We start from the raw sequence: 57671 nt of genomic DNA, 5'->3' as shown, positions 1-57671 counted from the left end.
AATTATATCTCTCAAAACAGGGTACATTTGTGATTGATGCAGAATCTGATGAACCTTATACCTTTCTTGATAAAGCAGCATTTAATGATTTGTTAGTTTTGATAAAAAAGCAACTCCCTTAATTTTGGAAGTTGCTTTTTTTGTTTGTTCTATCGATACAGAATCCCTCATGTTTCTAAGTATGAGATAGGGTATGGAGAGTAAACTGCTGTGTCTCCATCTTCCTCTCGCTTTAAAATGATAATAAAATCTGCCCCGTTACTTATATCTCCACGGGGAATTGGAATAATCAGGGGTGGGCATCTTAATGCATTACTATGTTCATTAAATTCCTCACGAAAGTTATTTAGAGCAAAATTCACGCGTTCATCTATAAGAGCAGACAATTTGTCCATTCCACCTGTTTTTAAATCAAAATAATCAGGGTTGCTCTTTCGTTTCTCAATTAATCTCTCCTTGTATTCGGAGACTGTTAAAAAACAAAACTCCCAATCAAGAGGAAAGAGCCCTCCGCCTAACCAATAAATATGCATCATGTATACCTCCTTCAATACGGTTCTTTTATTTTACTGATACTTTTTAGCAACCACGTATTCAACAATAGGTAATATAATCATCGCTAAACCTAATAGACCTAATAAAAAAGCATTGATTGTCCCATTTATTAATTTATCGGCAGCTACAGCTACTACAATAAAGAATAGTAGAAGAAAGTAACTTATTTTAGAGCTTTTTTCTGTAATTCTTTGACCAAGTTCTTCCTCCTGTAATATGCCATCTTGGTCTATTTTATCTCCCCAGGTGATGGTAGAGAAAAACATCATTAATAACACCCCGATTGTACCTACCTCATTAAATCCCATCTCTTTTCCATTAGAAATCTTGAAAATGGAATAGCCTATTACGATCAATGCAGCAATTCCGATTAACATGGCATATATTTTTCGAGTTTTCATCTCTCATTCTCCTAATTAATGATTGAGTTAAATTTTTTCTAGCTCATCTCGATCTTCTCCTGCAGAAACGGATAAAGGCTCACGGCAAGGTTGATGGTGAGAAATTGCTGGCTGTTTGATAGGTTTGTCTCTAAGATTTCTTCGACTCTCTTCAATCTATAGAGAAGGGTATTTGTATGAACATGGATGGCTTCTGCGGCTTCCTTTACATTTTGGTTATGTTCCAGATAGGCAAATAGGGAAGGGAGCAGTCCGCCTTTTTTATTTTGATCATATCGGATGAGTGGTCCTAGGGTTTCATATATAAATTCTATTAGCTCATCTTCAGTGTTTTGAAGAAGCAGTTGATGAACACCTAAGTCTTTATAGCTGACGATTTTGTTGATCTCTCCGTAACTGCTCATGAACTGCAAGCATTTTGCCGCTTCCTGTAATGACTTTGTTGCTTTTTGGAGTGTTGGATGAATCCGGCCGATGCCAATTGACAACGCATCGCCCCATTTTTTGACCACATACTCGTGTTGGAGTTTTGAGACAAGCTCCTTAATTTGCGTTGTGGTATAAGAGACAGAAACCTTTTGCGGAAACGTCATGAGCATAACGATTTGGTCATGGTTTCTGACGGCAATTCCTTTTATTTGATGATGTGAAAATATATGATTAGCCAACTGGATGAAATGCCGGCTGATGCTGGTTCGAAGCTGGTCCTCTTCATCTATACGCAAGATGAGGGCGATATAATTTCCACTCGGATCAAAATGTAATTGCTTTGCTTTTTGAACGAGCGCATCATCCATTTTGCCAGCAAGGAGGTCATTAATAAATTCACCATCTATCCGTTCTTTTGCTTCAAAAATAGCTTGTTCTTTCACCATTTCAAGTGAGATGACAGTGCATGCGTGTTCCAATGCTGCCAAATCGACGGCATCTATTTTCTCACTAGCTGCTACAACGAGTGAACCAAAAATTTCAGGTCTTGCACCAATAGTAAGTAGGTTTATGTATGGATAATGTGGATTGATAGTTCTTTCAATGGACGAACGCACAATTTCAGTGGTTTGCATTGTTTTTTGAACTTTTTCCTTTAGCTTAAACAGTTTGTCGTCATTCCAGCTTACATCATAGGCATGGGAGATGTTTTCCCCTAACTCGTCGAATAGAAAAACTTGATAGCCTGTGATTTCATGCAAATAACTGATAATAGATTGCAGTCCTTCTCCTTTTAAAACGAGCGTCGCAAGATTTTTATGAATTTCGACTGAACGGGAAAGTATTTTGTTTTGATCGATGATTGTATTGTTTAATCTCTCCAATACTTTGACTGTCTGTTCCTGTTCTTGATATAGATTGGCTTTTTCTAATGCAACTGCAGCCTGATGTGCAATTGCATTAAGCAAATGAATATCCTGAGGCACAAACTGTAGGTTCGGATCAAAGGAATCAAGGGTAATAACTCCAATGCATTCACCGTTCGAAAGAATAGGTGAGCATATGGAAGAGTAGGGAAGCATCGGGACAGAGGCGTACATTAGCTTTGAATTTTTCTCAGATAAAGTAGCAGTAGCTTTTTCTACTTCCACTCTATTTTTGAAAATCAAACACTCTCGTGCATTGAAGGCTAAACCTGTCATCGATTCGCCAGGTCGAAGGCGCACTTCGGATAGAGCTGTTGTGAAGCGTCTATTAGATCTGGGCAAAAGAACATTCTGCACCTTGTCATAGATAAATAAAACACCCCCGTGTGCTGCTTCTGTAATAGAAACTGTTTGGTCCATGATGGAATCTATTACCGTATCAATATCTAAAGTTGAATTCAATACATTCGAAACCTCGATTAAAGATTGCAGCTGGCGATGGCTCAATGTTTCTTTCATTTGGCGTCACCTCATATTCTAGATAATATTTATCAATTATAATAAATTTTCAAACTATTTTCTCTACTTTTTGTAGATTTACACAAAAATTTAGTGTTAATTTTGTTTTTAAAAACATAACAAATATTCAGAAAAGTTTTATAATGGTTCTTAACACAAAATTTTAGCCATCACACGATGTCGGGAAGGGGGCAATCATGATAAACCCGGAAAGATTATGGAGCCGGCTTGAACGTCTTGGAGAGATTGGTAAGGCGGAAGGCGGGGGAGTAATCCGCTTATCTTTTACAAAGGAATTACGGGAAGCAAAGGAATTGGTCACTTCTTATATGAAGGAAGCGGGTCTGCTAGTTTGGGAGGATGAAGTTGGCAACCTCATTGGCAGAAAAGAAGGGAAGAATCCAGACGCGAGTGTAGTTTTGACAGGGTCGCATATTGATTCCGTATTCCATGGAGGAAATTTTGACGGACCGCTTGGCGTTTTGGCTGCGATTGATGCATTGCAGAGTATGAACGAACAAGGAATTGAAACAGAGCATCCGATTGAAGTGATTGCTTTTACGGATGAAGAAGGCGCAAGATTTAGCTTTGGCATGATTGGCAGCCGTGGTGTTGCGGGCACGCTTACTCAGAAAGATTTAGTGCAAAGGGATAAAGAAGGAATCTCTATTGCGGAGGCGATGAGGGCTGATGGGCTGAATCCTGAATCTATCGGCCGGGCAGCTAGAAGACCAGAGAAAGTCAAAGCTTATATTGAACTACATATCGAACAAGGGAAAGTGCTAGAGACACAAAAATTGTCAGCGGGCATTGTGACAGGGATTGCAGGTCCTCTCTGGCAGAAATTCATCATTGAAGGGGAAGCAGGCCATGCAGGAGCAACTCCAATGGCTATTCGTCAGGATGCATTGGTAGCGGCAGCGAAAATAATGCTTGCGATTGAAACAGAAGCCGGTCGAAATGGCACAACAGTCGGTACAGTCGGTCAGCTGGATGTGAAGCCAGGTGGCATTAATATTATCCCAGGCAGAGCTGAGTTTACACTCGATTTGCGTGATACGGATGAAGCAGTGCGCGACGAGGTGGAAACACAAATTCGTGAACAAGCTTATGATATTTGTGAAAAGCAAGGAGTGCGCCTAACGATAGAAGATTTGCAGCGCGTTACACCGGTCCCATGTGCAGATTCAGTAAAGAAAGCAGTAGTAGAGGCATTTGACATAGTAGGACTTGAAAAAACATATCTTCCAAGTGGCGCCGGACATGATGGTATGCAGTTTAAAGATTTATGTCCAATGGGGATGGTTTTTATTCGCTCGAAGGATGGCATCAGCCATGATCCTGCTGAATGGAGTTCAAAGGATGATTGTGCGGACGGCGCGAACATTCTTTGCCAAACTCTTTTAACGCTAGCAGTCCAAAAAGTAAACGAAACGATAGATTAGTAGAAAAGGGGAGACATGACAATGAATGAGAGCGTAACAGTAGATTTAAATAAAGCAGCACAAGATTTGAGAGAGGATGTTATTAAATGGAGAAGACATTTGCATGAAAATCCGGAACTCTCTTTTGAAGAAGAAAAAACAGCACAATTTGTGTATGACACGCTAGAATCGTTTGGCAACCTAGAGCTTTCTCGCCCAACAAAAACAAGTGTGATGGCTCGTTTAATTGGCCCTAATCCAGGCAAAACATTGGCGCTAAGAGCGGATATGGATGCACTTCCGATTCATGAGGAGAACACTTTTGAATTTGCTTCCCAGGTTCCGGGCGTTATGCATGCTTGTGGTCATGATGGCCATACAGCTATGCTTCTAGGCGCAGCTAAAATTCTTTCTGGATTAAAAGATCAAATCAAAGGGGAAGTCCGTTTCTTCTTCCAGCATGCTGAAGAGCTGTTCCCAGGCGGCGCAGAAGAAATGGTGCAAGCAGGTGTAATGGATGGCGTTGATCTTGTCATCGGTACTCACTTATGGTCACCTCTTGAACTTGGAAAGATCGGTGTTGTATATGGCCCGATGATGGCAGCTCCTGATACGTTTTGGTTAACAGTCAACGGAAAAGGCGGGCATGCGGCTCTTCCGCATCAAACGGTTGACTCCATTGCAGTTGCAGCTCAGGTTGTAACGAATTTGCAGCATATTGTATCACGCAATACAGATCCACTAGACAATCTAGTACTTTCTGTAACGCAATTTGTAGGTGGTACAACACATAATGTCATTCCTGGATCTGTGGATATTTGCGGTACTGTTCGTAGCTTTGATGCCGACCTTCGTAAAACCATTCCAGAAAAGATGGAACGCGTTATCAAAGGGATTACTGAAGCACATGAGGCGACATATGATTTCAAATATGAGTTTGGCTACCGTCCTGTGATTAACGATGAGGAAGTAACCGCAGTGATTGAGGAAACGGTGCGTGAAGTATTTGGCGAGGAAGCACTTGATCTGATGAAGCCAAATATGGGTGGTGAGGACTTTTCAGCTTACATGGAAAAAGCGCCAGGCTGCTTCTTCTATGTAGGTGCAGGTAATGAAGAAAAAGGAATCACTTATCCACACCACCATGCACGTTTTACAGTAGATGAAGATGCGCTTGAAATTGGCGTGAAAACATTCCTGCATGCGGTGTTTAAATTCTTAGGTAAATAAATAGTAAAAGTTAGAGCCGCTGGGTATCCGGCGGTTCTTATAAAATAAGGAGGTTACTCAATGAAACTGCATCATTTTCTTGCCCTAATCCCATTCGTCGGATTGCTAGGTGGCATTCCATTTGCTAATAAAGTGACACCGTATGTTTTCGGCATGCCTTTCCTTCTATTTTATGTGGTCTTATGGGTAGTGCTGAGTTCAGGTATTATGGCTATCGTCTTCAAATTAGACCCCGAGAATAAGAAGGAGGAAGTACAATGAATATTGCTTTAGTTATCATATTTGGTTTTTTATTGCTATCCATCTTCTTGGGCGTTCGAGCACAAAAAGGCAAGGATATGAACCTTGAACAATGGACAGTGGGCGGCCGTGGATTCGGCACCATATTTGTCTTCTTGCTGATGGCAGGGGAAATTTATACGACTTTCACGTTCCTTGGTGGTAGTGGCTGGGCATATGGTAAAGGTGGTCCAACTTACTACATTCTAGGCTATGGCTGTTTGGCTTATATCATGTCGTACTGGCTATTGCCAGCTGTTTGGCGATATGCAAAAGACCACAAGCTGATGAGTCAATCGGATTTCTTTGTCAGCAAATATAAAAGCCCATATCTTGGCGTCTTTGTCTCGCTAGTAGGTGTTGCAGCTCTTATTCCTTACTTGGTCTTACAGCTAAAAGGTTTGGGGATTATCGTATCAGAAGCATCTGCAGGCTCTATCTCTTCAACAGCTGCGATTTGGATTGGTGTAATTTCAGTAACCGTATATGTTATGATTTCTGGTATTCATGGCTCTGCTTGGACAGCTGTCATCAAGGATGCTATGATTCTCGGCATTGTTCTTTTCTTGGGTATTTATCTGCCGATTCATTATTACGGCGGTTTCCAGCCGATGTTTGAATCGATTGAAGCAGCAAAACCAGGCTTCCTTGCACTTCCTGATGCAGGCTTAAGTACTTCTTGGTTTATTTCAACAGTCTTATTGACTGCTCTTGGCTTTTATATGTGGCCTCATACATTCGGTACGATTTACTCTGCCGAAAATGCACGCGTATTTAAGAAAAATGCTATTATCATGCCATTGTATCAGCTAGTATTATTATTTGTATTCTTTGTAGGATTTGCTGCAATTCTTCAAGTGAAAGGCTTAGAAGGAGCGGATGGAGATTTAGCTTTATTAAAACTCTCCATGCAAACCTTTGATCCATGGGTTGTCGGATTAATCGGTGCAGCAGGATTACTGACTGCTATTGTTCCCGGCTCAATGATTATGATGTCTTCTTCTACTTTGCTTGCAAAGAATGTTTATAAGGTATTTGTACCGTCAGCAACAGACCAACAAATTTCAAAATTAGCGAAAAACCTTGTGCCAGTTATGGCGATTGTTGCACTGTTCTTTACGTTCAAGGGTGGGGATACACTTGTTACACTACTGTTAATGGGCTATAGCCTAGTAACTCAATTATTCCCTGCACTTGTTTTCAGTCTTGGTAAAAAGAATCCAGTGACAAAGGCGGGTGCCTTCGCAGGGATTGCTGTCGGTGTATTCATGGTGGCCTACATTACAATCAGTGGCTCTACAATCGGAACACTCTTCCCATCATTGCCGCAATTTGTGAAAGACCTTAACGTGGGTGTAGTAGCGTTAATCGTCAATCTCATTGTGACATTCGGGGTAAGTGCTCTAACTAAACCGCAAGCTACTGTCGAGGATTCTGTTGATAAGCAAGTAGCTTAATAGCTACAATAATTAAAGTCTTTGGCCTCTTAGGAGGTTGAAGACTTTTTTGATGGGGTAATTTACCCTCGGTGAACGTCGATTTACCACCGTTCTTGAGCAATTTACTACCGCTCCCGCAACATTTACCACCGCTTTGAGGCAATTTACTACCGAAAGAAAGCAATTTAAGTCCCCAGCATCCTTTTGTAATTCACTCATACAGTACGGTGAGTAATAGGAGAAGTAATAATTTCACTTATACTGTAATTCCAAAAGATACATTGGAAATAAAATATAATAAATATTCTAAAAATTATAGATTATCAAAAAATATTGTGTTATTATGATAAAAATTACAGTGACACTGTAATTTAAAAGCATTTCAAAGGATTAAAAAGAATATGATTTACAGTACTACTATAATTTTTTAGGAGTTAGCAACGTGGAAGACATCTATAAGAAAATCAAAGAATTAAGGCAGCAAAAGAATTTGACATTAAAAGAGCTGAGTGAAGAGACAGGACTTTCATTAAGTTTTCTTTCACAAATTGAGAGAGGGACTTCTTCATTATCGATTACTTCGTTAAAGAAACTAGCTACTGCTTTGGATGTGTCTATGATCTACTTTTTTGAAGACGATAAAGTAAATCAGAATTATCTCATCAAAAAGCAGGAGCAAAAAACGTTAAAGGTAAATGGAGGAGAGCAGAAGTATATACGGTTATCAGGTGCTTTTCCCGATCGTAAACTTGAACCATTATTAGTGATTCTTCCCCCTCATCTGAAAGAAGAGCATAGCTATAGCCATTTGGGCGAAGAGCTTTACTATGTTTTAGAGGGTGAAGTGATATTTACGATCAATGGGGAGTCTTATCACCTGACAGCTGGGGACACGGTCCATTTTCCTTCAGAACTTTTGCATGCATGGGAAAATCCTACTTCAAATGAAACCAAGATTTTAAGCGTCTCAACACCTGTTATTTTTTAATTTAAAAAAGGGAGTGTAGATCAAATGAGAGTAGCAACAGATATCGGAGGCACCTTCACAGATTTAGTATACGTTGATGATAGCGGTGTTATTGGAATTGCAAAAAGTAATACGACTCCACCTAATTTTGAAAAAGGCGTTTTAGATGTAATGGAGAAGGCTGATGTTCAAAGTGGAGAGTTATCTACATTTATTCATGGTACTACCGTGATTATTAATGCTTTGACAGAACGTAAGGGTGCCAAAATGGGGTTAATTACTACAAAAGGTTTCCGCGACATCCTCGAAATTGCAAGGGGCAACAGACCGGATCTTTTTAACGTAAGATACGAAAAACCTGAACCGTTTGTTGAACGTCATTTACGCCTTGAGGTGGATGAACGCCTGAATTATAAGGGTGAGATACTTTCACCGCTGAATCGCAAAGATATTGAAGAGTGTGTACAGTACTTTAAAAGTGAAGGCGTCGAATCTATTGCTGTTTCTTACCTGCACTCCTATGTGAATTCAGCTCATGAAGAAGAAACTGTAAAAATAATTAAAGAACTATGGCCGGAAGTGTTTGTCACTGCATCAAGTGATATTACAAAAGAATGGCGTGAATATGAACGAACGAATACAGCAGTTCTAAATGCATATGTGCAACCGGCAGCTACCACATATGTGGATAAGCTGGATAGAGAATTGCAAAAACAAACAAAGAGCGATCAGCGTTACATTATGCAATCAAATGGCGGGACAACGAAGTTTAACAATGCAAAGGAAGCGCCTATCAATATGGTTGAATCGGGCCCCGTTGCAGGTATCTTTGGTGCTGCTGTATTAGGTGAATTAATTGGAGAAAAGAATATTATTGCATTTGATATCGGTGGGACAACGGCTAAATGTTCACTAATCGAAAATGGAGAAGTGAAGGTTTCAACAGATTACTATATTGAAAGAGACAGCCGTAACGCGGGCTATCCTATAAAGGCACCTGTAGTTGATATCGTGGAAATCGGCAATGGAGGAGGTTCGATTGCATGGATCGATAATGCAGGTTCTCTAAAAGTAGGGCCACAATCAGCTGGAGCTATGCCAGGACCAGTGGCGTATGGATTAGGCGGTACTGAGCCGACTACTACGGATGCTAATTTATTGGCTGGTCGCTTATCACCTAAGAATTTTGATTACGATGTTGATATGGATGAAGTGCGAGAAGCCATTCAAACAAAAGTCGGCAATCAATTTGGCATTACAGCTGAAGAAGCTGCTTTAGGCATTATTCGTATTGCCAATTCGAATATGCTAAATGCTTTAAAGTTAATCTCCATCCGTAAAGGGTATAACCCGCAAGATTTTACTTTATTAGCCTTTGGCGGAGGTGGCTCTATGCATGCGCCAGCTCTTGCTCTTGAACTCGGCGTAAAAAAAGTCGTTGTCCCAATCGCATCTCCGGTATTCTCCGCATGGGGCATGCTTATGACGGATTTGAGACATGATTATATTCAAACCTATATCAAGCGAATGAATGAACTTTCTTTAGATGAAATAACTGCACAGTGGGATGAAATTGAGAATCGCGCACTTCGTCATTATGAGGATGAAGGAATGACAGAGGATAAAGTAGAGTTTCATCGTTTCGCAGATATGCGTTATCTAGGTCAAGAACATACGGTAAAGGTACCAGTCCCTGTGGGGAAATGGTCTGAAGAAGATAAGAGAGACATTATTGAGAGATTCCATACTCTTCATGAAAAGAACTATACATTTAAATTAGAAGATTCACCGACTGAAATTGTGAATCTGCACGTAACAGCTTTCGGTAAAGTACCTAAGCCGGTCATTGCTAAAATTGAACGGATAGGTTCAGTACTGGAAGCTCGGAAAGAATTCCGTGCAGTTTACTTTGAGGAGAAAGGATGGATCAATACACCAGTTTATGATCGTGAAAAGCTCCCATCTAATAAGGTCATTCAGGGACCTGCTGTAGTTGAAGAAAAAGCGGCTGTGACGGTTATTTATGAAGGCCAGCAATTGCATTTAGACAACTACGGAAACATCATTATCGAAATGGAGGAAAAGTAATATGATTACTTCTGTGAAAGTGGACCCGTTTACGCTGGAAATTGTGAAAGATTCTCTTTTGGCGGCAGGGGATGAAATGTTTATCGCTCTTGCTCGAACATCGATGAGCCCAATCATTTATGAAGTGCTGGATTATGCAAGTGGTTTAACAGACGCAAAAGGTAATCTTCTTACACAAGGTAATGGTGTCACAGGCTTCATTGGGATGCTTACATTTATGGTAAAAGAAACAATCAAAAAGTATCCCGGCGAAAAAATAAAGCCCGGCGATGTGTTTATTATCAATGATCCTTACAATGGTGGGGGCTCCCATCTATCGGATGTAGGGCTTGTAATGCCAATCTTTTACGAGGGAGAGCTGATTGCTTTTTCTGCTAACAAGGCTCACTGGACAGAAGTAGGGGGGAAAGACCCGGGCTCGTTTACGAATGATGCTGTTGATATATTCCAAGAAGGCCTGCAATTTAATTGTATTAAGCTTTATGATGAAGGCCGCCTGAATGAGGCAATCGTTGAAATCATTCGTTCTAATGTCCGTTTCCCAGACCTTTCATTAGGTGATATGTGGGCTCAGGTTGCTGCATTGCGTACAGGCGACCGCCGTATAAAGGAATTGTGTGATAAACACAGTAAGGAAACTATCGTAGCAGCGATTAATTATCTCTTAGATCATGGTGAAACCATCTCAAGACAAGAGATTAAAAAACTGCCTAAGGGCGTTTTTGTGGCTGAAGATTTTATTGATACGGATGGCATTGGCAATGGCCCTTTCAAGATTAAAGTAAAAGTAACGATTACAGATGATGAATTTATCTGTGATTTCCGAGGAAGCAGCCCGCAAGTTCCCGGTCCAGTAAACTGTTCATACACGGGTCTAATGTCAGCTGTGCGCACGATTTTCTTAGCTATTACGAACCCTGAACAAGATGTGAATGATGGTGTCTTTAGGCCGCTCCAAGTAATTGTTGATCCAAAATCGATTATGTCGGCTGAACGTCCTGTTCCAGTGTCAAACTACTTCGAGACATTATTAGGAGGTATGGACTTAGTCTGGAAAGCATTAGCTTCGCATCTTCCAAATCGCCTGACTGCAGGGCATCATTTGTCTGTATGCGCTGTAACTCTGTCAGGTAATCATCAAGATACAGACGAGCCATTCCTAATTGTGGAACCATCCGTTGGTGGATGGGGAGGCGGACAGGGCCAAGACGGAGCTTCTGGTCAATTCTGTATGGCTGATGGAGAAACCTATAATGTCCCGGTTGAAGTGGCAGAAACTCGTTATGGTGTTTTGATTGATGAATACAGCCTTCGAGAGGATGGAAATGGTGCTGGTGCAGGGGAATACATTGGCGGAAAAGGGGTCATTCGTTCATATCGTGCATTAACAGATGGACAAGCTGCTACAGTAACCTTTGGGCGTAATAAATTTTATCCTTGGGGTATGAACGGCGGTAACGAAGGCTCGCCAAATGAATTTTATATTCATAAAGCTAGTGGCGAAGTAGACGGACCATATGGTGTGTATCCGCGTTATAAACTACAAAAAAATGATGTTATTCGCTTAATGACAGGAACAGGCGGAGGATACGGAAGCCCAGAAAAACGCCCGGCAGAACAGGTAGCCAAAGACGTAAAAAATGGATATTTCACCATTGAAGAAGCGAAGGAACACTTCCAAGTGGAAGTAAATCCGATTACCTTTGACTATAAGGAGCTCCCTAAAAGATCATAATTGGAGGAATGAGTATGAAAATCGAACAACCAAAGATTACAGAGGATATTGTACAGGTTCTCTTCCAAAATCAGTTTCAAGATGCAGAAGTAAAGTTTGGTTATGTTACCATTCCAGCCGGTGAACGGCTTCCTTTAGACGGAACGACTGTTCATGAAGAGCATGAATACTCCTTTATTATTAAAGGTTCTTTATCTGGCGAAAGTGGTGGGAATCCATACAAGATTCAAGCAGGTGAAGCCTCTTATATTCCAGCAGGCGAATACCATTGGTGTGTAGGCGGCGAAAATGATTGCGAATTAGTATATGCCTTAGTGAAATCTAAGTAATGCAAAGAGAGAATAGAAGCTTTTACAAGTTTTCTATTCTCTCATTTTGTATAAATGAAAAGGAGGAAACATATGGCTCAACCGAATACAGTAGAGGTGGCGGAAAAAACGAACAAAACGAGTGCTGAGGGTTTTATGGACCAAGATCAGGCATTGGATTCAATCCCAGAGTCCCAGCGCCAGCATTGGCTGACACCAGCCATGATTTTTGGGGGTTTAGAATTTACCATTCCGGTTTTGATGGTAGGAGCTTCTCTTGCTGCTAGCTTTGGATTATCTAGCATTCTCGTGATACTGATTATTTCGCTATTCGGTATTCAATGGATTGGAAATACGCTTCAAGGATATATCGGCGCTAAAACAGGAAGAACCTCTTCCGTTATAGCGAAGACGAGCTTTGGCTCTGTGCAGGCAAAAGTCTTAGTCGGACTGACGATTTTCCTTGTTTCACTTGGCTGGTGGGCAGTTCAAACGGCAGTTGCCGGGAATGCAATATCAGCAATGTTTGGGATTGATTATAAGAATAACTGGATTGGATGGGCTGTTGTTACGGTTATTTGTGGTTTGCTCTTTGCATTGCCTTCTATTATTGGCTATAGCTCCATGAAATGGACAGATTATATCGCTGTACCAGCAGGCTTACTTTTGATTGCTGGAGGGATATACTATGCCTTAAAGAATACAGGGTGGGAAACCATTAGTTCCTGGCATCCTGAGCCTACCATGTCCATATGGGCAGCTATCAGCCTTGTTATTGGGGTGAATGTTTCTCAGTGGGTGATCGCATCAGATTACACGCGCTATGCAAAACCAACTTGGAAGGATAACTTTATCATTCCGAGTGGCATCGTATTAGTTGGATTCCCTCTTTTCATTGTCGGAGCAATAATGGCAGTAGGCGTAGGTGATGCTGATATTGTGAATGTGATGATGGGCATGGGTTTTCCGATTTGGGGATTTCTAATCCTATGGTTTGCAACATGGACTTCTCAGCTTGTAAATAACTATAGTATGGGTCTCGCCTTAGCAAATGTTTTGAATGTGAATTCCGGTAAGGGGCGTGCGCTTTTAACATTATTAGGAACAATACTCGCTATAATAGTCGCACTATTGGGAATTCTTGACCACTTTATGGACTTCTTGTATTTAACTGCTCTATTGTATCCAGCAATCGGTGGAGTAATGATGGCGGACTTCTTCATGATTCGTAAACAGGAGTGGGAAGATAAAAATGGCTGGAATTGGATGGCAACGATCGCTTTAGTTACCGGTATCATTGTTGGCTATTTGACGCAATATGTATATAATGTAGGGCTCCCGGCAGTCCAATCGCTATTGGTTTCTGCGATTGTCTATATGATTGCTATGCGTGTTAAAAAGAATATTGCACCTGACCATTTTACTGTTTGATGATGAATAAATTAAAACCCAAGATTGCTATTTCTACAGTAATCTTGGGTTTATTTTTAATTTCAATGAAATGGTGGAATAAAATCGAATGATACAAATAAGAAATAGGTGATTGCCACAAACAGAAGATAAATTATCATAAATAAAAGAGTGATAATATACTCTCTTTTATCTCTAGCAAATAACCATTCCATAAAACCGCGGAACAGATTCAGTATAACCAAATAAAGCAGCACAATTAAAAAGGTATACTTAGAAAAAAGTATGATTGAAATGAATAAAAGTCCAAGCAGCGTCCATTCTAAACGTTTATGTAGTAGATTGATAGGCTTATAAATATAACCATTTTTTTTGACGTTAAAGGTTTTTCGAAGTAGATATTCGATAATCCAACCGCCAACTAATAATAAGGTAAGGAAAATTAAGAATTTCATCATAAAGTACCCTCCTTCGTATAGGAGTATTGTGTTTTAAGAATTACTCATCTCATGCAGCCGGAGTTTCTTCATGAATTTCAGCTTCTTCTTTTGCTTTAAAAATAGAAAACAAGTAGCAGCCTGCAATGACGATGATGCTGCCGATCACTTGGATGAACGTCATTCGTTCCCTTAAAAGTAAAAAAGATAAGATGGCTGTAAAAATAGGATTGAAATTCAAGAAAAGGCCAGCAGTTGTTGCGCCGATTTTTTGCACGCCAATATTCCAAAGCACCATACATAGCACTGTAGAGATAAGCCCGGTATAAAAAAGGGCACCCAAGAAGGATGGATTGACATTGGTGATGCGGAAGTCAGCCACATTAAAAGGAATTATGGCAATTAGCCCAAAAATACCTGAATACAAGGTAGCCATTAACGGTGTGGTTTTCGCCATCGCCCATTTACTAAAAACAGAATAAAGCCCCCAAATCAGAACAGCAGCAATCATCCACAAATCACCCACATTAAATTGAAACGCGAGAAGTAAGCCTAATTTCCCTTTTGTCAGTACAAGCAAAACGCCAAAGAGAGAGAAGGCCATTGCGAGCGTTTGTAATGGAGCAATCCGCTCTTTTAATAGAAAAAAAGAAAAGACAGCGATTGAAATGGTATTAAGTGTGGAAATTAATCCAACATTTGTTGCCGAAGTATGTTCAAGCGCTAAAAATTGAAAGATATTAAATAACACCACGCCTGTCACACCCATCAGTATGAGCGGTAGAATGGCACTTTTTGATGGCAACAGCTTCTTTTCTTTCCACCATACAAATGGTAGGAGACAAAGTACAGCGATCAACCATCTTAAGGTAGTCAAGGTAATGGGGCTAGCATGATCTACAAGTGATTTTCCCACTACAAAATTCCCCGCCCATAGAAAACTCGTCAATAACAATAAAGATACATACAACATAGGCAAGGTAGCCAGCTCCTTTATTTAAGTATAGCTAATTATAACAATCATTTCTGAATTTTGAATAAATAAAATTACCCATATAAAGGCCACTCTATATTCCATCTTCCGTCAAAGAATTATCACAGTCATAAAAAAAGACATGCTATATTCCTCTTCTGCTCAATGGTTATTCCTCTTTTATCTGATATCTATGAAGGATTATTGATATTCTCTGAAAGAATTCGGTTCTAATAGACTTTCCTCATCAATATAATAGGTCAAACATTTGAACGAATTATATGGATGAGAAGAGGTGCATACGATGAATCCATTGAAACTTGTAGATGTTTATCGCGGGAAAAAGATAGAAAGCTCTCATTTTGGACATGTAGCAGTTGTTGATTCGGCAGGAACATTACTATATGCAGCGGGTGACCCATATCGAGTAACTTATGCTCGTTCTTCAGTGAAACCGTTGCAAGCTATGCCGATTGTGGAAACGGGAGCAGCGGATCAATATGGTCTAAGTGAACAGGACCTCTCCTTATGTTGTGCATCACATAGCGGAGAAGCACAGCATACCAACCGTGTTTTGGCTATGTTAAAAAGGACAGGCATAGAAGAAGCAGCATTGCGATGTGGCACCCATATTCCTCATTCGCAGGAAACTTATAAACAACTGATGGCAGCGGGAAAGGAACTGACCCCTTTATATAATAATTGTTCAGGAAAGCATACAGGCATGCTAGTGACAGCAAGGCATAACAGTGAATCACTGGAAGACTATTATTTACCTGACCATCCTGTCCAACAACGGATTATGAAGGTGATTTCTGAGATGACTGAGTATCCAATTGAAAAAATACAGATAGGGATAGACGGATGTGGAGTGCCGGTACATGCATTGCCATTAGAACGATTAGCATATGGATTTGCAAGAATGACTCGTCCAAACATGTTTACGAACCGCCGTGCCGAAGCCGTTAATCGAATCACTACCGCTATGATGAAATATCCGGAGATGGTTGGTGGGACCGGCCGTTTTTGCACAGATTTTATGAAAGCTGCCGAAGGAAGAATGTTTGGGAAAGCAGGAGCCGAGGCTGTTTACTTAATTGGCGATAAAAAAACTGGCGTCGGCATTGCTATAAAGGTAGAAGACGGGAACAGCAGGGCCGTTTATCCAACAGCATTAGAGGTACTGAGACAGCTGGATTTGTTAAATCAAGAGCAATTGAATCATTTAAGGCAATATCATCAACCTGTTTTAAAAAACGCCAAACAAGAGAATATAGGGCAACTCGTTCCGGATTTTAAGTTACGAAAGTGTTAGGGTATCGAAAAAATTTTCGAGGGGGTAGGAAATGTTAAGAGAGAGATGTTTAACTAGTGTAGTTGCAGGTAATACATTCCACCCTCGCTGCAATGCCTGTATGGAAATTTGCAAAACCGAAGTTCTTGTATTAAAGGAAACTTCTCCAGGCCATTTTTCTGCTTGTCATTTATATTGAAAAGAGATAGTCTTCAATTTATATAATAGACAGATTTTGGTGGTGAAAAGAAATGAGCAGAGTTAGGCTACGTGATCTAGGTATTAAAATAGGTAGATTCGAAACCGGAAAACATAATTCGATAACAGATGTTTCGGGAGTGAAGGTGGGACATGTTACCCTTTCCTATAATAATGAAGACGGACATGCCATTCGAACAGGGGTAACAGCTATCCTGCCTCATACTGATTCTCTCTTCGAAGAAAAAGTTTTAGGGAGCTCATATGTGATTAATGGATTTGGCAAGACGGTAGGGACCATCCAGCTGCAAGAATTGGGTGTAATCGAAAGCCCCATTATGCTAACAAATACGCTATCTGTTCCGGCAGTCTTAGATGGAACCATTCGTTATCTCCTTAGGCAAAATCCGCAAATTGGCGATACAACCGGCACTGTCAATGTCATTGTAGGAGAATGCAACGATGGGTATCTGAATGATATTCGCGGCATGCATGTTGCACCAGAACATGCCATTCAAGCAATTCAGAATGCTGAGAGTGGGATCGTGGAAGAAGGATGCGTTGGGGCTGGGACAGGTATGTCTTGCTTAGGTTATAAAGGAGGCATTGGGACAAGCTCAAGAGTGGCCTCCTTTGGGGATAATCTGTATACAGTCGGAGCTTTAGTTGTAAGCAATTTTGGTGAAAAAAAAGATTTGCGCATACCGGGTGACGGCCAATTCGTGAAAGCGGAAGAGAACAAAGAAAAAATGCCAGATGGCTCTATTATGATAATCCTTGCAACAGATGCTCCTTTAAATGAACGGCAGTTGCAACGATTAGCGAAACGCGCTGCCTTTGGTCTTTCGAGAACGGGATCTTATGCATCCCATGGAAGCGGAGATATCGTTATTGCCTTTTCTACAGCACATCGTATTCCTCATAAGCTGCCACCTAACCAGGAAAGCAACACATTTCACTTTTTGCGAGAGGATGGCCAGCTGATCTCCCAACTTTTTGAAATGGCGGTGGACACTGTGGAAGAAGCTATTTGGAATTCTATCTGCAAAGCCACCACTACCGAGGGTAACAAGGGAAAGGTGAAAAAGGAAGTTCCTTATGAAATTTTAATGGGGCTTAAAGGATGGAATAATTAGTTATACTTATTAACTTAATATTGAAGCTCCCTATTTGGTAGACAGTTAATCTGTTTATTGAATGGGGATTTTTTATGTCTGAAAAATTATTATAGCGGGATGTATATGATCTAGTTTTGGTTTCAAGCCGCTCTATTTTAATTGCTCATCATTATTACAGAATGAAAGCATTTACATTTTGACTATTCAAAAGATATTGACAAATTAAAGAGCCGTTATTTATAATTTAATCAATATTCCTTTTAACAGAATTTAATTCCGCTATGCGGAAAGAGGGGGCAAAGAAGAGCTTATAGCTTTTAATAGGGGAACAGGTTTGGTTCTTTTATACTTCAAACATATCTTGGGGGTGCGGTTAATGGAGAAAATGGAGACACACGAACAGTTAAACCGTTCGATGAAAAAACGCCATTTATTTATGCTTTCACTAGGCGGCGTTATCGGGACTGGGCTTTTTTTGAATGCAGGTTTTACGATTAATCAAGCAGGAGCCGGGGGAGCTATTATTGGCTATTTGATTGGCGGTTTGATTTTGTATATGGTTATGGTTTGCTTGGGGGAGCTTGCTGTTCATATGCCAGTTACTGGTTCGTTTCAAAAGTACGCAGCTAAATACATTGGGCCATCTGCGGGTTTCTCACTAGGATGGATGTATTTTGTGGGTTCAGCTGCAACTGCAGGTGTTGAATTTACAGCTGCAGGCATGATTATGAAGCATTGGTTTCCTCATACGCCAGTTTGGATTTGGTGTGCTGCATTTATTGTGCTTTTATTCACTTTAAATGCGTTAACAACGAAAGGATTTGCTGAGGCAGAATATTGGTTCGCGGGTATAAAGGTAGTAGCTGTGGTTGCATTTATTCTTATTGGCATCGCGGGCATCTTTGGTTTCATCCCTTTATCTGACCGATCAACTCCATTTATGACGAATTTAGCGCCAACCGGTCTTTTCCCGGCAGGTATTGCCATTGTCTTCGTTACCATGATGAATGTCATTTTCTCATACCAGGGGTCAGAATTAATTGGAATTGCCGCAGGTGAAAGTGAAGAGCCGGAAAAAAATATTCCAAAAGCAATTCGCAATGTCCTTTTTAGAATAATCGTTTTCTACATTTCATCGATCATTATTCTTTCCGCTATTTTTCCTGCTTCTGAATTAGGATTATTGGAAAGTCCGTTTGTTACTCTAATGAAAATAGCTGGCGTGCCATATGCGGCGGGCATTATGAACTTTATTATTTTAACTGCTATCTTATCAGTCGGAAATTCCTGTCTGTATGCTTCAACGCGTTTGTTATGGTCAATGGCTCACGATGGAATGGCTCCTAGAGTATTTGGAAAATTAACTAAGAGAAAAGTTCCTCTCAATGCCCTTATATTCACCATCTCTTTTTCGCTTTTATCTTTATTAACAAGCTTCATAGCAGCTGACACAGTATTTGTTTTATTGATGTCAATAGCCGGAATATCGGTCACTATTTCCTGGATGGGCATTGCTTTATCTCAATATATGTTCCGTCGAAAATTCCTAAAAGGGGGAGGAAAGCTGACTGATTTAAAATACAAGGTTCCATTATATCCAATCGTCCCGTTATTTTGTTTTGGATTTTGTTTCTTTATTCTTATCTTTCTTGCCTTTGATCCTACCCAGAGACTGGGTGTGTTTTATGGCGTAGGTTTCTTAATTGCTTGTGTATTGTTTTATAAATTTAAGTTGGCGAAGAAAGTGGTGAAAAAAGAAGAGGAGTTTACTGAACAAACCATTGTCCAAATAAGTGAACAAGAATCTTAGTCATAATAAAAAGCAATGAGTTATTAGCACCGCTGGTAAACCCATTGCTTGTCTTATTAAAAACCGTTATACCCTAACTTTTTAGAAATGCGGTTGCCTGTTTCCACCACATTTTTAATGAGGAAGTCTAGTCTATCATCTGTCAAATTAAAGCTGACAAATCCGATGCTTACTGCACCATGGACTTCTCCAAAATGGTTTAAAATCGGGGCGGCAACAGAAGTCGTCCCTTCCGTTCTTTCATTGTAGCTGATTCCGTATCCGTTCATTTTTGTTTCTTTTAAAACTTTCCAACAAGCTTCTATTTCATGCTCGGGCAATAGAGTTTCTAAAATTTTCTTTGTCTGTTGGTATGGCATAAATGAGAGCATCGTTTTATTGGCAGCACCTATGTTCATAGGAATCTTAGATCCTAGCTGATCATACACCCGAATTGGGTTTGCTATACTGTCAATCCGCTCAATAATTAGTGATTCATTTCCCATAGGTTGGCTAAGGTAGACGCTTTCTTCTACGTTGTTCATAAGCCTCTCTAGTTCAGGTCTAATCTGACTAATATAGTCCATTTTGTCATACATAATTAAACCGTATTCAAGCCAACTATTCCCTAAGCTATATTGTTTAGATTGGAGATCTTGTTGGATTAAGCCATGCTTCATCATGGCTTTTAGTAGTCGGTGCATAGAGCTAATGGGAAGGCTACATGCTTCTGCGAGCTCGGTAATAGACATCCAGTTATCAGAATCAGAGACTAATATTTTAATAACACTCATTGCACGGTCAATTGATTGCATATGGTTTGTCACCTATCTTTCGGTTCATTAAAAATAAAGATTTCTAAAAATTTAAAACATATTGACATTATAACATATTCACTTTTATAATTTAAGAAGATTTTCCTTTAAGCAGAAATAAGTTTCACAATGCGGAAAAAGGAGTGGGAGAGAATGAGTTTTTGTTCATCTATGTATAAACCATTAGAAAGAGTAATTGTTAAACGGCCAGAAGAATCATTTATCAATCAAGAAAATGTCTCGAAGGAATGGAAGAGATTCAACTATTTAGAAGAGCCGAATTACGAAGAAGCAGTGAAAGAACACGCCACGTTTATTTCTATCTTGGAGAAACATGTTCCAAATATTGATTATTTGCCTGTCTTTTCTGATGCAGGATTGGATTCTTTATATGCACATGATCCAGTGAAGTTTACAACTGAAGGAGCCATTATCTTGAAATCTGGAAAGACAGTAAGGCAGCCTGAAGCAGAGGCATACAAAGAATTTCTTAGAGAAAAGAACATTCCTATTATTGGTGAATTGACGGGAGATGCTGTTTCTGATGCGGGGGATCTTGTGTGGCTTGATGAGAGAACACTTGCTGTAGGATTGGGCTATCGGACGAATGCTGAAGCAATTCGACAGTTAAAAGAAATAACAGCACCTCTTGTTGATGAATTCATTGTTGTGCAACTTCCGCATGATCAAGGAGTGCATGAATGCCTTCATTTAATGTCATTCATCAGTATGGTAGATCATGATTTAGCAGTAGTGTATTCACGGCTAATGCCAGTCTTCTTTAGGCAGCTATTGATTGAACGGGGCATTCAGCTCATTGAAGTTTCTGATGATGAATACATGAATCTAGGGTGTAATGTACTAGCCTTGGCTCCAAGGGTATGCGTTATTGTAGAAGGCAACAATCAGACCAAACAACAGTTGATTGATGCGGGGGCTGAAGTATATGAATACAAGGGGCAAGAAATTAGCTATAAGGGCACAGGAGGACCAACTTGTTTAACATGTCCGGTAGTGCGTAAATAAACTAAAAACAATGGGGGAATAGTAAATGTTTAAAAATGTAATAGTAAAAACACCTGGGGAAAGCTATGTAAATGGATTAACAACATCAGATCTTGGTAAGCCGGATTACGAGAAATTATTGGAACAGCACAAGGCTTATGTTGAAGCATTAAAAAAATGTGGTGTAGAAGTAACTCATCTGCCGGCAAGTGAAGAATTTCCCGATTCTACATTTGTGGAAGACACAGCAGTCCTAACTTCTGAATTTGCGGTGGTTTCCAATCCAGGAGCGCATTCACGAAATGGCGAGATAAAAGAAATGGAAGCTGTGTTAAAAGATTTTTATGAAAAAATATATTATATCAAGGCACCAGGCACTTTAGATGGTGGAGATGTTCTTCAGGCAGATAATCATTTTTATATAGGTATCTCAGAGCGTACAAATGAAGAAGGGGCACGCCAGTTAAAAGAGATAGTAGAATCTGAAGGTTATAAAGGAACTATTGTCCCGTTAGAGAAATTTTTCCACCTCAAAACTGGTATTGCTTATCTTGGCAATAATTTGATTGTGGCAGCAGGCGAATTTTTGGATCATCCAGATTTCGAACAATATGACAAACTGACAGTATCAGCTGAGGATGAATACTCTGCAAACTGCATAAGAGTAAATGATTATGTTATCATCCCAAAAGGCTATGAAGAAACAAAACGAAAAATGAATGAAGCAGGTTATAAAACCATTGAATTAGAAATGTCCGAATTCCAAAAGCAAGATGGCGGATTAAGCTGTTTATCTCTACGGTTCTAGTATAAATAGAATATAAAACTATCACTAAGGGAAATTTTATCAAGGAAGGTGATTGGGATGAGTCAATTATTATGGGCAACCCCGGAAAAGCTTAGAGCACTATTATGTGAGCTGGTCAGCTGGGATAGTCGAACCTTTACTGAGGGAGAACGCCAATTTGCACATAAAGTCCATAAAAAGTTAGGCGACCTTGAATATTTCAAAATGTATCCAGAATACTTGTCTCTTCATGAAGCTGACCTTGGCCGGAAATTGGTGACTGCCTTTTATAGAAATCAAGAGGTAGAAGAAACGGTAGTTTTAATCAGCCATTTTGACACTGTGCAAACAGAAGAATATGGGGATCTTGAGCCGCTTGCCTTCCAGCCGGAAGAACTAACAAAAGAGCTACTCAACCGAAAAAGTAATCTTCCGGAAGATGCGCGGCTGGATCTTGAATCAGGGAAATACTTGTTTGGTCGAGGGACAATGGATATGAAAATGGGCCTTGCGCTTCATATGGCACTTATCGAAAAAGCAAGCGAAGAAAAGTGGCCCATTAATCTAATTTTATTAACTGTTCCGGATGAAGAAGTGAATTCATCTGGCATGAGAAGGGCCGTAACAGAACTAGTCAAGATGCGCGATCAATATGGCATTGCCTATAAATTGTTTTTAAATAGTGAACCTTCATTCGCACAAATACCTGGTGATGAGAGACATTACATTTATTCAGGGACAATTGGTAAGATTATGCCAGCTGCTCTTTTCTATGGAAAAGAAACTCATGTTGGCGAGCCGCTAAAAGGGATGACAGCAAATTATATTTCAACCTTTTTGACGCAACGAATGGAATGGAATTCGCTTTTCCAAGAAAGTGACCTTTCGGAAACCACGCCGTTGCCGGTTTCTCTACAGCAAAGAGATTTAAAAGATACGTATTCAACACAAACACCTTACCGTGCCTCTGCTCTATATAATGTATTTTTAATGAAACGGTCAGCGTCTGAGGTATTGGATTTATTTGAGCAAATTGCACAGGAATCAGCAGAAGACTGTAATAAGGCATATACAGAACTTTGCTTAAAACAAGGAATCGATGGCGTAGGGAATGTAAAAGTATTGCGTTACGAACAATTACTTTCTTACGCAAAAAACAAGTTGGGCATTGAACGGGTGGTACAGATACGAGATGAAGTTATCATAAATATCAATTGGGACGAACGTGAGCAATCTTTACGAATAGCAGATAAGTTAATGATAGAATGCCAAGAGTTGGCCCCAGCTATCGTATTGCTATTCGCCCCACCATATTATCCGGCCGTTAACACATCTGATGATCCGCTTATTATGGATGCTGTCCAATTGGTAAAAGATGTAGCTGTAGAATTTGGTGTAGCAATGGAGCAAGTCCACTATTTCAACGGGATTTGTGATTTAAGTTATGTCCATTATAGTGGAGATGAGGATGGATGGGCTGCATTTGAGCGAAACACACCAGTATGGGGAGACGTTTACAGTATTCCATTTGCTGATATGCATAAACTTCAAGCACCTGTACTTAATGTAGGACCGTTTGGGAAGGATCCCCATCAATTAACTGAACGACTACATATTGAAAGTGCATTTATTCAAACTCCTGCTATGCTTGATCGTTTAATAAAAAGCTTGATGAAAATAACTGTTCAGTGAAAACCATAGTATAGACTATGTCAAAGTCTTCAATCTTTCAAAAGATTGAGGGCTTTTTTGTATTTACTTCTACTCGTCGGCTGGTATATGTACTTTATCTAAATATTATAGAGAGTACAAACCTATCAATTATACTATTTCTATTCACTTCAATTAGGCCCCAATAATTAACTATTGGAATCCTACAAAACAACTATGATAATCTCTCCATGAACAAAAAAATATTAAAAATCCATATATTTTGGTTGAAAACCTCCAATTTATGTCGAAAAACAATTTATTAATAATATAAAATGTTCAGAATATTTCTATTTAACATTATAAACATAGGTGATATAATTCTTTTACCTAGCTTGCTAACTTAGAATTTTCACACAAAAGAGGTGCTCATATATTCAGAAAAGGGGAGAACAATTTGGACAAGAATAAGCTGTTTAAAAAGGGTATTACAGTTGGATTAGCATCGGCATTATTAGCATCTAATATGTTGATGATGGCAGGTCACGCAAAAGCAGAGACAGAAACTAGCACTGATTTTGACAAAGTGGAAGTTAGCAATCTCGTTAAGGACTTGGCAAAAGAAACAAAGGTTGATCGAGATGCAGAGTTTGAAGATAATCAGAAAGTCCGGGTCATTGTTGAATTAGAGGGCGCTCCAGCCATTTCCTATGCCCAAGACAAAGGCGTGATGTATAAAGAATTGGCACCTAAAACACGCCTAAAGTTGGAATCTGATATTAAAGATGAACAAAAAGATTTCTTAGCAAACGTTAAAAAGCAAAATATTGGTCTTACATTAAATAATTCATTCACGACCGTATTGAACGGTGTCAGCGGTGAAATGGAATATGGAAATATTGAAAAACTAGAAAAACTGCCGGGCGTTCTTAGTGTAAGTATTGCAACAGAGTATGAACGGCCAAAAGAAAAGCCTGATATGGTGACTAGTAAAGAAATGGTTGAGGCACAGCAAACATGGAAAGACGGCTATAACGGAAAAGGTATGGTTGTCGGCATTATCGATACAGGGATTGATTTTAAACATAAAGATATGAAACTAACAACAAAAGAAGGGGAAAAATTATCCGAAAATTCTACCAATGACCTCATCACAAAGAATAGTTTACCAGGCAAATTCTACACTGATAAGGTTCCTTATGGCTATAACTATGCAGATAAAAATGATGAAGTACTAGATCTTGGACCAGATGCATCCATGCATGGAATGCACGTCGGTGGTACGGTCGCAGCAAATGGTGATGAAAACAATGGTGGCGTACAAGGCGTAGCACCTGAAGCGCAATTATTAGCGCTGAAAGTATTCGGCAATGACCCTGCTATGCCATCAACGTTTGGAGATATCTATATTAAAGCAATTGACGATGGAATTAAGCTTGGAGCAGATGTATTGAATATGAGCTTAGGATCTACTGCAGGGTTCGTAGATGATACTAACCTTGAACAAAAAGCAGTTGATAATGCGGTGAACAATGGCATTGTTATGTCCATTTCTGCTGGTAACTCGGATAACATCAGTGGTGAATTCGACGGTGCGCCATTGGCAACAAACCCAGATATCGGCTTAGTTGGTGCTCCTTCTGTTTCTAAAAGCTCACTATCAGTTGCCTCAATGGAAAATAATAAGATTAGTCTAGACGAATTTGAAATAAAAATTGGCGATGAAACAATCAATGTACCATACAAAAAACAATCGTCTCCAGATCCTTTAGAAGTGTTTGGTAACAAGGAAGTAGATGTTGTATATGTAGGGGATGGAAGTCCTGCGCAATATAACAACAAAGACGTAAAAGGTAAAGTGGTGGTTGCAGTTCGTACAGCAACTAATCCTAACTATGGAGAAATCCAAGCACAAGCTGAAAAAGCAGGAGCAGCAGGTGTCATCGTAAGAGGGCATGTATCTCACGGTGATTATGTCAGCATGGCATTAAATAATCCAACTATTCCACTTGTTTCACTTGCCCAAAGTGAAGGGAACAATTTGGCTGCAAAATTACAAGCAGCAGGTGGTAAAGGAAAAGTGACATTTACAGGTAAGCAACAATCTGTTGTAAATACTGCAGCTGGTAAAATGTCCACGTTTACCTCATGGGGCGTAACGCCAAGCCTTGAGATGAAGCCTGAAATCACTGCTCCAGGAGGACAGATTTATTCTACATTAAATAATGATAAATACGGTCTGATGAGTGGTACATCGATGGCGGCTCCTCATGTATCAGGTGGATCAGCATTAGTTCTTCAACGCGTAAAAGAACTATTTCCAGATTTAAAGGATGCAGCTAAATCTAAGATGGCGAAACTGTTGCTGATGAATACAGCTAAACCTGTTGAAGATCCTGATAATGGTGGAATCTACTACTCGCCTCGTCGCCAAGGAGCAGGAATTATGCAGCTGCATTCTGCTGTATCAACACCTGTGTATGTAGCGAAGAAGGGTACCAATGAAGGTAAAGTAGAATTGAAAGAAATCAAAGATGATTCCTTCTCATTCACTCTAACTGCAACTAATACAAGTGATGATGATCTTGAATATGAGGTGAAGACATCATTACTTACAGATTCAGTGACAGGAGGAAAACTTGACTTAAAAGAGCAAAATATTGCTGATGAAGCGAAAATTACTGTAGATACACCTAAGTTTACGTTATTCGGAAATGGCACTAAAGATATTACTGTAAAAGTAAATTTAACTAATGCTAAGGAAAAATTAGAGAAATTAATGAAGAATGGCTACTTTGTAGAAGGCTTTGTGAGACTAGTAGGTACCGATAAAGAAAAGGCAGCACCTGAGCTGACAGTTCCTTTTGTTGGATTCAAAGGAGATTGGAACAAAGCTCCAATACTAGACAACATGATTTATGAGGATGGATCTTATCTAGAAACTTCCTTCATGGTTGATGAAAAAGGAAATGCACTAGGCGAAAATGCGCTGACAGGCGACTTAAGCAAAAATGCAATTGCTATCTCACCTAATGGTGATAAGCAAAAAGATTCTGTTACCCCAGTTCTTTCTTTCCTTCGTAACAGTAAATCTGTTGAGTATAGTATTGTGGATGAAAGCGGTAAGGAATTAAGGAAATTAACGACTAGAGGTGCACAAAGCAAAAATTATAAAGCCACAGCACCGTATGTATATAATCCAAGCAGAACAAACTGGGATGGCTATATCAGAAATGAAAAAGCTAAAGACGGCAAATACTTCTATCAAGTAAAAACACAAGTTGATTATGAAGGTAAAGAGCCACAGGTTACAAAGATTCCAGTAATTGTTGATACGGTAAAACCTGAAATTACTAATGCTTCATTCAGCAGCAATAAAGGTCAACTTTATTTTGAAGCAACAGATATGGCAGGTAGTGGATTGCAATATATTCAAATCCTTGTAGATGGTAAAAATGCAGGCTATTTAGATGGATCTAAAGCAAAAGCGTTCAAAGTACCTGTGAGCAATGTAAAGGATAAATCAACTATTCAAATTGTAGCTGTAGATAATGCAAATAATATTGCATCCACAACAGTTACAAATGATAATACTATTCCTTACATTGTCACTACTTCACCAGAAGCCCTTGGTGTTTATGATACAAAGACAATGGCTGTAACTGGATATGTTGAAGATGCTTCAAAAATTGAGGAATTAAAGGTTACCGGTGATAAATTGGAAGGCGGCGGTATCGAGATTCCTGTAACTGAGAATAAAGTAACGAAGCGATATGACTTTAATACGCAACTGACATTTACTGAAGATGGCGTACATGATATTTTCTTCTCTGGTAAGGACTCAGTCGGAAATAAAATTGAGTTTAGAAGACAGGTTATTGTGGATACAACACCAGCGGAACTGAAGGTGGAAGGTATTCCTGATAATAATATTGTAGGAAAAGATGAAGAGAACCCAACACTAAAAATAACAGCTTCAGATAACTATGATGATCTGCGTCTTGTTGTGGATGGCAATGAAGTTTACAATCATGAATTCGATGAACCATATGAAATGAGAGCATTATCTCATTCGTATGATTATAAGCTAGATTTAAAAGAAGGCTCGAATAAAGTTGTGATTGAAGCTACTGATTTATCTGGGCATGTGACAAAGAAAACGATTGTCATCTACAAAGGTCAACCAGAAAATGGATTTATCACAAATTATGATTTCGGTCCAACAGAAGAAGTTAGCACTGAAAATCCAGCTACTTTAACTGCTGAAGCAAACGAATCAGTTAAATGGGAAGCAAAAGTTACTGATTCAACCGGAAAAGAATTTAAATTAGACACAGCTGAAGGAAAAGAATACAAAGCAACATTCACACCGGATGAATTTGCACCAACTGGTGAATACACATTAGAATTTGGTCCAGAAGGAAGCGAAAAACAAGTAGTGACGTTTACAGTTGCTAACTATCCGATTGTCATTGAAGGGCAAACCAAGAATACAAAAGGAAAAGCAGTAGAAGCTGTGACAGAAGATGGTGTGTTGAATATTGTTGCCAACTTCGCAAACCGCGGTGAAGTAAAACAAAACGCGCAAGTACTAGTACAAGTGAAGGATTCTAAAGATGAAGTGGTCATTTTCAAAGTGCTTAGCCTAGATGAATTCAAAAAAGCTTCTCGCGGAAGAGTTGGGGTAGATATTCCTCTTGAATCACTTAAAACAGGTGCTTATACTGCAGAGGTATTTGTTTGGGATAGCCTAGAAAACCCAACGCCATTGGCACAAACAAGCACAATCAACTTTGATATCAAATAATAAGGAACAGTTGAAAGGGAGGAGTATTCCTCTCTTTCTATTCATAAGGAGGGTCAATAATGAAGAAAAATATAGTCGTCTTTATGACTTCACTAATCTTATGTTTAAGTATTGTCATTCCGGCTTATGCAGCAAATATAGTAGTTTCTTTTAGTACAGATAAATCGGATTATAAAACAGGTGAAAAAATCTTAATAACGGGAAAAGTATTGAAAGATGAAGAACCAGGTTTAGGTACAAAACCTGTTTTATCAATGGTAGATTCCGATAGCAATCTAATCCAAATCTATCAGTGGAAAGATGGAGAAATACAAACAGATGGTAGTATTCATACAAGCATTGCGTTAAATGAATCATTAACAGATGGAACTTACAAACTTAAATTAACTGCAGGGGGCGTGTCAGATACCCATGAGGTTAAGATAACCAAGACAACTCAGCCACCATCTACAGGAGGAGGAGACTCAGGGACAACACCACCATCTACAGGAGGAGGAGACTCAGGGACAACACCACCTCCAGTTGTTACACCGCCTGGAAACCCTGGAGATACAACAGATCCAGTTCTGCCCGTTCCGGTACCCGAGTTCAGCCCAATCACATCAGAAAGCTTAGTTATTAAAGGAACGGCTTCTAAAAATACAAAAATCGAAATTACAGACAAAAAACAATTACAATTTGAGGCTAATACACAAGATAACGGCGAGTTTACATACCAGTTATCCCAAAAGTTAGAGGCAGGAACAGTATTATATGCGAAAGCAAGAGATTTAAAAAGCGGACAAGCTAGTGATGAAGTAACAATAACAGTTCTTGATAAAACAGCACCATCTGTACCAACAGTAAAAAAATTCAGCGATAAAGACAAAGTGGTATCAGGCAAAACAGAAGCACGTGCTACCATCATTATCTATAAACAAAGCAAAAAAATTGCGACAAATAAAGCTGATTCTAAAGGCAGCTTTACAGTGAAATTAGCTAAACAAAAAGCTGGTACTACTTTAATTGTTAAATCAGTAGATGAAGCTGGCAATAGCAGTAAAGGTGCCAAAGTAAAAGTGTTAGACAAAACAGCGCCTAACAAACCTACTGCTAAAAAGGTAACAGCGAAAACAACTAAAATAACAGGCAAAGCAGAAGCAGGATCTAAGGTGTATGTAAAAGTTAAAAACAAAATTATTGCTAAAACTACAGCAACTAAAAAAGGAACATATACATTAAAAATTAAGAAGCAAAAAGTCAAAACAGTCCTATCTTTCTATGCAAAAGACAAAGCAGGTAATGTAAGCAAGGCAAAGGTAGTAAAAGTTGTTAAATAGTGCCTTTATTATTCTCAATCTTAAAGTCTTCGATCTCATAAGAGGTTGAAGACTTTTTTGTTGGAATTAAAATAAAACTTATGATTCATCCAATTAAAGTACTACCATATTACTAATTTAAAATATTTTGAATATTTTGGTTGACGGAATATATGTACTTCTGTATATTTATTAACAATATTCTAAATTTATACTATTCATTTAACAATGAATAGAGTATAAGGGGGGAAAGGTATGACAAATAATATGGCGCCAAAGGTGGTAGACATACGAGAGGCAAAAGCTGGTAAGAAGCCGAAAGAGATCAATGTCTTTGCTCTTTTATTAGGATTGTTGGCTATCTGCGTTATTCTGACGTATACTATGCCAACTGGAGAATATGAAAGGGAAGTGGTCGATGGCAGGAGTATTGTAAAGCCTGATTCGTTTCATTTTATAAAGGCTGATCCAGTTGGGTTTATGGGCATCTTGGGCAGTATTCCTGCTGGAATGGTCGATGCAGCTTCGATTATGTTTTTCCTCTTAATTATTGGAGGTGCATACGGCGTGCTGAATTCGACAGGTGCTGTTGAAGCTTTCATTGTAACGATGACTCGCAAGTTCGGCACTAAAGAGAAATTACTCATTCCCGTTTTGATGCTATTTTTTGCATTGTTAGGCTCATTGCTTGGGATGTATGAGGAAACACTTCCTTATATTCTGATTATCACTCCACTGATTGTAGGGCTAGGATATGATGCGCTTACAGGTCTTGGCATTGTGTTAGTAGGCGTATCCGCAGGTTTTACGACGGCGATTATGAATCCATTTACCGTAGGGGTAGCACAAGGAATAGCTGGGCTTCCGCCATTCTCGGGGATGGGCCTTCGGATTGCAGCTTTTGTTGTTATGTACATAGTATCTGTAATTTTTGTTTATCGGCACGCGATGAAAGTGAAACAAGACCCGTCCTTAGGGGAATATGGAACAATTCAACGTGAACAAATTGACCAGCTATTAAAGTCTGATATTACATTAACACGCAAACATAAATTGATTCTCGCTTGCTTTGTTCTCAATTTGATAATCCTAGGTGTGGGAGTCGTAAAATTTGGCTGGTTTATAAATGAAATTGCCGGAATGTTCATTATATTTGGTATTGCAATTGGGCTCATTGCCCGCTATAACACCAATACATTAGTTGATGAATTCATGAAAGGATCTCAAGCACTCATTTATGGTGCCATGATTATTGGCGTTGCAAGAGGCATTGTGATTGTGCTCGATCAGGGACACATCATGGATACCATTCTGTATTATGCCTCTACTTTAATTAAGGACTTGCCTCCTTCCTTTGCGGCAATTGGCATGATGGTTTTCGATTCGCTGCTCCATATAGCGGTTCCTTCCGGCAGTGGAATGGCTGCTCTAACAATGCCGATTATGTCTCCACTATCTGACATCATTGGTGTGACCCGACAGACAGCTGTACTTATATTCACATTTGGCGATGGCATATTCAATATGATAATACCTGGCATAGCTGTAGCAGGAGCTGCCTTGGTTGGCGTTTCTTATATTCGCTGGTTAAAATGGCTGTTTCCATTGGTGCTTGTGCAATATGCAGTAGCCATCGTGTTTGTCATTATCGCCTATCTCACAAAATATGGACCTTTTTAAAGGATTACTATTGTAAATAAAAAAATGAGGTGTTCTAAATGAATGAAACAAAAATAGAAAATGAAGTAGAAAGAATAAATCAATTAATTGAAGAAAAACGAGACAAGCTGATTGAAGTCAGCAATCAGCTTTGGGAATATGCTGAGACTGGATTTGAAGAGTGGAAGTCTGCTGATCTCATTAGCAAGGTGCTTGAAGATGAAGGATTTGTGGTGGAGAGAGGGATTAGCGGCATTGAAACAGCCTTTGTGGGAAGCTATGGAAGCGGCAATCCTGTGGTGGCGATTTTAGGCGAATTTGATGCCTTGACTGGTCTAAGCCAAAAAGCAGGATCGACCAAACAAGAAGAGGTAGTGAAAAACGGTAACGGCCATGGTTGTGGACATAATTTGCTTGGTACTGGGTCGCTAGCCGCCGCCATTGCTCTTCGTCAATTAATGGAAGAAAACAATCTGCCAGGTACTATACGGTATTATGGCTGTCCTGGAGAAGAAATCGGGGGCGGTAAAATCTTCATGGTACGAGAAGGCGTTTTTGATGATGTCGACTTTGCCTTAACCTGGCACCCAGAAGCTCATAATAAAATTTGGTCTTCTCGCACACTCGCATGCTATGAAGTGAATTTCCGCTTTATAGGCAAAAGTTCTCATGCTGCAGCAAGTCCTTATTTAGGGAGAAGTGCATTAGACGCGGTAGAGTTAACGAGTGTGGGAGTGAATTATTTAAGAGAGCATATCATTCCAGAAGCAAGGGTTCACTATGCGATCACCAATACAGGTGGAGTGTCGCCAAACGTGGTTCAATCAGAAGCGGAAGTATTGTACTTTGTTCGAGCGCCAGAAGTAAAACAAACACATGAGATTTATGAGCGAGTCTGCGACATTGCAAGAGGAGCTGCTCTTATGACAGGCACCGAGCTTGAGATTGGTTTTGATTCGGCCATGTTCAATTATATTCCCAATACAACGTTAGAAGCCGTTATGCAGGAAAAATATGTAGAACTTGGCGTACCCGAATTTGATGAAAAGGAAATACAATTAGCAAAAGAAATTCGAGATACACTAACAGATGCAGAAAAAGAATTTGGTTTGCAAAATGTGAAAGAGTTAAAAGGAAAAGAACTCGCTGATATTGTGGAGCCACATGTGGAGGACAAAGAAGTCATGCCTGGTTCTACAGATGTAGGCGATGTCAGCTGGATTGTTCCAACAGCCCAATGCTATGCTGCCTGTGCAGCAATAGGTACCTCTTTGCACTCTTGGCAAATGGTCTCACAAGGCGGGTCTTCCATCGGCCACAAGGGAATGCTGCATGCAGGAAAAGTGATTGCTGCTACTGCCGCTGAAGTGATGAAGAGACCAGATATAATCCAGAAGGCGAAAGAAGAATTATTGGAACGTCTTGATGGAGAAAGCTATGTTTCACCTCTTCCGGAGGACTATAAGCAATATAGAATCCGTAGATAATTAATTGGACCCTACTGTTGATTCTTCCTGAAAATAGTGAGCAAGGTACAAAGAAAAACCGTGATGTTAACAACACATCACGGCTTTTTTGTGTGATTGAGATGACTATGGATGTTCCTGGGAATCAGTCTTTACGGCTAATTCCCATCCAGTATTCCTCCCAAATAATATCAAGTCGTAGATAGAATTCCTGCTCATCATAATACTGTGACTCTAAGAACAAACCATTCATTAAGCATTGGAAGGCAGTTGTCATATCTTCACTTTTTCCTTCTCTAACCTCTTTGTTCTGTATAGCTTCTTCAAAGACAGCATCAATCGCTTGTCGTTCTATTGCAACAAGTTTTTGGAAGCTTTCTGTGATTTCACTTTGTAAAACTTCAGGCGGGAAGAGCATCAGCCTTCTAAACAATTTCATTTTTCCAGCTTCAGATAAATGATATTCTGCCGCGGTTACTAACATTCCATACAGTTTATTTTTGGCGTATCCATTCTTCAATTGTTCCAGCATATCTTGCAGATGCTTATGATGCTCATCAAGTATCTCTTGATAGATATGCAGTAACACATCTTCCTTTCCCTCAAAGAATGCATAAATAGATGGAGGCTTTATGCCAACTGCATTTGCAATATCCTTTAAAGTTGTTCCTTCATATCCTTTTATGGCAAATAGTTCTGTAGCCGCTTTCATAATGTTAATTTTTGTCGACAATCTGTTTCCTTCTCCCTCTTGATTACCTAACTAATATTAGGTAGTATATATTTTATTAAACTTTATATTATCAGAATATTTCATATTGATTGAATTATTTGTAAGAAAACTGGAATATTCACGCAAAAAGGGGTGGTTTTAAAGTTAATCTAGCATTGCATGAAAAGAATTCTAGCCTTATCACTTTAAGTATAAATGAAAAAGGAGAGCAGACAATGAAAATTAAAGTAATCATGCCTATTATTTCAGATGTATTTTTAGAGGAAACGAAAAAGGAATTTGATTTATATGGTGCGGCTAACACAGAATTTGGGGTTTGCAGTCTAGATTATGGTCCTGCATCAATAGAAAGTGAATATGATGAAGCATTAAGCGTACCGAATTTGCTAGAAAAAGCTAAGGAAGCGGAAGTGGAAGGCTATGATGGGATTATTAGCGATTGTTTCGGAGATCCCGGAGTGAAGCCTGCCAGGGAGATAGTAGATATTCCTGTCGTTGGGCCATGTGAAGCGGGAATGCTATTTGCGAGTTCATTGGCAAAGTCCTTTTCAGTCGTGTCGGTGCTACCGAATGTGGTGCCAATGATTGAGAATATCAGCAAGACCTTAGGTGTACACGGCAATCTAGCATCCACTCGATATATTAATATTCCTGTGTTGGAAGTCCATGAGAAGGAAAGGTTGAAAGCGGCCCTATTCGAAGAAATGGTGCAGGCAATTGAACAAGACGGTGCACATGCAATCGTACTTGGTTGTACAGGCTTTTTGGGCGTAGCAGCAGAGCTGCAAGAGCGTCTTAAAGAAAAAGGCTATGATGTGCCAGTGATTGATCCGGCCTTTGCCGCAACAAAGATGCTCGAAGGTTTGATAGAGATGGGTGTGAAACAAAGTCGTTTGACATATATGACGCCACCTTCAAAACAAAGAGTAAAGATGTAATAGAGTTTAGTTCCTATGAGTTAGAGCTGAGTAGAGGAGAAGAGGCAAATGGAAAATAAACAAAATACAATGGATGATTATTCACTATCTCGCGTACCACAATCAGCACGACAATCATTATGGAATGTATCGATTGTACGTGTTGGATCAATGGCAACGATATCCTCATTTGTGATCGGGGCGGCACTAGGATATGGCATGACCTTTTGGCAAGCTTTTTGGGCAACGATGTTCGGCAGTGTCATTTTAGAAGTAATTAGCCTTCTCCTAGGATATGCAGGGGCACGTGAAGGACTTTCCACGAGTCTATTGTCAAGATGGACGGGCTTTGGCCGTTACGGATCAAGTATTATTGGCGCCGTTATTGCGATTTCAACAATTGGCTGGTTCGGTGTACAGAACTCCGTTTTTGCAGAAGGCCTAGTGCAAGCAAGCCATGGGAAATTAAGTCTTCCTGTTGCGGCTACACTAACGGGACTTGCTGTTACGGTCCTCGTGATTTTTGGATTTAAATTATTAAGCGCGACCGCGACAATCGCTGTACCTGCATTTCTAATCGCTGTAGCCTTTGGGATTTATCAGGTTCTTAAAGATCATTCTATCTTTGAGTTAATGAATACGGTTCCTGCTGGTGAAAAGATGTCTATGGGCGTAGCAGCAACAATGGTCGCCGGAGGATTTATTATCGGAGCAGTCATCACACCGGACTTTAGCCGTTTTGCTAAAAGTGGAAAAGACGTCTTTTGGATGACAATGATTGGGACGGTTATTGGCGAACTTTTTATTAATATGATTGCGGTTTTGATGGCACTTGCTGCTAGAACAAATGACGTGGCGAGCATCATGATGCAAACATCTGGCTGGCTTGGTGCATTAGTAGTCGTTTCATCAACGATTAAGATTAATAATTTGAATTTATATTCTTCATCACTTGGTTTTACAAACATCTTTGATTCAGTATTTAAGGTTAAATTAAATCGAGGAATTGTCACTTTGGTTATTGGGATTATTGGAACGCTGCTTTCCGTTCTAGGCATTCTTGATAAATTCGTGGATTTCCTTGTCTTGTTGGGCGTTCTGATACCGCCGGTTGCCGGTATTATGGTGATTGACTATTTCATATTAAAAACCAATCGTCAGGCACTTGATGAAAGCAGAGAAAAGGGAACACTGCCAGCAGTGGGTGAAAAGCTAAGTCCGATTACACTTATCGCTTGGGCAACGGGTTTTGCGGCAGGTTATTTTGTCACTCTAGGGATTCCTTCTATTAATTCTCTTGTGGTAAGTGGTGTAGTTTATTACATTGGGAAATTAGCTACGAGATCGAGTGCGAATAAACATATTGAAAATGAGAAACAAGTGGCATAATAAAAATTCGGAATATTCGGGAGGCTTTTTAATGAGGAAAATAGGTAAAAAACAAATTGAAGATATTGCAGTTGGCGCAGCAGTGCTAGGAACAGGCGGTGGAGGTGACCCATATATCGGAAAGCTGATGGCACTGCAGGCAATCGAAGAATACGGGGAAGTCACACTTTTAGATGTAGAGGAAGTACCAGACGACGCTTTAGTAGTGCCATCCTCCATGATGGGGGCACCAACAGTGATGCTGGAAAAAGCGCCAAGCGGTGAAGAGCCTATTTTGGCTTTTAAAAACCTTGAAGACTATTTAGGGAAGAAGGTGTATGCCACATTCCCAATAGAAGCAGGCGGTGTCAATTCTATGATTCCATTTGCGCTTGCTGCCAAACTAGGCATTCCTGTCATAGACGCAGATGGAATGGGTCGAGCATTCCCTGAATTACAAATGGTCACTTTTTATCTAGATGGAATATCTGCTACACCTGCCATACTCGCTGATGAAAAAGGTAATACAACTTTGTTATCTACAGTGGATAATGTGTGGACAGAAAGAATTGCTCGTGCTGTTACTATCCAAATGGGCGGATCCGCTATGACTGCGATGTATTCAATGACTGGCAAGAATCTACGCGACAGTGGCGTGAAAAATATTTTAAAACTGGAAGAGGAAATCGGTAGAACGATTAGGCTCGCTAAAGAAAAGAATGTAAACCCAATCCAAGAATTATTGAAGCAGATCGATGGTTATGAATTGTTCAACGGCAAAGTTAGCGATATCAATCGCAAAACAGAATCAGGTTTTGCAAAGGGTATCGCAACATTCGAAGGGCTTCATTCATATAAAGGGGAAACACTGCAGCTTCATTTCCAAAATGAACATCTTCTTGCCAAGACAGACAATCGCTTACTTTGTGTTACCCCGGATTTGATTGCGGTGCTAGATGCAGAAACAGGGCTACCTATCACAACGGAAGGTATTAGATATGGATCAAGATGTATCGTCATTGGTATACCATGCCACCCGAAGTGGAGAACGGAAGAAGGAATTAAGGCTGTCGGTCCAAGATACTTTGGATACGATGTGGACTATGTGCCTGTAGAAAATCTTGCGAAAAAAGGAGTGCTATCATAATGAGTATTTATCGTATAGGAATTGACGTAGGCGGAACCCACACAGATGCCGTTTTGCTAGACCAAAATAATACTGTATTGTCAGAGACAAAATCCCCTACAACTGAAGATGTGGCAACAGGCATTTATAATGCAATGCACCAAATTATTACGCAAGCAAACGTACCTCGTGAGGAAATTAAATATGCAATGCTTGGCACCACTCATTGCACAAATGCCATAGTAGAAAGAAAAAGGTTAAATAAAGTAGCTGCGATCCGAATCGGAGCCCCTGCAACTTTATCAGTAAAGCCACTGATTGGTGTTCCTGATGACCTTCGGGAAGTACTAGGGAAACATGTTTATCTCGTGCGTGGAGGTCATGAATTTGATGGTAGGGAAATCGTTCCGTTAGATGAAGATCATTTATATCAAATAGCTGAGGAGATTAAGGGAAAGGTAGATTCAATTGCGATTACATCAGTGTTCTCGCCCGTATCCAAATCGCATGAAGAAAGAGCAAGCGAGATACTTCGAGAAGTACTGGGCGATCATATTCCTTTATCACTATCCTCTGAAATTGGTTCAGTAGGACTGTTAGAAAGAGAAAATGCAACGATTCTGAATGCATCCGTTGTGAATGTGGCAAAAACAGCAGCCGACGGATTTATTAACGCACTGAAAAGCGAAGGAATAGATGCGAAAGTATTTTTCGGACAAAATGACGGGACACTAATGTCTATTGAATATACAGTCAAGTACCCTATATTTACTGTAGCGTGCGGTCCGACCAACTCATTGCGCGGGGCTTCTTATTTAAGTGAACTCACTGATGCAATTGTCGTAGATGTTGGGGGCACAACATCCGATGTGGGTGTTTTAGTACAATCCTTCCCGCGAGAATCGTCTCTAGCAGTTGAAATTGGTGGTGCTAGAACCAACTTCCGTATGCCTGATCTTGTGTCGATAGGACTTGGAGGAGGGACAGTGATTCGTACCCAAGATAATAGAGATTTCACGATTGGACCGGATAGCGTTGGGTACAAATTACAGGAAAAGAGCCTTGTCTTTGGAGGAGATATTTTAACGGCTACAGATGTTGCTGTAGCTCTAGGCAAAGTAGAGATCGGTGATTCTGCTAAGGTAGCACATTTAGATAAGGAATTGTTGAATAGAATGTACACGAAGATGGTGTCACTTGTAGAAGAAGCCATCGATAAAATGAAAACGAGCGCAGATCCAGTACCTGTAATTCTTGTAGGAGGAGGTAGCGTATTGTTGCCGGAACAACTGGAAGGTGCTTCAGAGGTAATCCGTCCGGAGCATTCAGGTGTTGCTAACGCAATCGGTTCAGCTATCTCACAAGTAAGCGGCCAAATCGAAAAGATTTATTCTTTAGATGAAATAGGAAGAGAAAAGGCATTAGAGCACGCAAAACAACAAGCTAAAACAGAAGCGATCAATGCGGGTGCAGCTGAGGAAAGCTTGGTCATCGTAGATGTTGAGGATGTTCCACTTGCCTATATGCCGGGAAATGCAACACGTATTCGCGTAAAAGCTGCCGGTGATTTGGCACAATTTGAAATGAAAGAATTGGTGTGATTTTAAAGTTCAATTTATAATTTACCAATTGATCAATAGATGTTCCATCTCATTAGGGGGATGGAATATCTTTGATTTTAATGATGAGCATCATTGTAATTGTGTGAAGAGGAGGACGGCTACTCATGTGGAATTGCGTGATCTGAAAGTCCCGCAGAAACGTAGTGACGAGGAGATTGAAACTAAGCCCGTGGAAAGCGCCGTCTGGAACGGAAAACAAACTAACTTTTATATGTCAGTTCAATAGAAGAAAAACAAATGAAAAAGCCTGAACTCATTATAATTTCACATGGGTTCAAGCTTTCATTAGGATGTTATATTATTGGAAAATTCAGTCTTTTTTATGTGTAATTTGGTTATTGAACATTTTCTACAAAGGTTCTGGAGCATTCGCTGTTTTTTGTCTCTTTGCTTTTCGAGCCCACGAAAGGATAATAGCTATGATTAAGGCGAGCCCTAGGTATCCCATAGTAGAGTAGACCTTTCCGACAAGGGTGGTAAAACCGACAAGGCTTGCGCCGAATCCAAGTAAACCAATCACAACAATGGCAGGCTTGAAGTGTTTTTTTTCAGGTTGTACGAAACGAACGGTGAAAGCATAGAACATACCGACCGCCGTGTTATACATCATGCCAAGCAGGGCAATTCCCATTAGAACTCCAACCATAGGATGGATTTGGGCAGCTAATTCAAGTGTTGGCATGTCAACACCTTTGATCACATCGATCTTTACAAACATCGCAATATTGATAAGGATAATTAAGGCACCCAACATAATCCCGCCATATATCCCGCCCATACCTGCGACTTTGCGGTCTTTAATCGTTCCGCCCATCACAATCAACAAGGCGGCACCAGCTGCGATATTATAGGAAACATAAAGCAGTGCACCCAGCACCCAATTAGAGGCAGCGGAACCTTGCTCTTTAGCGATTGTGTTGGCATCAGCTAAGGAGAGATCCATCGTAAAAATAGAATAGATTAATATAATGAAAATAATCGCCATTAAATAGGGAGTGATCACAGCGATTAAATTGATGATATTCTTTATATTCAGCAATAATGTTAGGATGGTGGCAGCAACCATAATCAAACTGCCTATTAATGGAGGAATGCCGAACATTTGATGGAATGTTGATCCAGAACCGGCAAACATCACAACCGCTACACCGAATAAAAAGAATGTAATTAAGACATCTAGAATAAATCCGATATACCGGCCGCCAATATGATAAATCACTTCTTTATGTGAAGAAGTTTGTAAATCTGAGCCAAGCTGAGCCAACATATAGCCTAGAAATGTAAAGGCGATAGTTGCAAGAATCCCACCGACGGTTCCCCAAAGACCAAAGCTTGTAAAGTACTGCATGATTTCCTGGCCGGAAGCAAATCCGGCTCCTACAATCAATCCAACGAAAGCGGCGCCAATCTGTAAACTTTTCCTCATACATTTCCCTCCATTATTTGTAATGTTTTTTGGCGACAGTAAAGGATTCCACAGCCTCACAGTCAATTTCATATCCTATTCCGACAGCCTGTCGTACGTTGATGTAGCCATTTTCGGATACGACTTCAGGCTTGATAATATCCTTATCCCAATATCTATTTGAGCTTGCTGTATCTCCCGGTAACGTAAAATTTGATAATGTTGTTAAAGCCACATTATGTGCACGCCCGATACCCGATTCGAGCATGCCGCCACACCACACGGGAATGCCGTTTGCCTCACAGTAATCATGGATTTTCTTGGCTTCAGTTAATCCACCGACACGGCCGATTTTAATATTAATAATTTTTGTACTCCCAAGCTCTACAGCCTTTCGTGCATCTTCAAGCGAGTGGATGCTTTCATCTAAGCAAATCGGCGTTTCTAGCATTTTTTGCAGCTGTGCGTGGTCAATAATGTCATCTGATGCTAAAGGCTGTTCAATCATAGTGAGGTTGAACGCATCTAGCTGTTTCAACAACTCTGCGTCTTCTAACCGATAGGCGGAATTGGCATCTGCCATCATGGCAACATCTGGGAAAGTGTTTCGTAATATGCGCATGACCTCCACATCCCAGCCTGGCTTAATTTTCACTTTAATCCGTTTGTAGCCTTCTTTGACGTAGCCATCGACTAATTCAACTAGCTCTTCAATGGATTGTTGAATGCCAATACTAATCCCGACTTCAATTTTATCTCTTGTACCGCCGAGTGCAGAGGCAAGAGATTGATTTGTTTGCTGTGCATAAATATCCCATACAGCACCTTCTATGGTGGACTTAGCCATATTATTTTTGCGAATAGGTGCAAATAACTCACTAACTTCATCCGGGTGATGGATTTCCTTATTTAAAAGCAATGGGATAAAAAAGTCCTCCAGCATGTGCCAGTTGGTCTGCAAAGTCTCTTCGTTATACCAAGGCGAGTGGAAGGCGACTGATTCACCCCAGCCAATCGTTCCATCTTGGTCCTGCGCTTCAAGCACGAGAAAATCTCTATCTGTAAATGTTCCAAAACTTGTAGTGAAAGGATCCTTTAATTTCATTTTTAGTTGACGGATCGTGATATTTACAATTTTCATAGTTACTCTCCTCCAAATTCTAATGTTTCTGTTTTCACAAACAGATAGTCATTATGCGTTTCATACGATTGTAAACGTACAGCAGCATAGCCTGCTTTAAATAGGCGTTGAAATATCTTACGTGTTTGCAAGCGCCAATCAATTGCAAGTATTTGACTTTGCGCTTTGAGCGATTGAAAGTCTTTCGGTACTGCAATGGAATAGGCAGGTTTATTTAATTCTTGCTCAGGGCTTGCAATAAAAACGGGTAGCCGGTCTTCATTCAGAGAAATGGTGTTCAAGGCTTTGACTACTTCTATTTGAGGCTGTTGTTTTTCAATCACATATGGACTAGTCAAATGCCAATGCACTTCAAACCGGTCTGATGGTAATCCTTGATTAAATTTATTCTGCATCTTTCCGTAGCAATCTTCGAAGTAAGTGTTACATATGCCGTTTAGTTTCGTTAGGTTTAGGGATGCATTGCGGGTTTCAAGTGGATCATACGTCCATTTCATGATGTGGAAGCCCTTTGCAATGGCCATTTCACGCTGTGCAAGTTTTAACTTTTCGCCAATACCTTGTGAACGGTAATTCTCATCAATCCCGAGCATATGAGAGCATAAATAGCTTTTTCCATTTTCAAAACCAGGAAATCCATAGCTGAAGCCAACTAAATCGACTCCATCAAATGCTCCAACTATAATGCCGCCATTTTTTACAGCTGTTAAAGTTTGATGAGTCGGTATGGGTTCCATATCCCATACTTTTTGTTCAAGCTCTTGAATCTGTTCCATCTCTGCAATGGTCTTCAATTCTCGAATATTCATCATCTAATCGCTTCTTTCTATTTGATGTAGGGCTAGTATTAAGGCTCTTGCGATAATTTCAGCACCTGTTGGGAGCTGCTCCTGATTGAAAGTCATATTTGGATGATGTAATCCTGGTGTAACTCCACATCCAAGCCCAAGCATGGTTGTTTTTAAATGGGGTCGTGTATAGGCATAAAAATGAAAATCTTCTCCACCTGGTGTCACAATCTCAGGCGCTAAATGATCTTCGCCAACCACATCGAGGATGGCCTGCTTCATAATGTTTTTCGCGCTATCATCCACTTGCGCTGCTGCAATATGCGCATCTATCTTGTAAGTGATGACTGCGCCAAATAATGTGCTGACGGCGTCCACTACCTTGTCAAAGCCTCTTGTTAATTCATCCATCGATTCATTATTTTGAGCGCGTGCATCAATGCTGAATGTGGCACTCCCAGGAATGATGTTAGTAGATGAACCACCTGCCTGAAGCTGTGTCATCTTAATAGAAGCTGATTGTTCGGGGCTAATCCAAATCCTTTTTAACCCATCGATCATGGCAGCCGCCACTTCAATGGCATTCACTCCTTTCTCAGGACGTGCTCCGTGTGCTTCAAGTCCTTGGATGGTTCCGGTAAATAGTTTTGCCGCTCCGTGATAGAGTGCTGGTGAATAGGTTCCGCCCTGTAACTCGTATAGCGGTCTTACATGGGTGCCGAACAAATAGGTCAGGGAATCTACAATTCCTAATTCGGCGAGTGCCTTTGCTCCTTGCGCTTTTTCTTCAGCCGGCTGAAAAAGAATTCGAATGGCGCCTGGCAGGGAAGGGGCCATTTCTTTCAGGAGCAGCACTACCCCTAAGGCCACGGTCATATGTCCGTCGTGTCCACAAGAGTGATTTGCTTTGAATTCACCGTCTACTTCTTGCCATAGTGCATCCATGTCTGTGCGGAAACCAACTTTTGGAATGCCTTCTCCAATATCAACATATAAACCCGTCATATTTTTAAAAAGATGTGGCTTCAAACCCTCTTGACGAAGGAATTCTGCAATATAAGACGTTGTTTCTACTTCATTCCAGCTAGTCTCAGGGGAATGATGTAGATGTTCGAAAATCGTTTGTAGTCTTTCAGTAAATGGTTGTTTCATCAGTTAAAACCACCGATCTGCAATAAAGCTATTTTTATAATCATCGTATCTAACTCGCTGATCCTGATAATATTGCGGATCAAGAGTCATCATGCCTGTCACGATAACATTTAAAAATGATATAAGAGATGGCATGAGATCAATCGTCGACAGTTCAGGCTGTTCGAGAATAAAGGAATATGAGCTGTGTTTATGGATAGGGGCTAATTTCGAATCTGTAATAGCTAAGACCGTAACCCCTTGGTTGTGAAGAGTTTCTGCAATTTGAATGGGTTCCTTAAAATATCGATGCAATGAAATGACAACGACAACCGAATCCTCATCTATTTCCTGCATTATCCGAAAGAGATCCGCCGAGTCCGTTTGAATCAGCTTCACGTTCGGTCGAAGGATATTTAACGTAAAGTGCAGCCATCTTGCCCCAAACTCTGATGCACCTCCACCCAAAATATATAGATTTTTTGCTTTATGTAGTCGTTCGGTTGCCTCATTAAAATCTTCTTTATTAATTTGCTTGGCAATCTCGCTGATTTTTGTACTGTCTTTGTTCATGCCTTTTTCTACTAGACATTGGTCATTGTAGAGCTCCATTTTCGAAGAAACATAGTAACCAAGTGTACTAACAGCGGTATTATTAAAAACATGTAAGGTAATTTTCTTTTGTAGTTCTGTATAGCCTTCAAGCCCAAGCGCAAAGCAGAAGCGAATAACTGTCGTTTCACTTGTTCCCGCCTTTTCACCAACCTCAGTAGCTGAGTGAACACTCACAAATTTGGGATGCCGTAAGACAAAGTTTGCTACCTTTTGTTGAGCTTTTGAGAGATCATGGAATTGCATCTCAATCAATTCTTTGATACTTCGTTCTTTTTCCAAGAGAAGTCTCTCCTTTTTATTGTATGTTTTGAAGTTTCAACTTCATACGAGGATAGCATAAATTAATTCATAAAACAATGAATATTCAGAAATATTTTATGAGATTTAATGATTGAAGATGGATAAAAAAGGATAAGGTTAAAGTTGATTAGACCAGAGGAGAGAATAGTGAAGCATACCTTGAAAGTGACATTATACTAAAAGCCTATTTAAGGGTCAGTAGTCTACTACATAATTATGAAGGCCAAAAATAATATATGTGTTTATGAAGTGGGACAGCGGAGACTCCTTAGGGATTAGCGAGACAGGTAAGACCCCACAGGAAGCGCAGCTGAAGAGGAAGCTTACCGCTCGCCCCTAGGAATGCGCAACTGTCCCACTTCAATTTAATATGAATTAATAAAAACATTAAAATTACACATGTTCAATAACTCAATACAAATCTATCAGCAAATAGTACCGCCAACTTCGCGAATATCTTCATGATCATGTGCAGCCGCAACTGCTGATAGTTTAATGCCTTCTACGATGGTATCAAGACTTAAGCTTGGTTGGTTGTTAGAGACGGCTTGCTCAGGGATGAAAGGAATGTGGATAAACCCTCCACGAATATGCGGCGCCTGATTAGCCAAATAATGCATGACGCCATAGAATAAATGGTTGCAGACAAATGTACCGGCAGTATGAGAGACCGCTGCTGGAATCCCGGCTTCTCTCATATCATGCACCATTCTCTTCACTGGCAGAGTGGACCAGTAGGCAGCCGGACCGTCTGCTGCAATCGGTTCATCAATGGGTTGATTCTTCTTGTTATCAGGGATACGCGCATCATCAATATTAATAGCAATCCGTTCAGGTGTAATTTGAGTGCGTCCACCAGCTTGTCCAACAAGAATTACCACATCGGGCTGGTGCTTTTCAATGGATTCCGTTACAACATTAATTGACTCATGAAAGACAGTAGGAACTTCTTGCGTAATGATGGTTACATCATCAATTTTTTGGCCTTCTAACTTTTTCACAGCTTCTAAAGCGGGGTTGACAGTATCACTACCAAACGGGTCAAACCCGGTAATCAGTACTTTTTTCTCCATTAGAACATTCCTCCTATTTAATTAGAAAATACATAAGAACGATATTGAAAGCTAATGCACATAATGCTGTGGGAATTTGGACTCGAATAACATGATTCTTATCCTTTAAATCTAGTAGAGCTGCAGGCACAATATTAAAGTTTGCAGCCATTGGTGTCATCAATGTGCCACAATAGCCGGCAAACATTGAAATAGCCGCTATTTGATTCGGATTTGCGCCGAATTGTTTGATCAATAACGGAATGGCAATGCCAGCTGCCATCACAGGGAACGCTGCAAATGCATTTCCCATAATCATCGTAAAGACAGCCATGCCGATACAGAACGCAAATACTACCCAGAATAAAGATGTCTCTGGTATAACTTTTGTGACCATATCTGAAACGACTTTGCCCACACCGGCAGAAGTGAAAATGGTTCCAAGAGTAGCTAATAGCTGAGGGAGTACAACTGCCCAGCCGATTGCTTCTAATAGTCTTCGTGACTCTTTAATGGTGGTTTTGGGTGTACTTTTTGTCAGAGCTACTGCTGCGAGGATTGCGATTAAACATGCAATGCCCAGTGATACAAGTGTAGGGTTAGCTGGATCTAATAATTGCAAGGAGCCAATTTTTACATTAACAAATAACTTAGAGCCTATAACCGTGATAATCGGTATTAATAAGGCAGGCAGGAATAACATATTTCCAAGTTTCTTCCGGCGTTCTTCACGTTGTCCTTCTGTGGCCTCTTCATATGAACCTTTCTTTAAACCGCCCAAGCCGACAATTAGCACCATAAGGATAACCATGATTCCTATGTAAAACGGCGGTATGACTTTGCCGAATAGTAGTGTAAGAGAATAAAGAAGATAGAATAAACCGGAGGAAATTCGGCGTGGGTTTGCTTTATCTAAAAAAGTATAGATGGAGCAACAAAACCCAATAATACCCATTATGATATAAATAAATTCAACTGAAAAAACCATTAGCTCACATCCTTTTTACTGATCGGTGGAGTGTTCTCTGTCTTGCCTCTTAGTTTCCGATCTAGCTTTTTATCGAAGAAATATAGTCTTATTGAGTGAACGATGAACACGAAAATAGCGGTCGGGATACCCCAAAGTGCCATCGATATAGGATCAGCTTCAATCCCGTTTTGATCAAAGAAGCCTTTCATCAGTAAAATAGCACCGACAGCTACGAAAATATCTTCTCCAAAAAAGAGTCCGATATTATCTGCTGCAGCAGCATGCGCTCGAATTTCTTCTTTTTCTTTTTCAGGCACTTCTCCGTATTTTGCTTCTGCTGCTCCTTCTGCCATAGGGGCGATAAGCGGTCTAACAGTTTGTGGATGCCCGCCAATGCTATTTAATCCAAGAGCGGCACCGATTTCGCGAATCAGCAAATAAATCGTAAGGATACGTCCTGCTGTAGCGGCTTTTATTTTTGAAACAAGATGTCCCGCCTGATTTTGTAAACCGCTTCTTTCTAACAGCCCAATGACGGGAAGTGTAACAATCAAAATGGACATATAACGATTTGTTGTAAAGGCTTCTCCAAATTGAGTAATGATCTCTTTTATAGGCATACCTGCAATTAAACCAGTTACTAAACCGGCGACAGTTACTACTACAAGAGAATTCAGCCTTAATGCAAATCCGATGATAATTAATGCAACGCCAATTAAAACCATATAAACTCTTCTTTCTCTTAGGAATTTTTTGAATATAAAAATACTAACAGATATAAAATAGGCTGAAAAGGGCTTGAGAAGTTTAATTTTAAAATAGTATTAATTATCTATAAATTAAATATAAATAGAAATATTAATAAATAAATAAAGACTTTATTCTATTTTAAATTGTTTAAATCTTTAAAATAAAATATACTATAATAGTATATTGATATTTATATTAGAAAAGCTATTAAATTAATGACTTTGCAAGGGGGGGAGTTAGATGGATTATACCTTGTCTCCAATGGGAGAAAGTGCAATCATCATCGAATTGGGAAATGAACTAAATTTATCGACGCATCAAAAGGTACAAGCCATTTCATCTTTTTTAGAGAATCATTCATTCCATTGGCTAATCGAATACATACCTGCATTTTCTACAGTAACTATTTTTTATAATCCGTTAAAAATAATGAATAATTTAAAAGGAGAGCTCCCATACCAATTTGTTTGCAATGAATTACATGAGGCATTATCAGACTTACCTGTGGACCAGCATACGGAAACGAGAATTGTGGAGATTCCGGTATGCTATGGGGAGCAATTTGGCCCGGATTTAGAATCTGTTGCCAAGTTGAACGGCTTAACGGCAGATGAGGTAGTTCAAATTCATTCTTCTGCAGAATACACTGTCTATATGATTGGGTTCGCGCCGGGATTCCCGTATCTTGGTGGTATGTCGGAAAAGATTGCAGCGCCCCGATTGCCATCTCCAAGGCTGAAAATTCCTGAAAGGACAGTTGGGATAGCTGGCAAACAAACTGGAATTTATCCGATTTCAACACCTGGTGGCTGGAATTTAATTGGACGGACACCAGTAGAGCTATTTCAACCAAATGCCGAAACGCCAAGTTTGTTGCGAGCTGGAGATAAAATTCGTTTCAAACCGATTAGCTATCAAGAGTACATAGAGTGGGGAGGGCAAGAAGGATGATCACCATAAAAAAACCTGGACTCCTCACAACAATTCAAGACCTAGGTCGGTATGGCTTCCAAAAATACGGGGTAGTTGTGGGGGGAGCAATGGATACCGTTGCACACCGGATTGCGAATTTGTTAGTGGGAAATGAAGAAAATGCTCCGACATTAGAAATAACACTTATGGGTCCTCATATAGAATTTCATGAAGATACACTTCTATCAATTTGCGGTGGTGATTTATCTCCTTCAATTAATGGAGAGGCAGTTTCAATGTGGAAAACCATTTATGTGAAAAAAGGAAGCGAGCTTCGATTTGGTGCGGCGAAGACTGGATGCAGAGTGAATTTGGGGATTGCGGGCGGATTGGCTGTACCCTCGGTTATGGGGAGCAAGTCAACATACCTCAAGGCTGGAATTGGTGGGTTTAATGGAGGAGCTATAAAACAGGGAGATAAAATTTCAACCGATTCAATTAGTGGAGTAGCGCAGCACATGATGGGTCAACTGAAAAAAGACATGAAAAATCAAACATTCGTAGAAGCTGAATGGTCCATTGCATCTGAGCTCATCCCTGCTTTTAAAAATGACCAAGTGATTCGTGTGATGAAGGGGCCTCACTACTCACTTTTTTCAACTTCAAGCCAAAATGCTTTTTTCTCCTCGCGTTTTGATGTTTCTACACAATCGGACCGTATGGGTTACCGATTAGAAGGAGTTCCATTGTCGTTAGCGCAACCGATTGACATGTTATCAGAGGCGGTAAGCTTTGGGACAATCCAAGTACCTTCAGATGGAAATCCGATTATTTTGCTTGCCGATCGCCAAACAACAGGTGGCTATCCAAAGATTGGGCAAGTTGCTGCTGTTGATTTGCCATTATTAGCTCAAGCGAAGCCAGGTGATACCATCCGTTTTACAGAAATTACACATGAAGAGGCCCAGATATTACTTTTACAAAAGGAAAGAAAAATACAATTACTAAAAAAAGCGATAGAATTGAAACTAAACGAGGGGGAATAAACATGCTTAAAGTTGATTTGAATTGTGATATGGGAGAGAGCTTTGGCACTTATAAAATGGGAAGAGATGAAGAAATTCTGGATTTCATCACTTCAGCTAATATTGCTTGCGGCTTTCATGCAGGAGACCCTGCGACCATGAGGAAAACGGTCCGTATGGCAATAGACAAAAATGTTGGTATTGGCGTACATCCAGGATTGCAAGATTTAGTCGGCTTTGGCAGAAGAAATATGCAAATTTCTCCGCAGGAAGCATATGACCTTGTTGTCTATCAAATAGGAGCAATTTATGCTTTTGCTAAATCAGAAGGCGGACAAATTCAACACGTGAAACCCCACGGTGCTTTATACAATATGGCAGCAAAAAATTCAACACTCGCGATGGCGATTGCAGAAGCCGTCTACAAAGTGGATCCAAGCATTATTTTATTTGGTTTAGCAGGAAGCGAGCTAGTCAAAGCAGGTGAAAAAATTGGCTTGCACACAGCAAATGAAGTATTTGCTGACAGAACATATCAAAGTGATGGCTCACTAACACCAAGAACTGAACCGCAGGCTCTCATTACGGACCGCGAAACAGCTGTGAAAGGCGTGATCCGCATGGTAAAGGAAGGGACTGTAGCGTCACTTCAAGGTATAGACGTCCCTATCCAAGCAGATACCATTTGTATTCATGGCGATGGAGAGAATGCACTGGACTTTGCTAGTTATATTTCTAGTAGCCTGCGGGAAGCTGGGATTGAAGTAACGAAGATTGCAAGCTTTAAGTGAATAACGCCTTGATAGTTGTGCTAAAAAAATTACATATATTCTTGAATGACAGAGGCATGGATTGTGACAACCTAATGAGCACCTACTACGCATCACTTCTTCTTGCCTCTTCCAAATAAAATTCCATCACATCTACGATAAATCGATTCAGTTTTCTATCTAGCTTTTTGTACATATAGCCAAAGGGATTGCGAATAAACTGCTTTTTGGTCTGTTGAATGGTTTCTTTGAAGGCCGTAAAACTAATATCTTCGAGTTGTTGTTTGCGAGATTGATATATTTCCCATTCCAGCAACGGCTTTAGTTGCTTGTACACCACATCTACAAACCTCTTTGTCTCTGATGTATTACCTGTGGTAGAAGCTAGATAATGAAAGATTCGATTACGTATGGATGTATTGAGCATCGGGTACGTATGTTTACCGTATTGATGTTTAGGATTAGAAGATAAAGATGGTTCCTGTTTGATTGTTTCAATTTCCGCCTTACTCTCAGAAGGGGTTTCAGCTTCCTCTTGATGTGCCAAAATCGATGTGTCATGGTAGGGTAAAATAGAAAAGATGTTGGCGCCTTTGATGCCATTCATCTTTTTTGTTTGGATGCGTTGGATAATTTGAAATTCTTCTAGGCGTTTAAGCGTACGGAAAACAGTTCTTACAGAAATGCTTAAAGCTGCTGCAATTGTTTGTGCTTTTAGGTGGCAGGCCCCCGGGTAATCCAATGCATGTGAAGCCATTTTATAAAGAATTGCCTTGTCTGATGGAGTAAAATTGTAGTAATGCTTGTGGATATGTTGTTCTACTACTTCGTCCATTTCTTGTACAGTTGTAAATGTGGCATAAGGTGCCAAATAATCAAATCGTGCCATTGTATTCTCCCTCTTTCCGCTTTTACATATTAAATAGAAGAAAGTGTGGAAAAGAGGACAACAAGAGAAAAAATTTTTTCGCTTTATGTGAATGATGATATCAGTCATGCTAAATAAATATATGTCTTCAATCTTCTTTCAGGTTGAAGGCTTTTTTATAAAGTAAATTTTTTCAGGGTGAATTTCATGCAGAGGAGGTAGAGCAAATGAAAATACTATTGGCGCCAGATTCATTCAAAGGTAGTTTAACAGCAATAGAAGCAGCGAATGCTATGAAAGAAGGAATACTGGAAGTTGACTCGAATATTAAAACAATTCTGTTGCCGGTGGCAGATGGCGGAGAAGGCACGATGCAAAGTTTATGTGATGCAACGAATGGCAAACTTATCCGCGTACTTGTAGAAGATCCGCTAGGGAAAAACGTCCAGGCAGCATATGGAGTGCTTGGTGATGGAGAGACATGTGTAATTGAAATAGCTGAAGCTTCAGGGCTTACTCGTTTAAATAAAGAGGCAATAAATCCGATAATGGCGTCTTCATATGGGACCGGACAATTGATCCAGCATGCATTAAATGCAGGGTATCGTAAATTTATCATTGGATTAGGCGGGAGTGCGACGAATGATGGGGGAGCAGGCTTGCTGCAGGCTCTTGGCATTCGTTTATTAAATGATGAAGGAGCAGACCTGAAAAAAGGTGGAGGAGCATTAGCTGATATAGCCTCCATAGATATGAATGGTTGGGATGCTCGCATTGCAGAATCTGAATTTATCATAGCATGTGATGTGAAAAATCCATTCATCGGTCCTAATGGAGCTTCAGTTATTTTTGGACCACAAAAAGGTGCTTCTGCTGAAGAGGTTGTTTTATTGGATTCTAGTTTAAAACGTTTTGCGGATGTGATTGAAAGAGAGATTGGCATTGCGTTACACGAGAAAGAAGGAGCAGGAGCCGCGGGAGGTGCTGGAGGAGCATTTCTAGCTTTTTTTGATGGACAAATGAGACAAGGTATTCAAGTAGTATTAGAAGCTGTTGATTTTGCTCACCATGTATCAGAAGCCGATCTTGTTTTAACTGGAGAAGGGAAAACAGACCTACAGACATTATCAGGAAAGGCGCCCATGGGAATCGCACAAGCAGCCAAAAAAGCAGGCAAACCCACTATTTTAATTTCTGGAACGATTGATGAGGATTGCCGATGTAGTCTTACACCCTATTTTACTGAAATCTATTCGGTTGTAGAAGAGAGCGTCTCAACGGAAAAGGCAATGGATGCAGCCTTTGTATTTTTGAAGGAGAAGACAAAAGAAGTGATGGCACGATTCGTATATAAAGAAAAAGGAAAGTAGTTCAACCCAGTGCTAGAGGGATATAGCTAATTGCATTGTAAATATTATTGAAAACGCTGAACTGGGAAGAATCAGCGTTTTTTTATTTCAATAATTTTCACTAAAAAATATCATTGTAAAGAATGTTCCATTCAGTGTACATTTAATGTGTAGAAATTGGAAAGAGAGGTTGAATAGTGAAAAGAATTATATTTATAGTGCTATCTATCATTGTTTTTATTACTACATTAGTCGGTATTAATCATTCATTTCACACATCAAATAAAACCCCTTTTCCAGTTGATAATGGAGTACTCTCACTAACAAATTGGAACACGAAAAGCGATCCTATTATTATGCTTAATGGAAATTGGGAGTTTTACCCGAACGAGTTGATTGAACCAAGGGCTAACAGGGATGTATTTAAAAGACACCAACAAATACAAAAACAAATTGCAGTTCCAGGTGATTGGAAGAAGGCTTTTTCAAATAAAACAAGCAATGGTTTTGGTACATATCGGTTAACTATTAAGGTTCCTACTGATGGAAGTTACGGAATACAAGCGAATTCTATCCGAAATTCAAGCAAAATTTATATTAATGGAGTGGAAGCAGGAGGAGCTGGGCAACCAGCAGAGCAAAAAGAAAATTTTATTTATAGTAATCAAAATTATACGGTCTTTGGTAAAAGTAGAAATAAGCAACTTGAAATCGTAGTTCAGGCAGCCAACTATACTTATCATACTGGTGGCATAGTTCATCCGCTCACTTTTGGAAGGAGCAAGGACGTTACAGCAAAGCAAGAATTAAGTGAATTAATAGAAGTAGGCATTATTACGGGTTTTATACTGATTGGTCTCATTCACTTTTTTACTTTTTTGCAGAGAAGAAGATATGTTGATGAATTATACTTTGCATTATTTTGTATCGTGTTGGGCATCTATAATTCAATGCTTAATAGCTATGTATTTTTCACTGTTTTCCCTTCTTTCACAGCGCATGAACAATCGCGCCTGCAGCTATCTGCTATCCATCTAGTCGTATTGTTTTTCTTGCTGTTCGTGTCCCGATTGTTTATAGAGCATACAAAGAGAAAAGTATCTATATTTTTAAGTATCTTACTGTGTGTCCAGCTCATAATCGTCAACACCTATAATCCATTAAGCTTCATCATTCCATCTATTTCACTATACGTTCGTCAAATAATGCTAGTAGCCATATTAGCTATCTGCTTTATCTATATTCTTCAAGTATTACTGAAAGCTTTCCTAGGAAAGAAAGAAGGATCGGAGTATTTATTGCTTACGATGACAACTTTCATGTGTTACGGATTGGTATTAGGGCTTAATTTCCTGTTTGAAATTGAAGCGAAAAGCATGCTGCCACTCTTAGGCTTACTGATGATTTTTAGCTTGTCGCTGCTTTTAAGTTACCGGTATCAAACAGCATATAAACGAATACAAAACCTCTCGGAAGAACTTCTGGTGCAGCATAGATTAAAGGATGAATTTTTAGTTCGTACATCGAGTGAATTGAGTACACCTATCGATACGATATTAAACAAATCCTTGGCACTTATGGAAGGAATTGATGGGCCTTTGAAGCGCTCGCAGCATGAAAAGGCTATTGCAATATATAATGAAGGAAAGCGAGTAGCGAGCCTAGTTGAGGACTTATTATTTGTTTCTAATTCAAAAAATAAAGATATTCTTACTAATCCACGCGCAGTTGATTTAAAAGTGGCAGAAGAAGTAATCGCTGAAATTCAATATATGTATGCACAGAAGATGAATGTAAAACTAATAAACCATATTAGGCATGATCTGCCCCTCATTTTTATAGATGAACAAAAGCTGAAACAAGTGCTAACTATTTTATTATCGAATGCCATTCATGCAACGAATCAAGGGACGATTACAATTGATGCAAAAGTAGTTCAAGAAGAGATGGAAATTTCCGTAACTGATTCAGGTATAGGGATTGCAAACGAGCATATAGAACTGATTTTTACGCCCTTTTACCAAATAGATAACCATACCAATGATCAAGAAGGCCTTGGCATAGGGTTAAGTATTGCGAAAAACACCATTGAACTTGCTGGAGGCAAAATAAGGGTGATCTCTGAAGTAGGAAAGGGTTCTTGTTTTACATTTACAGTTCCTCTATTGTCTAATGCAGTACTAGATATACAGACGGAGCAGTTAGATCCTGCAAGAGGAGAACAGCTTTACGCAGCTACCCTTCTTTCAGAAAATAGCGATAATTATCTCTACACTATATTAGTAGTAGATGGAGAATTAGGACAACGCAGGATAATTCAACAGATGGTTCAAGCGTTGCAATATAAAATCCTAAGTGCAAACAACGGTGAGGAAGCGCTAAATATCATTAAAAGGGAATCAATTGATTTGATTATCACGGATACATTGTTAATGGATATGTCAGGTTATGAATTGTGCCAATCTGTACGAGAAGAATATGGACCAATAGAACTGCCGGTCATCTTATTACAATCCGCTAAACACACATCGAATTTAGTATTATCTTTTCAGGTGGGTGCAAATGGTTACCTTCAAAAGCCTATTCAAAAAGAGGAGTTAAAGGCTCGAATCGAATCACTCCTACGTATGAAAAAATCAGCTCAAGATGCTTTACATGATGAACTGAGCTTCCATTATGCTCAAATTAAACCGCATTTCTTATATAACTCACTTAATACGATTATTGGTTTAAGCTATACAGATGAAGAAAAAACACGCGAGGCACTGCAGCATCTGGCAGTCTATTTCCGTGCGAAATTGGATTATCGGAGGCCAGAAGCTCTTGTCTCATTGGAAGATGAGATAGAACTTGTGGAGTCTTATTTGGCCATTGAAAAAATGCGTTTTGGCAGCAGGCTGAACGTTATCTTTGATATTGATGAAACAATTGATCAGACTATTCCTTCTATGACTATACAGCCGCTTGTGGAAAATGCAGTGCAGCATGGCATATCGAAAAATAAAAATGGTGGGACCTTGCTTTTGTCTATTCAGGAAGAGGCAGGATATATTCATATCACCATACAAGACGATGGAGTGGGAATGCCATTGGAAAAACAAAGGGAGCTTTTAGAAGGGCGAAGTAATCGTCTTGGTTTCACGAATCCGTTAAAGAAGTTAAAACTTATAAAAGGAACGGTTTTCCAATTAGAGAGTAAAAAAGGTAAAGGTACAAAAGTAACTATACAATTACCGAGGTGATAAACGGTGAGAGTCATGTTAATCGATGATGAAGAGATCGCATTGAACGTAACTGAAATGATGCTGAAAGAGTTTGATGATGTGAATGTAGTCGGGAGTTTTATGGATCCCTATGCGGCTCTAAAGATAATGGAAACATCACACGTAGATGTTGTTTTCTTAGATATTGAAATGGGTGATGTGCATGGGATCCATTTTGCCTCATTAATCACAAAGAAATTCAGTCATGTCCAAATTATAATGGTAACAGCCCATCCCCAATATGCCCTTGAGGCATTTGATGTAGATGCGGTTGACTATCTATTAAAGCCCATCAATAAGAAACGCCTGCAAAAGGCTATAGAGAAAGCCCGTCGTTCAATCGGGAAATCGGATGCGAATACAATGGAGGATACGGTCTCTTTCTATGCAGAAACTCTTGGGGGCTTTAATTTAGTAGATAACAAACAGAATCCATTGAAATGGCGTACCAAAAAGGTGAAAGAACTTTTCCTCTTTTTGTGGATGCGAAAGGGAATTCCTGTCCATAAAGCCATCGTAATGGAGAAATTATGGCCTGACACAAACCAGGAAAAGAAAATAAGTCTCCTTCATACAACAGTTTATCAGCTGCGAAAAAAGTTCAAAGAAAAAGGAGTGGAAAATGCCATTTCCTTTAATAATAATCACTATACTTTGAATGTATCGGTACGTAGTGATATCAAAGAGATAGAGAAAATCACCCAAGCTCAACAGCTATCGCCAACTGATACCGAAAAACTCCTACTACTCTATAAAGGTGATTTTTTAGAAGAGGAAGACTTTATATGGTCACTATCATTGCAGCATCAGGTAAGGCAGTCTGTATTACGTTATTTGGAAAGGTGTATATCTGTTTATAAAGATAGCGCATTGGTTGAAAGTTGTTTAAAGAAAATGCTAGATATCGATTGTTACCAAGAAGAATATATGTATAAATTGCTAGTATTCTACAAGCAAACGAAAAATGTGAGCGAAATGAAAACATATTATAAAAACATAGAAAGCCGATTAGAGGAAGAATTGGGAATTGAGGTCCCATTGAAAATCAAAGAGCTCTATCAGCAAACTATTTAGCATAAAAAATAACACTTACTACTATTAATAAGGTAGTAAGTGTTTTTTTGTTCAGAATTTGTTCAGTGGCGAAAAGGTATTGTGGATAAGGTATTTCTGAGACGAATAATTCATCCATAGAGATTTTGCAAACTATTATGCCTAACTTAGCAATACCGACGTATGTTGGAACATGCTATAAGGTGCTAGAGTTTGGTAGCGATCAAGACATTGATGCTATCTTTTGCACCTTGAAAGAAAAATAGTTATAGAGCAACTATGTTCCAAAATCAAAAAAATATTATAGGAGGTAATTATGAAGAGGATTAGCTTTATTGTATTAGCTTGTATGCTGATCTTGCAAAACTTTATAGGCCCATTGTCTGTGCATGCGGTTACTAATACCGACCAAAAGCAGAGTTTTAATGCTTCTATAAGTGCAGATCAGGAAGGAAAAGCTGTACTAAATTGGAATCTAACAGCTGGCTCTGGAAATGAGAATAAGGAGACATATACATTCCGGAGTGAGTATATATTCGATACAGGACAACAAGGGAGTTTACCTGTCGGGAGTTACTCAGTATCACCAGAAGGTGTCATTACTGTAATCGTAACAGCTGGCCAAGAGAAAGATGCCCAGGGAACAATTCCGCTTGCGGACATTCAGAAATCAACAACTAATCATGAAGATGACCCACCATCGGAAGAGTCTACTGATGAAGTGAAAGAGGTTACTAAAGAAAGCAAACCTCCGATAGTCAATATAGGCGAAGAAGACGGAACAGCTGTGAGTAAAGAAGAGACAAAAGATGAGAAAAGCCAAGAAGCTGTAAAAGAAGGAGCGAATGTTCCGGAAGATGAGACTACACCTACAGTGGAAATTGAAAAGACAGTTCCTGCATCCCATATCTCGAAAATTACTGTACTAGTAGACAAGGTCACAGGTGGGAAAGAGGATATCAGCCATATCCCAGATTACCAGGCTCGAAATGGGGACGCTGTTACTTTAAACTTTGAGTTATTAATAGAAGCCGGCCACAAATATGGTGAAGGTTCAACCTTAAGATATAAATTACCAGAAATATTCACGAATATAAAAGGTAATGGAGAGGTCGGAAGCATTGGTTCATTCAAGGTTGAAAATGGCGAAGTAGTGATTACCTTTAATGGATCTATTCGGGATGATGCAAACCAAGGTATTGAAATTCATAATGCAAGCTTTGCAATTGGTGCCCAATATAGTGAATCTAATACTCAGCTAGAATACGACCTAGTATTGCCTGGTCAAGAAACAATCAAATTGCTTTTTAAACCAAAGGATGGAAATGCCATTACTAAATCGGGTAAGCCCGAAAATAATGGCAAAAGCAGTAGTTCAATTGAATGGACAGTTGACATCAATACAAAATTAGACGAACTCTCAAGTGCATCTTTTAAAGATGTACTGTTACAAGGAAGTCCTGGGAAACATAAATTTGGTAAAAAGCTTTCAGTTATTGAGCTAATC

General features: G+C 39.7%; 47 protein-coding genes (2 of these 47 cut by a window edge). 31 read left to right on the top strand and 16 right to left on the bottom strand.

Translation table 11 applies throughout. From position 1 onward, the window contains the following. Window positions 1-122: the 3' portion of a hypothetical protein gene (locus tag RCJ93_RS08845; RefSeq protein ID WP_446738856.1), read on the top strand. Its footprint begins 310 nt before the window's first position; the window shows 122 of its 432 coding nt (coding positions 311-432); its start codon lies off the left edge, out of view; the stop codon is at window positions 120-122. A 45-nt stretch (window positions 123-167) separates the two neighbouring features. Here the strand turns inward: RCJ93_RS08845 and RCJ93_RS08840 are convergent, their stop codons facing one another. The 3 genes from RCJ93_RS08840 to RCJ93_RS08830 are packed head-to-tail and all read right to left on the bottom strand — an operon-like array spanning window position 168 to window position 2830. Next, window positions 168-533, bottom strand: a complete 366-nt coding sequence (locus RCJ93_RS08840) for a hypothetical protein (RefSeq protein WP_446738855.1) — start codon at window positions 531-533, stop codon at window positions 168-170. Between the two features lie 33 nt (window positions 534-566). Beyond that, the gene (locus tag RCJ93_RS08835) at window positions 567-956 is read right to left on the bottom strand and encodes a hypothetical protein (protein ID WP_446738854.1); all 390 of its coding nucleotides are present in this window, start codon (window positions 954-956) and stop codon (window positions 567-569) included. A gap of 38 nt (window positions 957-994) precedes the next feature. Further along, the gene (locus RCJ93_RS08830; RefSeq protein ID WP_446738853.1) at window positions 995-2830 is read right to left on the bottom strand and encodes a helix-turn-helix domain-containing protein; all 1836 of its coding nucleotides are present in this window, start codon (window positions 2828-2830) and stop codon (window positions 995-997) included. A gap of 197 nt (window positions 2831-3027) precedes the next feature. Between RCJ93_RS08830 and RCJ93_RS08825 the strand changes: the two genes are divergently transcribed. The 9 genes from RCJ93_RS08825 (at window position 3028) to RCJ93_RS08785 (ending at window position 13731) form a co-directional block, all read left to right on the top strand. After that, window positions 3028-4275: a hydantoinase/carbamoylase family amidase gene (locus RCJ93_RS08825; protein ID WP_446738852.1), complete on the top strand. Its 1248-nt coding sequence runs from the start codon at window positions 3028-3030 to the stop codon at window positions 4273-4275. Between the two features lie 21 nt (window positions 4276-4296). Then, window positions 4297-5484 (top strand): M20 family metallopeptidase, encoded by a 1188-nt coding sequence (locus RCJ93_RS08820; protein ID WP_392995230.1) that lies wholly within the window; start codon window positions 4297-4299, stop codon window positions 5482-5484. A 60-nt stretch (window positions 5485-5544) separates the two neighbouring features. After that, window positions 5545-5745 (top strand): DUF3311 domain-containing protein, encoded by a 201-nt coding sequence (locus tag RCJ93_RS08815; RefSeq protein WP_147195214.1) that lies wholly within the window; start codon window positions 5545-5547, stop codon window positions 5743-5745. Then, window positions 5742-7220: a sodium:solute symporter family protein gene (locus RCJ93_RS08810; RefSeq protein ID WP_150283550.1), complete on the top strand. Its 1479-nt coding sequence runs from the start codon at window positions 5742-5744 to the stop codon at window positions 7218-7220. Before RCJ93_RS08815 ends, RCJ93_RS08810 begins: the two co-directional genes overlap by 4 nt. A 424-nt stretch (window positions 7221-7644) precedes the next feature. Continuing rightward, on the top strand, window positions 7645-8190 hold the full coding sequence (locus tag RCJ93_RS08805) for a helix-turn-helix domain-containing protein (protein WP_066784143.1): 546 nt from the start codon (window positions 7645-7647) through the stop codon (window positions 8188-8190). Window positions 8191-8214: 24 nt separating this feature from the next. Next, window positions 8215-10257 carry a hydantoinase/oxoprolinase family protein gene (locus RCJ93_RS08800; RefSeq protein WP_446738850.1) on the top strand — a complete coding sequence of 681 codons (2043 nt, stop codon included), beginning with the start codon at window positions 8215-8217 and terminating at the stop codon, window positions 10255-10257. Window position 10258: 1 nt separating this feature from the next. Continuing rightward, on the top strand, window positions 10259-11992 hold the full coding sequence (locus RCJ93_RS08795) for a hydantoinase B/oxoprolinase family protein (protein ID WP_446738849.1): 1734 nt from the start codon (window positions 10259-10261) through the stop codon (window positions 11990-11992). A 14-nt stretch (window positions 11993-12006) separates the two neighbouring features. Then, window positions 12007-12321 carry a cupin domain-containing protein gene (locus tag RCJ93_RS08790; RefSeq protein ID WP_066784157.1) on the top strand — a complete coding sequence of 105 codons (315 nt, stop codon included), beginning with the start codon at window positions 12007-12009 and terminating at the stop codon, window positions 12319-12321. A gap of 72 nt (window positions 12322-12393) precedes the next feature. Beyond that, entirely contained in the window at window positions 12394-13731 is a 1338-nt protein-coding gene (locus RCJ93_RS08785) for a purine-cytosine permease family protein (RefSeq protein ID WP_446738848.1), read from the top strand. Window positions 13732-13793: 62 nt separating this feature from the next. On the opposite strand, the gene RCJ93_RS08780 is transcribed toward RCJ93_RS08785, so the two are convergent. Together RCJ93_RS08780 and RCJ93_RS08775 are read right to left on the bottom strand one after the other, a co-directional pair. Then, the gene (locus RCJ93_RS08780; RefSeq protein WP_446738847.1) at window positions 13794-14168 is read right to left on the bottom strand and encodes a DUF4181 domain-containing protein; all 375 of its coding nucleotides are present in this window, start codon (window positions 14166-14168) and stop codon (window positions 13794-13796) included. Between the two features lie 49 nt (window positions 14169-14217). Next, window positions 14218-15120 carry a DMT family transporter gene (locus RCJ93_RS08775; protein ID WP_446738969.1) on the bottom strand — a complete coding sequence of 301 codons (903 nt, stop codon included), beginning with the start codon at window positions 15118-15120 and terminating at the stop codon, window positions 14218-14220. Between the two features lie 304 nt (window positions 15121-15424). Between RCJ93_RS08775 and RCJ93_RS08770 the strand changes: the two genes are divergently transcribed. The 3 genes from RCJ93_RS08770 to RCJ93_RS08760 all read left to right on the top strand — a co-directional run bounded on the left by RCJ93_RS08770 (window position 15425) and on the right by RCJ93_RS08760 (window position 19540). Then, the gene (locus tag RCJ93_RS08770; RefSeq protein ID WP_446738846.1) at window positions 15425-16435 is read left to right on the top strand and encodes an asparaginase; all 1011 of its coding nucleotides are present in this window, start codon (window positions 15425-15427) and stop codon (window positions 16433-16435) included. A gap of 230 nt (window positions 16436-16665) precedes the next feature. After that, entirely contained in the window at window positions 16666-17748 is a 1083-nt protein-coding gene (locus tag RCJ93_RS08765) for a DmpA family aminopeptidase (RefSeq protein WP_446738845.1), read from the top strand. Between the two features lie 358 nt (window positions 17749-18106). Further along, entirely contained in the window at window positions 18107-19540 is a 1434-nt protein-coding gene (locus RCJ93_RS08760) for an amino acid permease (protein ID WP_446738844.1), read from the top strand. A 56-nt stretch (window positions 19541-19596) separates the two neighbouring features. Here RCJ93_RS08760 and RCJ93_RS08755 read toward each other — a convergent pair whose 3' ends face one another. Further along, on the bottom strand, window positions 19597-20334 hold the full coding sequence (locus RCJ93_RS08755) for an IclR family transcriptional regulator (protein WP_446738843.1): 738 nt from the start codon (window positions 20332-20334) through the stop codon (window positions 19597-19599). A 153-nt stretch (window positions 20335-20487) separates the two neighbouring features. On the opposite strand from RCJ93_RS08755, the gene RCJ93_RS08750 reads away from it, so the two are divergent. The 7 genes from RCJ93_RS08750 (at window position 20488) to RCJ93_RS08720 (ending at window position 33027) form a co-directional block, all read left to right on the top strand. Next, the gene (locus tag RCJ93_RS08750; RefSeq protein WP_446738842.1) at window positions 20488-21360 is read left to right on the top strand and encodes a dimethylarginine dimethylaminohydrolase family protein; all 873 of its coding nucleotides are present in this window, start codon (window positions 20488-20490) and stop codon (window positions 21358-21360) included. A gap of 25 nt (window positions 21361-21385) precedes the next feature. Beyond that, window positions 21386-22147, top strand: a complete 762-nt coding sequence (locus RCJ93_RS08745; protein ID WP_150283561.1) for a dimethylarginine dimethylaminohydrolase family protein — start codon at window positions 21386-21388, stop codon at window positions 22145-22147. Window positions 22148-22204: 57 nt separating this feature from the next. Next, on the top strand, window positions 22205-23818 hold the full coding sequence (locus RCJ93_RS08740; protein WP_150283562.1) for a M20/M25/M40 family metallo-hydrolase: 1614 nt from the start codon (window positions 22205-22207) through the stop codon (window positions 23816-23818). 415 nt (window positions 23819-24233) lie between these two features. After that, window positions 24234-28583 carry a S8 family serine peptidase gene (locus RCJ93_RS08735; RefSeq protein WP_150283563.1) on the top strand — a complete coding sequence of 1450 codons (4350 nt, stop codon included), beginning with the start codon at window positions 24234-24236 and terminating at the stop codon, window positions 28581-28583. A 59-nt stretch (window positions 28584-28642) separates the two neighbouring features. Beyond that, window positions 28643-29902, top strand: coding sequence for an Ig-like domain-containing protein (locus RCJ93_RS08730; RefSeq protein WP_150283564.1), 1260 nt, complete (start codon window positions 28643-28645; stop codon window positions 29900-29902). Between the two features lie 234 nt (window positions 29903-30136). Next, on the top strand, window positions 30137-31561 hold the full coding sequence (locus RCJ93_RS08725; protein WP_223823505.1) for a YfcC family protein: 1425 nt from the start codon (window positions 30137-30139) through the stop codon (window positions 31559-31561). A 38-nt stretch (window positions 31562-31599) separates the two neighbouring features. Beyond that, on the top strand, window positions 31600-33027 hold the full coding sequence (locus tag RCJ93_RS08720) for a M20 family metallopeptidase (protein WP_150283565.1): 1428 nt from the start codon (window positions 31600-31602) through the stop codon (window positions 33025-33027). A gap of 124 nt (window positions 33028-33151) precedes the next feature. On the opposite strand, the gene RCJ93_RS08715 is transcribed toward RCJ93_RS08720, so the two are convergent. Next, window positions 33152-33739, bottom strand: a complete 588-nt coding sequence (locus tag RCJ93_RS08715; protein WP_150283566.1) for a TetR/AcrR family transcriptional regulator — start codon at window positions 33737-33739, stop codon at window positions 33152-33154. 215 nt (window positions 33740-33954) lie between these two features. Between RCJ93_RS08715 and RCJ93_RS08710 the strand changes: the two genes are divergently transcribed. The 4 genes from RCJ93_RS08710 to RCJ93_RS08695 are packed head-to-tail and all read left to right on the top strand — an operon-like array spanning window position 33955 to window position 38751. Further along, a complete protein-coding gene (locus tag RCJ93_RS08710) occupies window positions 33955-34677 on the top strand; it encodes an aspartate/glutamate racemase family protein (RefSeq protein ID WP_150283567.1) in 723 nt (240 codons plus the stop codon). Window positions 34678-34725: 48 nt separating this feature from the next. Continuing rightward, complete coding sequence (locus tag RCJ93_RS08705; protein WP_446738841.1) at window positions 34726-36045, top strand: purine-cytosine permease family protein; 1320 nt, start codon at window positions 34726-34728, stop codon at window positions 36043-36045. A gap of 31 nt (window positions 36046-36076) precedes the next feature. Beyond that, window positions 36077-37171 (top strand): DUF917 domain-containing protein, encoded by a 1095-nt coding sequence (locus RCJ93_RS08700; protein ID WP_150283569.1) that lies wholly within the window; start codon window positions 36077-36079, stop codon window positions 37169-37171. Further along, window positions 37171-38751, top strand: a complete 1581-nt coding sequence (locus RCJ93_RS08695; RefSeq protein WP_446738840.1) for an ROK family protein — start codon at window positions 37171-37173, stop codon at window positions 38749-38751. Before RCJ93_RS08700 ends, RCJ93_RS08695 begins: the two co-directional genes overlap by 1 nt. Before the next feature lie 370 nt (window positions 38752-39121). Here the strand turns inward: RCJ93_RS08695 and RCJ93_RS08690 are convergent, their stop codons facing one another. The 8 genes from RCJ93_RS08690 to RCJ93_RS08655 all read right to left on the bottom strand — a co-directional run bounded on the left by RCJ93_RS08690 (window position 39122) and on the right by RCJ93_RS08655 (window position 46899). Then, the gene (locus RCJ93_RS08690; RefSeq protein WP_446738839.1) at window positions 39122-40198 is read right to left on the bottom strand and encodes a YkvI family membrane protein; all 1077 of its coding nucleotides are present in this window, start codon (window positions 40196-40198) and stop codon (window positions 39122-39124) included. A gap of 13 nt (window positions 40199-40211) precedes the next feature. Beyond that, the gene (gene menC, locus RCJ93_RS08685) at window positions 40212-41318 is read right to left on the bottom strand and encodes an o-succinylbenzoate synthase (RefSeq protein ID WP_446738838.1); all 1107 of its coding nucleotides are present in this window, start codon (window positions 41316-41318) and stop codon (window positions 40212-40214) included. A 2-nt stretch (window positions 41319-41320) separates the two neighbouring features. Beyond that, the gene (locus tag RCJ93_RS08680; RefSeq protein WP_446738837.1) at window positions 41321-42130 is read right to left on the bottom strand and encodes a GNAT family N-acetyltransferase; all 810 of its coding nucleotides are present in this window, start codon (window positions 42128-42130) and stop codon (window positions 41321-41323) included. Then, window positions 42131-43258: an amidohydrolase gene (locus tag RCJ93_RS08675; protein WP_446738836.1), complete on the bottom strand. Its 1128-nt coding sequence runs from the start codon at window positions 43256-43258 to the stop codon at window positions 42131-42133. A gap of 3 nt (window positions 43259-43261) precedes the next feature. Continuing rightward, window positions 43262-44131, bottom strand: coding sequence for a MurR/RpiR family transcriptional regulator (locus tag RCJ93_RS08670; RefSeq protein ID WP_446738835.1), 870 nt, complete (start codon window positions 44129-44131; stop codon window positions 43262-43264). Window positions 44132-44577: 446 nt separating this feature from the next. Continuing rightward, the gene (gene pcp, locus RCJ93_RS08665) at window positions 44578-45225 is read right to left on the bottom strand and encodes a pyroglutamyl-peptidase I (RefSeq protein ID WP_150283576.1); all 648 of its coding nucleotides are present in this window, start codon (window positions 45223-45225) and stop codon (window positions 44578-44580) included. Between the two features lie 13 nt (window positions 45226-45238). Continuing rightward, on the bottom strand, window positions 45239-46192 hold the full coding sequence (locus tag RCJ93_RS08660; protein ID WP_147195164.1) for a DUF979 domain-containing protein: 954 nt from the start codon (window positions 46190-46192) through the stop codon (window positions 45239-45241). After that, window positions 46192-46899, bottom strand: coding sequence for a DUF969 domain-containing protein (locus tag RCJ93_RS08655; protein ID WP_147195162.1), 708 nt, complete (start codon window positions 46897-46899; stop codon window positions 46192-46194). Before RCJ93_RS08655 ends, RCJ93_RS08660 begins: the two co-directional genes overlap by 1 nt. A 265-nt stretch (window positions 46900-47164) precedes the next feature. Here RCJ93_RS08655 and pxpB point away from each other — a divergent pair, with 265 nt between their 5' ends. The 3 genes from pxpB to RCJ93_RS08640 are packed head-to-tail and all read left to right on the top strand — an operon-like array spanning window position 47165 to window position 49652. Beyond that, on the top strand, window positions 47165-47875 hold the full coding sequence (pxpB, locus tag RCJ93_RS08650; protein WP_150283577.1) for a 5-oxoprolinase subunit PxpB: 711 nt from the start codon (window positions 47165-47167) through the stop codon (window positions 47873-47875). Then, entirely contained in the window at window positions 47872-48882 is a 1011-nt protein-coding gene (locus RCJ93_RS08645) for a 5-oxoprolinase subunit C family protein (RefSeq protein WP_150283578.1), read from the top strand. The genes pxpB and RCJ93_RS08645 overlap by 4 nt, the downstream gene beginning before the upstream one ends. 2 nt (window positions 48883-48884) lie before the next feature. Next, on the top strand, window positions 48885-49652 hold the full coding sequence (locus RCJ93_RS08640) for a LamB/YcsF family protein (protein WP_150283579.1): 768 nt from the start codon (window positions 48885-48887) through the stop codon (window positions 49650-49652). Window positions 49653-49737: 85 nt separating this feature from the next. On the opposite strand, the gene RCJ93_RS08635 is transcribed toward RCJ93_RS08640, so the two are convergent. Beyond that, complete coding sequence (locus RCJ93_RS08635; RefSeq protein ID WP_446738834.1) at window positions 49738-50520, bottom strand: helix-turn-helix domain-containing protein; 783 nt, start codon at window positions 50518-50520, stop codon at window positions 49738-49740. 206 nt (window positions 50521-50726) lie between these two features. Between RCJ93_RS08635 and RCJ93_RS08630 the strand changes: the two genes are divergently transcribed. From RCJ93_RS08630 to RCJ93_RS08615, 4 genes are all read left to right on the top strand, one after another. After that, complete coding sequence (locus tag RCJ93_RS08630; RefSeq protein WP_150283581.1) at window positions 50727-51869, top strand: glycerate kinase; 1143 nt, start codon at window positions 50727-50729, stop codon at window positions 51867-51869. Window positions 51870-52045: 176 nt separating this feature from the next. Further along, entirely contained in the window at window positions 52046-55090 is a 3045-nt protein-coding gene (locus tag RCJ93_RS08625) for a hybrid sensor histidine kinase/response regulator (protein ID WP_150283582.1), read from the top strand. Between the two features lie 15 nt (window positions 55091-55105). After that, window positions 55106-56185: a response regulator gene (locus tag RCJ93_RS08620; protein ID WP_223823571.1), complete on the top strand. Its 1080-nt coding sequence runs from the start codon at window positions 55106-55108 to the stop codon at window positions 56183-56185. A 295-nt stretch (window positions 56186-56480) separates the two neighbouring features. After that, window positions 56481-57671, top strand: partial view of a SpaA isopeptide-forming pilin-related protein gene (locus tag RCJ93_RS08615; protein WP_446738833.1) — the beginning only. 4155 nt of this gene lie beyond the right edge of the window; 1191 of the gene's 5346 nt are visible here — the first part of the coding sequence; its start codon is at window positions 56481-56483; the stop codon falls past the right edge of the window.

This window comes from Rummeliibacillus sp. BSL5 (assembly GCF_052928305.1).
This window is presented reverse-complemented; position numbering and strand designations above follow the sequence as displayed.

Bases quoted from the DNA above. Each gene is read 5' to 3' on its own strand.
- RCJ93_RS08840 (WP_446738855.1), bottom strand. From the start codon at position 533: ATGCATATTTATTGGTTAGGCGGAGGGCTCTTTCCTCTTGATTGGGAG.
- RCJ93_RS08835 (WP_446738854.1), bottom strand. From the start codon at position 956: ATGAAAACTCGAAAAATATATGCCATGTTAATCGGAATTGCTGCATTG.
- RCJ93_RS08830 (WP_446738853.1), bottom strand. From the start codon at position 2,830: ATGAAAGAAACATTGAGCCATCGCCAGCTGCAATCTTTAATCGAGGTT.
- RCJ93_RS08825 (WP_446738852.1), top strand. From the start codon at position 3,028: ATGATAAACCCGGAAAGATTATGGAGCCGGCTTGAACGTCTTGGAGAG.
- RCJ93_RS08820 (WP_392995230.1), top strand. From the start codon at position 4,297: ATGAATGAGAGCGTAACAGTAGATTTAAATAAAGCAGCACAAGATTTG.
- RCJ93_RS08815 (WP_147195214.1), top strand. From the start codon at position 5,545: ATGAAACTGCATCATTTTCTTGCCCTAATCCCATTCGTCGGATTGCTA.
- RCJ93_RS08810 (WP_150283550.1), top strand. From the start codon at position 5,742: ATGAATATTGCTTTAGTTATCATATTTGGTTTTTTATTGCTATCCATC.
- RCJ93_RS08800 (WP_446738850.1), top strand. From the start codon at position 8,215: ATGAGAGTAGCAACAGATATCGGAGGCACCTTCACAGATTTAGTATAC.
- RCJ93_RS08795 (WP_446738849.1), top strand. From the start codon at position 10,259: ATGATTACTTCTGTGAAAGTGGACCCGTTTACGCTGGAAATTGTGAAA.
- RCJ93_RS08790 (WP_066784157.1), top strand. From the start codon at position 12,007: ATGAAAATCGAACAACCAAAGATTACAGAGGATATTGTACAGGTTCTC.
- RCJ93_RS08785 (WP_446738848.1), top strand. From the start codon at position 12,394: ATGGCTCAACCGAATACAGTAGAGGTGGCGGAAAAAACGAACAAAACG.
- RCJ93_RS08780 (WP_446738847.1), bottom strand. From the start codon at position 14,168: ATGATGAAATTCTTAATTTTCCTTACCTTATTATTAGTTGGCGGTTGG.
- RCJ93_RS08775 (WP_446738969.1), bottom strand. From the start codon at position 15,120: ATGTTGTATGTATCTTTATTGTTATTGACGAGTTTTCTATGGGCGGGG.
- RCJ93_RS08770 (WP_446738846.1), top strand. From the start codon at position 15,425: ATGAATCCATTGAAACTTGTAGATGTTTATCGCGGGAAAAAGATAGAA.
- RCJ93_RS08765 (WP_446738845.1), top strand. From the start codon at position 16,666: ATGAGCAGAGTTAGGCTACGTGATCTAGGTATTAAAATAGGTAGATTC.
- RCJ93_RS08760 (WP_446738844.1), top strand. From the start codon at position 18,107: ATGGAGAAAATGGAGACACACGAACAGTTAAACCGTTCGATGAAAAAA.
- RCJ93_RS08755 (WP_446738843.1), bottom strand. From the start codon at position 20,334: ATGCAATCAATTGACCGTGCAATGAGTGTTATTAAAATATTAGTCTCT.
- RCJ93_RS08750 (WP_446738842.1), top strand. From the start codon at position 20,488: ATGAGTTTTTGTTCATCTATGTATAAACCATTAGAAAGAGTAATTGTT.
- RCJ93_RS08745 (WP_150283561.1), top strand. From the start codon at position 21,386: ATGTTTAAAAATGTAATAGTAAAAACACCTGGGGAAAGCTATGTAAAT.
- RCJ93_RS08740 (WP_150283562.1), top strand. From the start codon at position 22,205: ATGAGTCAATTATTATGGGCAACCCCGGAAAAGCTTAGAGCACTATTA.
- RCJ93_RS08730 (WP_150283564.1), top strand. From the start codon at position 28,643: ATGAAGAAAAATATAGTCGTCTTTATGACTTCACTAATCTTATGTTTA.
- RCJ93_RS08725 (WP_223823505.1), top strand. From the start codon at position 30,137: ATGACAAATAATATGGCGCCAAAGGTGGTAGACATACGAGAGGCAAAA.
- RCJ93_RS08720 (WP_150283565.1), top strand. From the start codon at position 31,600: ATGAATGAAACAAAAATAGAAAATGAAGTAGAAAGAATAAATCAATTA.
- RCJ93_RS08710 (WP_150283567.1), top strand. From the start codon at position 33,955: ATGAAAATTAAAGTAATCATGCCTATTATTTCAGATGTATTTTTAGAG.
- RCJ93_RS08705 (WP_446738841.1), top strand. From the start codon at position 34,726: ATGGAAAATAAACAAAATACAATGGATGATTATTCACTATCTCGCGTA.
- RCJ93_RS08700 (WP_150283569.1), top strand. From the start codon at position 36,077: ATGAGGAAAATAGGTAAAAAACAAATTGAAGATATTGCAGTTGGCGCA.
- RCJ93_RS08695 (WP_446738840.1), top strand. From the start codon at position 37,171: ATGAGTATTTATCGTATAGGAATTGACGTAGGCGGAACCCACACAGAT.
- RCJ93_RS08690 (WP_446738839.1), bottom strand. From the start codon at position 40,198: ATGAGGAAAAGTTTACAGATTGGCGCCGCTTTCGTTGGATTGATTGTA.
- menC (WP_446738838.1), bottom strand. From the start codon at position 41,318: ATGAAAATTGTAAATATCACGATCCGTCAACTAAAAATGAAATTAAAG.
- RCJ93_RS08680 (WP_446738837.1), bottom strand. From the start codon at position 42,130: ATGATGAATATTCGAGAATTGAAGACCATTGCAGAGATGGAACAGATT.
- RCJ93_RS08675 (WP_446738836.1), bottom strand. From the start codon at position 43,258: ATGAAACAACCATTTACTGAAAGACTACAAACGATTTTCGAACATCTA.
- pcp (WP_150283576.1), bottom strand. From the start codon at position 45,225: ATGGAGAAAAAAGTACTGATTACCGGGTTTGACCCGTTTGGTAGTGAT.
- RCJ93_RS08660 (WP_147195164.1), bottom strand. From the start codon at position 46,192: ATGGTTTTTTCAGTTGAATTTATTTATATCATAATGGGTATTATTGGG.
- RCJ93_RS08655 (WP_147195162.1), bottom strand. From the start codon at position 46,899: ATGGTTTTAATTGGCGTTGCATTAATTATCATCGGATTTGCATTAAGG.
- pxpB (WP_150283577.1), top strand. From the start codon at position 47,165: ATGGATTATACCTTGTCTCCAATGGGAGAAAGTGCAATCATCATCGAA.
- RCJ93_RS08645 (WP_150283578.1), top strand. From the start codon at position 47,872: ATGATCACCATAAAAAAACCTGGACTCCTCACAACAATTCAAGACCTA.
- RCJ93_RS08640 (WP_150283579.1), top strand. From the start codon at position 48,885: ATGCTTAAAGTTGATTTGAATTGTGATATGGGAGAGAGCTTTGGCACT.
- RCJ93_RS08635 (WP_446738834.1), bottom strand. From the start codon at position 50,520: ATGGCACGATTTGATTATTTGGCACCTTATGCCACATTTACAACTGTA.
- RCJ93_RS08630 (WP_150283581.1), top strand. From the start codon at position 50,727: ATGAAAATACTATTGGCGCCAGATTCATTCAAAGGTAGTTTAACAGCA.
- RCJ93_RS08620 (WP_223823571.1), top strand. From the start codon at position 55,106: ATGTTAATCGATGATGAAGAGATCGCATTGAACGTAACTGAAATGATG.